General features: G+C 41.7%; 58 protein-coding genes and 1 pseudogene (1 of these 59 cut by a window edge). 24 read left to right on the top strand and 35 right to left on the bottom strand.

Translation table 11 applies throughout. The features are described 5' to 3' along the window. Positions 1-1,239, bottom strand: partial view of an elongation factor G gene (locus CDC33_RS15305; RefSeq protein WP_109012590.1) — the 5' portion only. 810 nt of this gene lie to the left of the window's left edge; only the first 1,239 of its 2,049 coding nucleotides appear in the window; its start codon is at positions 1,237-1,239; the stop codon falls past the left edge of the window. Between the two features lie 264 nt (positions 1,240-1,503). On the opposite strand from CDC33_RS15305, the gene CDC33_RS15300 reads away from it, so the two are divergent. From CDC33_RS15300 to CDC33_RS15290, 3 genes are all read left to right on the top strand, one after another. Beyond that, on the top strand, positions 1,504-2,424 hold the full coding sequence (locus tag CDC33_RS15300; RefSeq protein WP_109009173.1) for a tetratricopeptide repeat protein: 921 nt from the start codon (positions 1,504-1,506) through the stop codon (positions 2,422-2,424). Between the two features lie 81 nt (positions 2,425-2,505). After that, positions 2,506-3,060, top strand: coding sequence for a phosphate-starvation-inducible PsiE family protein (locus CDC33_RS15295; RefSeq protein WP_181374022.1), 555 nt, complete (start codon positions 2,506-2,508; stop codon positions 3,058-3,060). A 239-nt stretch (positions 3,061-3,299) separates the two neighbouring features. Next, entirely contained in the window at positions 3,300-3,545 is a 246-nt protein-coding gene (locus tag CDC33_RS15290) for a hypothetical protein (protein ID WP_109009171.1), read from the top strand. A 527-nt stretch (positions 3,546-4,072) separates the two neighbouring features. Here CDC33_RS15290 and CDC33_RS15285 read toward each other — a convergent pair. After that, positions 4,073-4,258 (bottom strand): hypothetical protein, encoded by a 186-nt coding sequence (locus tag CDC33_RS15285; protein WP_109009170.1) that lies wholly within the window; start codon positions 4,256-4,258, stop codon positions 4,073-4,075. Between the two features lie 428 nt (positions 4,259-4,686). Between CDC33_RS15285 and CDC33_RS40480 the strand changes: the two genes are divergently transcribed. Continuing rightward, on the top strand, positions 4,687-9,372 hold the full coding sequence (locus CDC33_RS40480) for a DUF4347 domain-containing protein (protein ID WP_109009169.1): 4,686 nt from the start codon (positions 4,687-4,689) through the stop codon (positions 9,370-9,372). Positions 9,373-9,696: 324 nt separating this feature from the next. Here CDC33_RS40480 and CDC33_RS15275 read toward each other — a convergent pair whose 3' ends face one another. Next, entirely contained in the window at positions 9,697-10,617 is a 921-nt protein-coding gene (locus CDC33_RS15275; RefSeq protein ID WP_109009168.1) for a methylenetetrahydrofolate reductase, read from the bottom strand. 58 nt (positions 10,618-10,675) lie between these two features. Then, the gene (trpS, locus tag CDC33_RS15270; protein WP_109009167.1) at positions 10,676-11,686 is read right to left on the bottom strand and encodes a tryptophan--tRNA ligase; all 1,011 of its coding nucleotides are present in this window, start codon (positions 11,684-11,686) and stop codon (positions 10,676-10,678) included. Between the two features lie 342 nt (positions 11,687-12,028). Between trpS and CDC33_RS15260 the strand changes: the two genes are divergently transcribed. Then, the gene (locus CDC33_RS15260; RefSeq protein WP_109012589.1) at positions 12,029-12,934 is read left to right on the top strand and encodes an acyl-CoA desaturase; all 906 of its coding nucleotides are present in this window, start codon (positions 12,029-12,031) and stop codon (positions 12,932-12,934) included. A gap of 232 nt (positions 12,935-13,166) precedes the next feature. Here the strand turns inward: CDC33_RS15260 and CDC33_RS15255 are convergent, their stop codons facing one another. From CDC33_RS15255 to CDC33_RS15245, 3 genes are all read right to left on the bottom strand, one after another. Continuing rightward, on the bottom strand, positions 13,167-14,300 hold the full coding sequence (locus CDC33_RS15255; protein WP_109012588.1) for an SAM-dependent methyltransferase: 1,134 nt from the start codon (positions 14,298-14,300) through the stop codon (positions 13,167-13,169). A 320-nt stretch (positions 14,301-14,620) separates the two neighbouring features. Continuing rightward, entirely contained in the window at positions 14,621-15,487 is an 867-nt protein-coding gene (locus CDC33_RS15250; protein ID WP_109009166.1) for a hypothetical protein, read from the bottom strand. 165 nt (positions 15,488-15,652) lie between these two features. Further along, positions 15,653-16,918, bottom strand: coding sequence for a glycosyltransferase family 4 protein (locus CDC33_RS15245; protein WP_109009165.1), 1,266 nt, complete (start codon positions 16,916-16,918; stop codon positions 15,653-15,655). A 151-nt stretch (positions 16,919-17,069) separates the two neighbouring features. On the opposite strand from CDC33_RS15245, the gene CDC33_RS15240 reads away from it, so the two are divergent. Both CDC33_RS15240 and CDC33_RS15235 read left to right on the top strand, forming a co-directional pair. After that, positions 17,070-17,810, top strand: a complete 741-nt coding sequence (locus tag CDC33_RS15240) for a DUF429 domain-containing protein (protein WP_109009164.1) — start codon at positions 17,070-17,072, stop codon at positions 17,808-17,810. Between the two features lie 37 nt (positions 17,811-17,847). Then, positions 17,848-18,315 carry a DUF29 domain-containing protein gene (locus CDC33_RS15235; protein ID WP_109009163.1) on the top strand — a complete coding sequence of 156 codons (468 nt, stop codon included), beginning with the start codon at positions 17,848-17,850 and terminating at the stop codon, positions 18,313-18,315. A gap of 66 nt (positions 18,316-18,381) precedes the next feature. On the opposite strand, the gene glgP is transcribed toward CDC33_RS15235, so the two are convergent. Both glgP and CDC33_RS15225 read right to left on the bottom strand, forming a co-directional pair. Further along, entirely contained in the window at positions 18,382-20,946 is a 2,565-nt protein-coding gene (gene glgP / locus CDC33_RS15230) for an alpha-glucan family phosphorylase (RefSeq protein ID WP_109009162.1), read from the bottom strand. Positions 20,947-21,535: 589 nt separating this feature from the next. Continuing rightward, complete coding sequence (locus tag CDC33_RS15225; protein ID WP_109009161.1) at positions 21,536-21,859, bottom strand: hypothetical protein; 324 nt, start codon at positions 21,857-21,859, stop codon at positions 21,536-21,538. Positions 21,860-22,411: 552 nt separating this feature from the next. Here CDC33_RS15225 and CDC33_RS38770 point away from each other — a divergent pair. From CDC33_RS38770 to CDC33_RS15210, 4 genes are all read left to right on the top strand, one after another. Further along, a complete protein-coding gene (locus CDC33_RS38770; protein WP_181374260.1) occupies positions 22,412-22,576 on the top strand; it encodes a hypothetical protein in 165 nt (54 codons plus the stop codon). 747 nt (positions 22,577-23,323) lie between these two features. Further along, on the top strand, positions 23,324-24,019 hold the full coding sequence (locus tag CDC33_RS15220) for an acyltransferase (RefSeq protein ID WP_109009160.1): 696 nt from the start codon (positions 23,324-23,326) through the stop codon (positions 24,017-24,019). A gap of 192 nt (positions 24,020-24,211) precedes the next feature. After that, complete coding sequence (locus tag CDC33_RS15215; RefSeq protein WP_109009159.1) at positions 24,212-24,724, top strand: outer membrane beta-barrel protein; 513 nt, start codon at positions 24,212-24,214, stop codon at positions 24,722-24,724. Positions 24,725-25,006: 282 nt separating this feature from the next. Continuing rightward, a complete protein-coding gene (locus CDC33_RS15210; protein ID WP_109009158.1) occupies positions 25,007-25,291 on the top strand; it encodes a hypothetical protein in 285 nt (94 codons plus the stop codon). 65 nt (positions 25,292-25,356) lie between these two features. On the opposite strand, the gene CDC33_RS15205 is transcribed toward CDC33_RS15210, so the two are convergent. The 3 genes from CDC33_RS15205 to murJ all read right to left on the bottom strand — a co-directional run bounded on the left by CDC33_RS15205 (position 25,357) and on the right by murJ (position 30,382). Then, a complete protein-coding gene (locus tag CDC33_RS15205; RefSeq protein ID WP_109009157.1) occupies positions 25,357-28,203 on the bottom strand; it encodes a DUF3769 domain-containing protein in 2,847 nt (948 codons plus the stop codon). A 197-nt stretch (positions 28,204-28,400) separates the two neighbouring features. Further along, entirely contained in the window at positions 28,401-28,517 is a 117-nt protein-coding gene (locus CDC33_RS15200) for a photosystem II reaction center protein I (RefSeq protein ID WP_015114068.1), read from the bottom strand. A 260-nt stretch (positions 28,518-28,777) separates the two neighbouring features. Then, positions 28,778-30,382, bottom strand: a complete 1,605-nt coding sequence (gene murJ / locus CDC33_RS15195; protein WP_109009156.1) for a murein biosynthesis integral membrane protein MurJ — start codon at positions 30,380-30,382, stop codon at positions 28,778-28,780. Positions 30,383-30,518: 136 nt separating this feature from the next. Here murJ and CDC33_RS15190 point away from each other — a divergent pair, with 136 nt between their 5' ends. After that, complete coding sequence (locus CDC33_RS15190) at positions 30,519-30,689, top strand: GAF domain-containing protein (protein ID WP_109009155.1); 171 nt, start codon at positions 30,519-30,521, stop codon at positions 30,687-30,689. Beyond that, positions 30,628-31,215, top strand: a complete 588-nt coding sequence (locus tag CDC33_RS41260) for a sensor histidine kinase (protein ID WP_369694303.1) — start codon at positions 30,628-30,630, stop codon at positions 31,213-31,215. Before CDC33_RS15190 ends, CDC33_RS41260 begins: the two co-directional genes overlap by 62 nt. 147 nt (positions 31,216-31,362) lie before the next feature. Here the strand turns inward: CDC33_RS41260 and CDC33_RS15180 are convergent, their stop codons facing one another. The 4 genes from CDC33_RS15180 to CDC33_RS15165 form a co-directional block, all read right to left on the bottom strand. After that, positions 31,363-31,767: a type II toxin-antitoxin system VapC family toxin gene (locus CDC33_RS15180; protein WP_109009154.1), complete on the bottom strand. Its 405-nt coding sequence runs from the start codon at positions 31,765-31,767 to the stop codon at positions 31,363-31,365. Continuing rightward, a complete protein-coding gene (locus CDC33_RS15175; protein ID WP_109009153.1) occupies positions 31,767-32,006 on the bottom strand; it encodes a DUF2281 domain-containing protein in 240 nt (79 codons plus the stop codon). The genes CDC33_RS15180 and CDC33_RS15175 overlap by 1 nt, the downstream gene beginning before the upstream one ends. Positions 32,007-32,099: 93 nt before the next feature. Continuing rightward, complete coding sequence (locus CDC33_RS15170) at positions 32,100-32,606, bottom strand: pentapeptide repeat-containing protein (protein WP_100897815.1); 507 nt, start codon at positions 32,604-32,606, stop codon at positions 32,100-32,102. Between the two features lie 86 nt (positions 32,607-32,692). Next, positions 32,693-34,213, bottom strand: a complete 1,521-nt coding sequence (locus tag CDC33_RS15165) for an LCP family protein (protein WP_109009152.1) — start codon at positions 34,211-34,213, stop codon at positions 32,693-32,695. Positions 34,214-34,328: 115 nt separating this feature from the next. Here CDC33_RS15165 and CDC33_RS15160 point away from each other — a divergent pair, with 115 nt between their 5' ends. The 4 genes from CDC33_RS15160 (at position 34,329) to CDC33_RS15145 (ending at position 39,200) form a co-directional block, all read left to right on the top strand. After that, positions 34,329-35,393, top strand: coding sequence for a mannose-1-phosphate guanylyltransferase (locus tag CDC33_RS15160; protein WP_109009151.1), 1,065 nt, complete (start codon positions 34,329-34,331; stop codon positions 35,391-35,393). 192 nt (positions 35,394-35,585) lie between these two features. Beyond that, positions 35,586-37,232 carry an ABC1 kinase family protein gene (locus tag CDC33_RS15155; protein ID WP_109009150.1) on the top strand — a complete coding sequence of 549 codons (1,647 nt, stop codon included), beginning with the start codon at positions 35,586-35,588 and terminating at the stop codon, positions 37,230-37,232. Between the two features lie 108 nt (positions 37,233-37,340). Next, positions 37,341-38,321 (top strand): ABC transporter ATP-binding protein, encoded by a 981-nt coding sequence (locus CDC33_RS15150; protein WP_109009149.1) that lies wholly within the window; start codon positions 37,341-37,343, stop codon positions 38,319-38,321. Between the two features lie 90 nt (positions 38,322-38,411). Beyond that, positions 38,412-39,200, top strand: a complete 789-nt coding sequence (locus CDC33_RS15145) for an ABC transporter permease (RefSeq protein WP_109009148.1) — start codon at positions 38,412-38,414, stop codon at positions 39,198-39,200. A 234-nt stretch (positions 39,201-39,434) separates the two neighbouring features. Here CDC33_RS15145 and CDC33_RS15140 read toward each other — a convergent pair whose 3' ends face one another. Beyond that, complete coding sequence (locus tag CDC33_RS15140; protein WP_109009147.1) at positions 39,435-41,159, bottom strand: serine/threonine-protein kinase; 1,725 nt, start codon at positions 41,157-41,159, stop codon at positions 39,435-39,437. Between CDC33_RS15140 and CDC33_RS38765 the strand changes: the two genes are divergently transcribed. Then, positions 41,073-41,279: a hypothetical protein gene (locus CDC33_RS38765; RefSeq protein WP_181374259.1), complete on the top strand. Its 207-nt coding sequence runs from the start codon at positions 41,073-41,075 to the stop codon at positions 41,277-41,279. The genes CDC33_RS15140 and CDC33_RS38765 overlap by 87 nt on opposite strands. Before the next feature lie 59 nt (positions 41,280-41,338). Here the strand turns inward: CDC33_RS38765 and CDC33_RS15135 are convergent, their stop codons facing one another. From CDC33_RS15135 to CDC33_RS15110, 6 genes and pseudogenes are all read right to left on the bottom strand, one after another. Continuing rightward, positions 41,339-42,175, bottom strand: a complete 837-nt coding sequence (locus tag CDC33_RS15135; protein ID WP_109009146.1) for an alpha/beta fold hydrolase — start codon at positions 42,173-42,175, stop codon at positions 41,339-41,341. A 118-nt stretch (positions 42,176-42,293) separates the two neighbouring features. Continuing rightward, a pseudogene (locus tag CDC33_RS15130) lies at positions 42,294-42,536 on the bottom strand (hypothetical protein); the annotation flags it as partial. Between the two features lie 294 nt (positions 42,537-42,830). Further along, complete coding sequence (locus tag CDC33_RS15125) at positions 42,831-43,235, bottom strand: VOC family protein (RefSeq protein WP_109009145.1); 405 nt, start codon at positions 43,233-43,235, stop codon at positions 42,831-42,833. A gap of 1,065 nt (positions 43,236-44,300) precedes the next feature. Then, positions 44,301-45,125 carry an SIMPL domain-containing protein gene (locus CDC33_RS15120; RefSeq protein ID WP_109009144.1) on the bottom strand — a complete coding sequence of 275 codons (825 nt, stop codon included), beginning with the start codon at positions 45,123-45,125 and terminating at the stop codon, positions 44,301-44,303. Positions 45,126-45,343: 218 nt separating this feature from the next. Beyond that, positions 45,344-45,721, bottom strand: a complete 378-nt coding sequence (locus CDC33_RS15115) for a hypothetical protein (protein ID WP_109009143.1) — start codon at positions 45,719-45,721, stop codon at positions 45,344-45,346. A 666-nt stretch (positions 45,722-46,387) separates the two neighbouring features. After that, positions 46,388-47,452, bottom strand: coding sequence for an NAD(P)/FAD-dependent oxidoreductase (locus tag CDC33_RS15110; protein ID WP_109009142.1), 1,065 nt, complete (start codon positions 47,450-47,452; stop codon positions 46,388-46,390). Between the two features lie 143 nt (positions 47,453-47,595). Between CDC33_RS15110 and CDC33_RS15105 the strand changes: the two genes are divergently transcribed. The 3 genes from CDC33_RS15105 to CDC33_RS15095 all read left to right on the top strand — a co-directional run bounded on the left by CDC33_RS15105 (position 47,596) and on the right by CDC33_RS15095 (position 50,627). Then, a complete protein-coding gene (locus tag CDC33_RS15105) occupies positions 47,596-48,438 on the top strand; it encodes a YaaW family protein (protein ID WP_109009141.1) in 843 nt (280 codons plus the stop codon). Then, positions 48,420-49,820 (top strand): O-antigen ligase family protein, encoded by a 1,401-nt coding sequence (locus CDC33_RS15100; RefSeq protein WP_109009140.1) that lies wholly within the window; start codon positions 48,420-48,422, stop codon positions 49,818-49,820. Before CDC33_RS15105 ends, CDC33_RS15100 begins: the two co-directional genes overlap by 19 nt. A gap of 288 nt (positions 49,821-50,108) precedes the next feature. After that, positions 50,109-50,627: a hypothetical protein gene (locus tag CDC33_RS15095; protein ID WP_369694302.1), complete on the top strand. Its 519-nt coding sequence runs from the start codon at positions 50,109-50,111 to the stop codon at positions 50,625-50,627. Positions 50,628-50,738: 111 nt separating this feature from the next. On the opposite strand, the gene CDC33_RS15090 is transcribed toward CDC33_RS15095, so the two are convergent. The 4 genes from CDC33_RS15090 to CDC33_RS15085 form a co-directional block, all read right to left on the bottom strand. Continuing rightward, on the bottom strand, positions 50,739-50,927 hold the full coding sequence (locus tag CDC33_RS15090) for a DUF6887 family protein (protein WP_100897830.1): 189 nt from the start codon (positions 50,925-50,927) through the stop codon (positions 50,739-50,741). Next, positions 50,920-51,036 carry a DUF6888 family protein gene (locus CDC33_RS41955; protein WP_439956606.1) on the bottom strand — a complete coding sequence of 39 codons (117 nt, stop codon included), beginning with the start codon at positions 51,034-51,036 and terminating at the stop codon, positions 50,920-50,922. The genes CDC33_RS15090 and CDC33_RS41955 overlap by 8 nt, the downstream gene beginning before the upstream one ends. Before the next feature lie 209 nt (positions 51,037-51,245). Then, positions 51,246-51,455, bottom strand: a complete 210-nt coding sequence (locus CDC33_RS37820; RefSeq protein ID WP_146195817.1) for a hypothetical protein — start codon at positions 51,453-51,455, stop codon at positions 51,246-51,248. A gap of 18 nt (positions 51,456-51,473) precedes the next feature. Beyond that, a complete protein-coding gene (locus tag CDC33_RS15085; protein ID WP_109009139.1) occupies positions 51,474-52,658 on the bottom strand; it encodes an IS110 family transposase in 1,185 nt (394 codons plus the stop codon). 219 nt (positions 52,659-52,877) lie between these two features. On the opposite strand from CDC33_RS15085, the gene CDC33_RS41255 reads away from it, so the two are divergent. Further along, on the top strand, positions 52,878-53,009 hold the full coding sequence (locus tag CDC33_RS41255) for a hypothetical protein (RefSeq protein WP_280524413.1): 132 nt from the start codon (positions 52,878-52,880) through the stop codon (positions 53,007-53,009). Here the strand turns inward: CDC33_RS41255 and CDC33_RS15080 are convergent. The 8 genes from CDC33_RS15080 to CDC33_RS40470 form a co-directional block, all read right to left on the bottom strand. Next, positions 52,999-53,268 (bottom strand): hypothetical protein, encoded by a 270-nt coding sequence (locus CDC33_RS15080; protein WP_109009138.1) that lies wholly within the window; start codon positions 53,266-53,268, stop codon positions 52,999-53,001. The genes CDC33_RS41255 and CDC33_RS15080 overlap by 11 nt on opposite strands. Continuing rightward, positions 53,261-53,938, bottom strand: a complete 678-nt coding sequence (locus CDC33_RS15075) for a hypothetical protein (protein WP_109009137.1) — start codon at positions 53,936-53,938, stop codon at positions 53,261-53,263. The genes CDC33_RS15080 and CDC33_RS15075 overlap by 8 nt, the downstream gene beginning before the upstream one ends. A 5-nt stretch (positions 53,939-53,943) precedes the next feature. After that, positions 53,944-54,273 carry a hypothetical protein gene (locus CDC33_RS15070; protein WP_109009136.1) on the bottom strand — a complete coding sequence of 110 codons (330 nt, stop codon included), beginning with the start codon at positions 54,271-54,273 and terminating at the stop codon, positions 53,944-53,946. Positions 54,274-54,356: 83 nt separating this feature from the next. Beyond that, a complete protein-coding gene (locus CDC33_RS15065) occupies positions 54,357-54,872 on the bottom strand; it encodes a hypothetical protein (RefSeq protein WP_244919241.1) in 516 nt (171 codons plus the stop codon). Beyond that, a complete protein-coding gene (locus CDC33_RS15060; protein WP_109009135.1) occupies positions 54,854-55,126 on the bottom strand; it encodes a hypothetical protein in 273 nt (90 codons plus the stop codon). The genes CDC33_RS15065 and CDC33_RS15060 overlap by 19 nt, the downstream gene beginning before the upstream one ends. A 595-nt stretch (positions 55,127-55,721) precedes the next feature. Next, positions 55,722-55,874, bottom strand: a complete 153-nt coding sequence (locus tag CDC33_RS38760; protein WP_181374021.1) for a hypothetical protein — start codon at positions 55,872-55,874, stop codon at positions 55,722-55,724. Beyond that, positions 55,871-56,221, bottom strand: a complete 351-nt coding sequence (locus CDC33_RS40475) for a tyrosine-type recombinase/integrase (RefSeq protein WP_244919240.1) — start codon at positions 56,219-56,221, stop codon at positions 55,871-55,873. Before CDC33_RS40475 ends, CDC33_RS38760 begins: the two co-directional genes overlap by 4 nt. Then, the gene (locus CDC33_RS40470) at positions 56,188-56,475 is read right to left on the bottom strand and encodes a hypothetical protein (RefSeq protein WP_244919239.1); all 288 of its coding nucleotides are present in this window, start codon (positions 56,473-56,475) and stop codon (positions 56,188-56,190) included. Before CDC33_RS40470 ends, CDC33_RS40475 begins: the two co-directional genes overlap by 34 nt. A 217-nt stretch (positions 56,476-56,692) precedes the next feature. Here CDC33_RS40470 and CDC33_RS15045 point away from each other — a divergent pair, with 217 nt between their 5' ends. Beyond that, positions 56,693-57,007, top strand: a complete 315-nt coding sequence (locus CDC33_RS15045) for a hypothetical protein (protein WP_109009134.1) — start codon at positions 56,693-56,695, stop codon at positions 57,005-57,007. Continuing rightward, positions 57,004-57,525 carry a hypothetical protein gene (locus tag CDC33_RS15040; RefSeq protein ID WP_109009133.1) on the top strand — a complete coding sequence of 174 codons (522 nt, stop codon included), beginning with the start codon at positions 57,004-57,006 and terminating at the stop codon, positions 57,523-57,525. Before CDC33_RS15045 ends, CDC33_RS15040 begins: the two co-directional genes overlap by 4 nt. Positions 57,526-57,671 lie beyond the last annotated feature (146 nt).

The following is a 57,671-nucleotide window of genomic DNA, read 5'->3' as shown; positions in this document are numbered from 1 at the left end:
TTCTTCTAATAACTTGGTGATGGCACTGCTAAGTTTTACTTCATCGTTGCGCTTTTCTGGTGTAATGGCGAGGGCATACACTGGTTCCAACTCTACAGCTTTGGGTAATTTTATTGCCGACTGCTGTTCTGTGGAGATTGTATCGCCTGTCTTGATTCCTTCTAAACGGCTCAATGCCACAATTTCACCAGCATTAACTTGGTTAACTGACTGCTGTTGTTGTCCCATTAAGCGGTAAATTCCACCAGTGCGAATGCCATTGAGGACAATACCATCAGTTAATTTGCCCCGCCAAACACGCACAAGAGAGAGTTTGCCACCTTGGGGAGTGTAGTAAGTTTTTAATACCTGCGCTAAAGCTGTATCACCTTTTATGTTTTTTAACCGACGTTCTGCTGTGGTTTCTGGTTCGGGGGCTTCCCGTAACAAGGCTTCTAATAGAGGTCTAACACCATAATCTTGTTCTGCTACACCAAAGAAAACGGGCACTACCAAATCTGCCCCTAATTCCATTTTTAAATCTTGGAGGATTTCTTCTTGAGGAGGTTCGATGTCTTCTAAAAGTTCTTCGAGTAAATGGTCGTCAAAATTTGCTAAGGCTTCGAGCATTTCTGCCCGCGCTATATGTTCTTCTTCTTTTAAACTTTCGGGAAAGGGAATGGGGTCAGCAGGTGCGCCTGGATGATATTGATATGCTTGTTCACTCACCATATCGATAAAGCCGGTAAGTTGTTCCCCGTTCATGATGGGATATTGATGCGCTACCAGGGGACGGCTAGATAATGCTTTCAGGGCGTGCAACGTTTCTAAAACATGAATATTTGCCCGATCCATTTTGTTGACGAAGACGAGGTGGGGAATTTCCCAATCATCGAGGAATTTAAATAGAGGGGCGAGGGTGAGGACGCGATCGCGGATGGGTTCGCAAACTACAATTGCCGCATCCACTCCCATTAAAGCATTGTACGTTTCTTGGGCAAATTCTATACTTCCCGGACAGTCAATAAAAGTGAAGCGAATGCCGTTATACTCAGTGCTAGCGGCGCTGACTTCTACACTCATGTGGCGATCGCGCGACTCGGCAGCACTATCCCCCACTGTATTGCTGTCCTTAACACTCCCTTTGCGAGAAATTGCCCCTGTGACAAATAACAAGCTTTCTAGTAAAGTGGTTTTTCCACTCAAATAAGGCCCGACAATTGCAACATTCCGCGAACCCGATTTTACTTTTTCGTTCATAAAACCTCCCTTGCGGTAAGTCTTTCCTAACCGCATGATTCTGTATATATCAGGGATAAAAAATGCTTTTCTGGAGTCAAAATTACCCCTTCTTTAATTTGTTATTATGCTCCTTTTAATCTAAATTTAAAAAAATTGTAGCCTGTCGTAAGATTTGGCTTAGTAAAACTTAACAAAAGTAGGCTTTTATGGCAAAATAAAAATTTTTGTAAAAAATTTTTTATAAAGTAAATTTAACCGAAAGTTTTGCAAGTCAGAAAATCAATGGGAAAATCATTCTTTAAATATCGGATAGCCGGGTTAGTAAGTTTGATGCTGCTTGTTAGCATTTCCTCCCCCTCTCTTTCTCTATCTGCTCCTGTCCCCTTAAAGCTGGCACAATCTAATGGTAAAACTGCTGTAGACTTGTTAAACCAAGGTTTACAAGCAATTCAGGCGGGAAAGGTACAAGATGCGATCGCAGCCTTTAAACAAGCAGCTAAATTAGATCCGACATTAGCACCAGCGCACTATAATCTAGGGTTAGCATTGCGACAAACGGGACAATTACAACCCTCTGCGGATGCATTTTATCGAGCGACGCAAGCCGATCCTAAATTTGCTCCAGCTTTTGCTAATTTAGGTGGTGCGTTGTTAGAGGGGAATAATTTACAGTTAGCTAACGATTACTTGCAACGATCGTTAGAACTCGATCCAAAATTAGGATTTGCCCACTATAACTTGGGGTTGGTACGAGAACAGCAACGAGATTGCGAAAAAGCGATCGCATCTTTTAAAAAAGCCATAGAATATAGCAAAAATGCACCAGAGCCTTCTTACCATATAGGGATGTGTTATCTCCAACAAGGCAAACTCGATCAAGCCAAAGATGCGTTTAATCAGGCAGTAAAAATTAATCCAAAGTATCCAGAAGCTTACTATAATCTCGGCTCAATTTGGTTTCAGCAAGGTAAATTACAAGAGGCATTAGAGACTTTTAGAAAATCAGCCGAAGCTAACTCTAACTATCCCAACGCTTATTATGGTGCAGGGTTAGTTTTTATGCAGTTAAAGCAATATGGGGATGCAGTGCAAGTATTGCAATTTGCTAGAGATTTATATAATGCTCAGAAAAATCCTCAGTGGGCAAAAAATGCCGAACAATTGTTGCAACAAGCACAAAATTTAAATTACAAACCTCGCTGAGGCGCAAAAATTTAATATTGCGTAACATAAAACTATTGGGTTGACTCGCTGGTGTTGTCTGAACTTGTCCCGATTGGAAAAATGTACATGCAAAAGCGCCAGAAAAGTCGATTTTTATTTAGCGATCGCTGGCTTGATCGGCACTCAATTGTTCGCAACATGGAAGCCTTTCAAGACTTAATTGTGATTGTCTTGTGTTTGGGTTTGTTCGCCGTCATGCTGATCCAATTGTGGGGGATAGCGATCGCTATCACGCAGCCACTAGACTATAAACATGTGACTGCAAAAATACTATTTGTGTTGATTTTAGTCGAGTTATTCCGACTATTAATGGTCTACTTGCAAGAACATAGTATCTCTGTAGGAGTCGCAGTTGAGGTAACAATTGTATCTCTACTGCGAGAGATAGTAGTTCACGGAGCGCTGGAAATGCATTGGGTTAATACGCTTGCAATTTGTGGTTTGTTGTTTGTTCTGGGTGGACTACTCGTAGTCTGTGCTAAAACCCCACACATGGATTGCATGAGTGCTAACACTAAGTTTTGTCCGGTTGTCTATAGAGGAGGTAGGGAACGGCAAAATGAGTTGGAATTCCAGTATTCACGTCAATGTGATGAGAATCAACCGCTTGGATAAATTGTTATGAAAATGGGGAGTGGGGAGTGGAGAGTGGGGAGTGGGGAAAAAGTATTTTCTTACTCTCCACTCCTTTGCTTAAAGCTGTATCAGGAAATTGGATGCATCTAAAATCTAAAATGGTATAACTTACTTTTGCAAGGTACTTCCGACGTATTGAAATATACTCTTTTTGGAAGATGAATCCCTCTTTAAGGGTGAGTATAAGTTAATTAGAAATTCTCAAAGAGGGTCAAGCAATGACTACAAATACAGGTAACGGACAGTCTCAAACAGCGATTAGCGACTTGGAGTATGATTTTGTCACCGTTTTGCACAACAAGGCAGAAGCCGTTAAAGCTTACGATACCTACATCAAAGATGCAGAACAAGTAGGTTCTCAGCCTTGCGTAGAGTTGTTCCAAAAATTGCGTCAATCTGATATTGAACACGCACAAGAGATTCGCCAACATCTACAACAAGTGTTGCAACACGGTAAAATGTAACCCAGGTTTTAACAGTGAACAGTGAACAGTAAACAGTTATCAGTGATCTATTTATCCCTGGGTTTAAGTCCCCCACCTCCAGGTGGAATGCGTTGGTGGCGGGTCTAAATCCCCCACCATACGCCTGATAACTGATAACTGATAACTGATAACTGATAACTGATTTAAGTGCGATCGCTCTGGCTTACTAAATATAAAAGAGGCGATCGCACTTGTCAATTACATTAGACGCCAGGGCAAATGCATCTTATTTACTAATAAAGAGCAAGTTTAAAAGAGCGCGTTTGTGTTCAGGGTCTTGTAGAGAGGAAACGGGAGAGCAGAGAGGAATGCCTATACCCGGATTTCTCACGAGTAAAAATCTTTTAATTTTGAGAACATTTTCCCAGCAATACCTTGTCCACGCATAGTTTCATCAACACAGATTGGGCCATATAAGTAAGCATCTTTTGTACCAGCGTAGGCTTGTAACATCAGCTTTACTATTGGTAAATTAGCAGTTGCCTTTGACCAACTGAGTAAGAATCCTACAACTTGCCCATCTTTGGGGCTACAACGCTCGGCATTTTAGATATGGTCATCATCACTGCCTCTGGCTCAAGATGACCTAACAACATACCACCATGTTCTGGGTCATTGGCTTGGGACAACTTGACAATTTCAGTAACATTACTGAGGCTGCTCCGGTCAATTACGATATCATTGCGACACATAATTGTGATTTTTTTACTTAAACCTTCTCACTTGAGAGAAGACTTTACTGATTCACTAATTCTCAATTAGTATAAAATTGTTTTGGCAGTAGCGATCACAATTAAGGAAAAACTTTTTGGTTTACTGTTTTTTAGTTAATGTGTTAGTTTACTTATTGTCCATTCAGTAAATACAACAGGCTTTGGGCTAAAATTACATTGTATTATGTGTAATAATCCAAATACCTTATTGTAGATGCAAATGTTGTATAAAAACACAATCCTTCTTTGGATAGTTTTTCAGCAAGCTCTTAAAAGTAACACTCATCACATCATAAAATTAACCAAAGTTATTGCACCTCTATACTTAGTCAGTAGATTAAAACTCTTCCTAGCACAAGGCTAGAAAAATTCAAGTTGAGCTAATTTACTAAAAATTGGGATATAAAATGACCATAATCACTAAATTACAGGTAAGGTCAAAACTCACAATCTCTACTGCCAAAACCCACAATCTAGTCTTTATAGACACAGCAGTTGAAGACTATCAGAGTTTAGCCAACGGTGTTACTCCCAACACAAAAGTATTTTTCATAACACCAACACAAAACGGCATAAAGGAAATTACGAAGATTTTGGCTTATCACGGCCAAAATCTGACTAGTATCCACATTGTGGCTCACGGTGTTCCTGGTTGCTTGTATTTAGGCAACACACGCTTAGGACTCGATACCCTTAACAACTATCAAGAACAACTGCAACAATGGCAGCAGCTAACCTCTAAACCAAAATTTGAGAACTTACTCCTTTACAGTTGCAACCTAGCAGCAGGTGATGCCGGGGCAGAATTTATTACAAAATTACACCAACTCACAGGTTTAAATATTGCGGCTTCTCGTGAGCGAGTAGGCACTGCGGCATTAGGCGGTAACTGGAAACTGGAAGTCTGCACTGCACAGATGGAAGTGAGTCTAGCATTTACTCAAACGACGCAACAAGCTTACACCGGAGTATTTGCCACCTTTACGGTTAATAGTATTTCAGATGAAGATGATGGCGATCGCAATAATGGCATCACAACTCTAAGAGAGGCAATTAAATTAGCCAATAATACTCCTAGTAGGGATACAATTACCTTTGCAGGCGTATTCGCTGATAACACCCCAGATACTATCACCCTCACCTCTGGGCAACTCAGGATTACTGATAATCTAACCATCCAAGGTACGGGAGCATCTCAACTTACCATTAGTGGCAATAATACTTCTAGAGCATTTGAGATATCAGGAGCAGGCACAGATGTAATCATTGATGACTTAAAAATTGCCAATGCTAAAAACTTGAACAATACTCCTCCCGGACAAGGAGGCGGAGGTATTTTTGTCAATAGCAGTAGCATCCTCAGTTTAACTAGCAGTACGGTCTCTAATAATACGGCAAGCTATGGGGGTGGTATATCTAACCGTGGCGCTCTCAGCTTAACTAACAGTACGATCTCTGGCAATACTGGCGACAACGGGGGGGGTGGTATATTTAACGGTGGCACTCTCAGCCTAACTAACAGTACGGTCTTTGGCAATAAGGCCTTCAGTGGAGGGGGTGGTATATCTAATGGTGGTACTCTCAGCCTTAACAGTAGTCAAGTATTTGGTAATACCACAGGCTATGACGGCGGTGGTATATCTAACAGTAATATTGCTAGACTGAGAAACAGTACAGTGTCAAACAATACCGCAGATTACGACGGTGGAGGTATTTATAACTATTACAGTGGCAGATATGAAGAAGAAGGTTCTGGTTATACTACTCTAATTAACAGCACGGTTTCTGGCAATAAGTCAAACGGTAGCGGTGGTGGTATTTATAATCGTCTAGCCCTTACACTACTCAATACAACAATTACCAATAATACCGCAGACTCAGATAGTGATATTTATGGTTTTGGCAACGGCGGTGGTATTTTCAATGAACCTATATATGAATACGGGACTGGTAGCAGAATAACTGTTGGTAACACTATCATTGCAGGTAATTTTGACAACTCCACTACAGGTGAAGTAAACCCTGATGTAGATGGCTACTTTATTGACTCTGGCAATAATTTGATAGGTAAGAGCAATGGTAGTACATACTTTACTACTAGCACTCTCGTAGGTACAAAAGCCAATCCAATTGATCCTAAACTGGGTCTGCTGCAAAATAACGGTGGTAACACCTTAACTCATACTTTACAACCAGGTAGCCCCGCAATTAACACAGGCAGTAATGCACTAACTCTTTCTAAAATTAACACTGACCAAAGGGGTGCAGAAAGGATAGCTGACGGTATCGTTGATATTGGAGCCGTTGAAGTCCAGCCCAGCACTACCATTGCACCACCCACTACTTCTAAACCTAATGGCACAGTTGTCACCAATACTAACGATTCTGGGGAAGGCTCGTTACGTCAAGCTATCCTAAATGCCAATGCCAATGCTGGCGAAGATACAATTACCTTTGCTGGGGTGTTTAGTGATGATACACCAGATATTATTAATCTCACTTCTGGGCAACTGACAATTACTGATGATCTGCGGATCTTGGGAACTGGCACATCTAACCTTACTATCAGTGGAAATGATGACTTCAGAGTGTTTGAGATCGCCAATACTGGAACAGATGCCATTATTGATGGTTTGAAGGTAACTAATGCAAATGATGTATTTGGTGCTATTTTAGTCAATAGCAACGCCACCCTCAATCTAAATAACAGCAACGTTTCTAACAGTATTGGCTCTGTAGGCGGTATTTTTAACCGTGGAAGTCTTAACCTAACTAACACCACCGTTTCTGATAATACTGGGTCGTCAGTAGGTGGCGGCATCTATAACTCTGGTAGTCTCAGCCTGAATAACAGTACTGTTGCTAATAATCAAACATTTCTTGATGATGCTCCTTCCTATGGTGGCGGCATTTTCAACACCGGCACTCTCGAAATAACTAACAGTATTCTTTCTAATAATGGAGCGTTCACTCGTGGAGTGTCTGGTAATCCTCCTGAGTCATCAACCTATGGCGGCAGCATCTATAACTCTGGCATTGCTAAAGTAATTAACAGCACTATATTTGGTAGTAGTGCCGAGTTAGGTGGCGGCATCTCTAACTCTGGTAGTCTTAGTTTAACTAACACTACTGTTTCTAGCAATATAGCCAGCGTAGGTGGTGGCATCTCTAACTCTGGTAAGCTGACTCTTAGCAACAGTACTATTACCGATAATGCTGCAACCCGTCTTTATGCTCCTTGGAAAAGTTTCTTCCAGGGAGGAGGTATTGTTAATCAAACCAATGGCGCTGTTATTGTTGCAAACACAATTATTGCTGGCAACTACGAAGATGATCCATACGCGAGTGAAGATGTCAATTCCGATGTTATTGGCAAATTCACAGACTCAGGCAATAACTTAATTGGTGACAGAACTGGCAGTACAGGTTTTACTACTAGCACCCTCGTTGGTACTAGCGATAACTCCATTGACCCCAAACTTGGTCCTCTGCAAAATAACGGCGGTACTAGTTTGACTCACGCCTTACTCAAGGATAGTCCTGCAATTAACGCTGGGAATAATGCCTTAGTTCCAAAAGGAATCACTACTGATGGGCGAAGTACAGGATTTGACAGAATATTTAACGGCATAGTAGATACAGGTGCTTATGAAGCTACTGCTGTTTTGCTAAATCAAAGTCCAGTTAATACCATTCCTAATACTTTAAGCACTTTTTACGATGCTTATGAAGGCACACCCTTAATATTCTCTAGTAACCAAGGCAGGATGTTTGCCATTAGTGACATTGATGCTGGCACTAACCCAGTACAAGTAACACTGACAGCCACCAATGGTATCCTAACTTTAAATAATACATCTGGTCTTACCTTCACTACCGGAGATGGCATAGCTGACCCCACCCTTACCTTTACTGGCACAATTAGCAGTATTAATAATGCTCTGGATGGTTTATCTTTCACAGCTACTAATTATCGTGATACTGGCAGTATCACCATCACTACGAATGACCTGGGTAATACTGGCCCAGGTGGAGCATTCAGCGATACCGATACTCTGACCAATATCTATCTCTCACCTAATATCATAGATGGCACTTATGATGTTGATGAAACCTTGATAGGTAGCGATTATGCTGATCGAATTACAGGTGTTAGTGGAGACGATACCATCATAGGTAACAAAGGCGACGATCAGATAAATGGCATCTTTGGCGATAATGATATAATTATCTACAATTTAGGTGATGGTACGGATACTATTAGCTATTTTGGTGGGGTAGGTACAGGCTACAATCCCCCATCAGAAATCATTAAAGAAGTCGATGTGATCAAATTTAATGGTGCAGGTTTGACTGCCCGTAATCTGTTGCTCACCCAGAATAACAGGAATTTGGAAATCACCTTTGAAGGCGTAGCAGATGCAAAAATTATCCTAGAAGATTTCACTTTACAGTATTTAGATAACTTATTTCCAACTGGGACTAGAGGAGCAGTTGGTAATATTCTGTTTGATGGGCAAACTAGCATTAGAGATAGTTATGATGTCTTCGATATCAAGTCCACCCAAAGAACTATCTTCAACAAAAACACTGTGACTTTTCTCAACGACTTAAACAATAATGTTGAAGGCTTTGATAACTCCGATGATGTGATTAATGCTCAAGGTGGTAATGACATCATTGACGGCAAAGGTGGTAACGACTTACTCCGGGGTGGTGTCGGGCTTGATACCTTAATTGGTGGTGCAGGTGATGATACTCTGATTGGTAATGCCGGGAACGATATTCTAACTGGTGGTAGCGGTAATGATAGGTTTGTTTACCAAACTTTGAGCGATCGCGGCTGGGTTGGTGATACAATCACAGACTTTGAAAGCTCCAATGATCAGTTAGTTCTGAGTAATTTATTTGAGAGCCTAAACTATAGTGGTAGCAATCCGATCAGCGACGACTATCTGCGGTTTGTACAATTGGGGACTGATACTCAGGTGCAGGTTAATTCTGGTGATAGCACTGTTGATTTCAATACTCTAGTGACTCTCAATACTTTCACTGCTACAAACCTAGTGCTTGGTACTAATGTCATTGTGTAGTGGTAAATATGTAGTGATAATAAACTACGGTTTTATCTGCCAAACTTTAATAGATTTGTCACCACTACCGCTATATAAAATTCCACATTCCGCACTTCATTTTGTAATACATGTATTAATATCAAAAAACACAAATTTAATTAAATAAAAATAATTGGTAATGAATATGAACAGTATAGGAAAAAATACCAACTGTTTGAAATTCTTATGGTATTGAGAGTAAATAAGAAGTCTAGTGTAAATACATCTTAAATACATCTGTTTCACCATAAAAAAGCAGATGGCTATTCCCATCTGCTTTAATAAAAAAATCTATTATTTCGTTTACTTGGATACCAACTGATTAACTGGAGCAACCCCAGCCAAATCTAAAATTGGCGCGATCGCATCTTCTCGCTTCACCGCCATCATGTGGACACCCTGACATAATTGCCGCGCTATCTGCACTTGCTCGGCGGCAATTTTCATCCCTTCCTCAAGAGGATCTTTGGCTTTTGCCAATCTATCAATAATATGTTGGGGAATATTTACACCCGGAACACATCTATTAATAAACTGGGCATTTTTTGCCGATTTCAACAGAAAAATTCCTGCCAAAATTGGTTTTTTATAGCCAGCAGCAATGGTATCCATGAACTTTTCTAGCCGCTCAAAATCGGTAATTAACTGACTTTGAAAAAACTGCGCTCCAGCTTCGATTTTGCGTTCAAATCGACTTTGCAAACCCGACCAACTTTTACATTGCGGATCTACTGCTGCACCAACAAATAAATCTAGCGCTCCATCAGTCAAGGGTTTCTCATTGCAATCAACGCCTTGATTCATCTTCCGAATCAGTTGCAGTAGCCGTACTGCTTCTAAGTCAAACACTGCTTTGGCATCTGGATGATCGCCTGCTTTTACTGGGTCGCCAGTCAAAGCTAAAATATTACGGATACCTAAAGCATGAGCGCCCATCAAATCAGCTTGTAAACTAATGCGGTTGCGATCGCGGCAAGCAACTTGACAAATCGGCTCTATGCCGTTTTGTAACAAAATCACCGACGCCATTAACGAAGACATCCGTAAGACTGCGCGGCTACCATCAGTAATATTGACAGCATGAACCCTTCCCTTAAGAGTCGCCGCCATTTGAATCATGTGTGCTGGATCTCCCCCTTTCGGGGGTGCTACCTCGGCGGTAATTAGAAATTCACCTGCTTGTACAGCTCTCTGAAAGGCTGTGGGGCTATGGGTGTGATGCATAGAATTAAGAATTTCAATTTCTTAAATGGTATAGCCAATCACACCGAAAATGGACAAATTATAAAGGAAGCGAATAGCCTAAAGCAGTTTTTACTTGTGATAAAGTTTGATTTGCGATCGCTCTAGCTTTTTTTGCTCCATCCCGCAATACAGACTCTAAATAACCTTTATCGCTCATTATCGAGTGATATTTTTCTTGAATTGGTTTGAGAGACTCAATAATTGTATCTGTCAACAATGGCTTAAATTGTCCCCAACCCATATCCTGACACTCAACCGCCACATCTTCCTTGTTCTTTCCAGAAAGCAATGTATAGAGCGTTAACAAATTATTACACTCTGGACGCGCTGGATCGTCAAAAGTCAGTCCACGAATGGGATCAGTTTTGCAACGCTTAATTTTGTATTGAATCTGTTCTGGTGAATCTAGTAAATTGATTCGGCTTAACTCAGAAGGATCAGACTTCGACATTTTGCGCGTACCATCTGCCAAACTCATCACCCTAGCCCCTTCCTTACGAATCAAAGGGTCTGGTAACTTCAGAACTGGTCGATCTGGTTTACCAAATTGGTGATTTAACCGAGCTGCAATATCCCGTGTCAATTCCAAATGTTGCTTTTGGTCTTCACCCACTGGCACTTTATCAGCTTGGTAAAGCAAAATATCGGCTGACATCAGTACAGGGTAATCCAATAAGCCTGCACTCACATTTTCTCCTTGTTTAACAGCCTTTTCCTTGAACTGGATCATATCTTGCAGCCAGTTTAGAGGTGTAATGCAGTTGAGCAACCAGGTGAGTTCACTGTGAGCTGAAACGTGGGATTGTACAAAGATGGTGGAGTGATTTAAATCAAGGCCACAAGCTAGATAAAGAGCAGCAAGGGTGTAGGTATCAGCTGCCAACTGTTTTGGGTCGTGTGGCACTGTAATCGCGTGCAAATCAGCCACAAAAAGGTAATTTTCGTATTCGCTCTGACCTTCTACCCAGTTGCGAATGGCTCCCAAATAGTTACCTAGATGGTAATTGCCGGTTGTTTGAACTCCAGAAAGAACACGTTGCTTGCCCATAAATTTCAACTTAGTTATCTCAAATCCGCGCTAATAAAGTGGCGATGTCTGGCGACAAATTGCTTTTTGCCTACGCAAAACTCATTTAATTTTGACATTTTCCAGGTCAACTCGCTGTTACAGGATGAGAGATTTTAACTCAACTCCGATTGCTATAGAAACTCTTCACTGCTTTTTTGCCACCGCTTGTGTTTGAAACTACTTTTTATATTCCAAGCGAATTGTGCCAAGATATGCATGTGGTACTAACGCTGACAACGGTGGGCGTTCTGCTGTCCGCAAGCTTCACTGCGGCGAAGATGTGGTGCATTTTTTTTGAAGCTTAAGGACGTTAGAAGACTAATGAAGCAGTACTCTCATCTTACGATTATTTCTTACATAGTAGGCCCTACTCTGATCGTAGTGAGTCATTTAGGATCATTACTCATTTTTGTTACTGGCTTATCATGGGGTGCTGTCTTGTGGGCCCTGTTGTTATATGTAATACGAATGCTTGCAACTACTGGCATCTATCATAGGCTACTCACCCATAAGAGCTACCAGGCTCCAACCTCAGTTCTATGCGTTGGAAGCATTGTGGCTGCTTCAGCCGGACAGATGGGGCCAAGTTGGTGGAAAGCTCACCACATGGATCATCATCAATACTCAGATCAGAAAGAAGATCCTCATTCTCCCTATTTGCCTTTCAAGGGGATCAAAGGATTCTGGTGGTCTCAAGCTGGATGGCTATTCTCCCCACAGTTTTTCCCCTCTAAGCTTCCTAGCGATGTTGAGAGTAATGTGGTTTTGAAGATTATTGACCGTTTGCACTTCATTCCTACCGTTGCTCTTACTGCGCTCTCCTACTACATTGGTGGAGTTGAATATCTCGGCGCTTTTTTCCTCAGCACGACTGTCCTTTTCCACTGTGTCGCCACCGTCAACTCACTCAGCCATATACTTGGCGAGCAACCGTTCACAACTAATGACTCCAGTCGGAACCATTGGCTCGTAGCATTTCTGACCTTGGGTGAAGGCTGGCATAATCTTCATCATGCATTCCAGTGGTCAGCTCGGCATGGCATAACTGTGCGAAAGGGGCAGGTTGCTTATCTTCCAGACCCAACATTTTGGTTCATCAAAACCCTTGAGTTTCTGAAGCTAGCGTCAAAGATTAGAATGCCTTCTGAACCAGAACTTATCGCTCGCGCCATCAACCGCAACTGTCAAAACTCAGTTTTTAAGGCGAGGGCAAAGACATCGGTCTGAATATTCTGGTTGACAGATTACATCATGTCCGCATAGATAGTTATGCTAGCCACAGCCATTACACCCCACCCTAGCCCCTCCCGAAGAGCGGGAAACTCGGAACCGGAACCCTCTTTGGGGATTAGGGGCAGGGAGACAAAGCAAAGCTTTGGCGGAGTGCGGCTCTTCGGCTTTAAGTAAGTAATCAAGCAGACATTATATTACTAAGGAAAAAAGTCTGTTCTTTGTTCGGTTAAGCATGAACCATTAAAAATTGACCATTACCATTATATTCTCCATCGCAACTAGCAAAATTACGAATAAACCATATCAAATAAAATCTCCATATTCGGCGAAATTTGGCATAGTCCATGCCATAGTTTAATGTTTTTATTGTTGCCTGGTTGTCGTCAAAATTTTGTAACCAGTTAGTTATTGTTTTAGAGTAATTAGAGCCATTAAGATACCATTTTTTAATTGTTTTAAGGTCTTCTTGATGGCTAGGAACTGCATCGTAATTCCAGTACCGACCGTGTGGAAAAATATATTTGTGAGTGTAAACGCTAGACATATTGTTAGGGATGCGGACTGTGATGATGTGAATTAAAACTTTGCCATCATCCTTGAGAAACGAAGCTAATTTTTTAAAGGCTCTTGTTAAGTTACCAACATGCTCAAAAACACCAATTGAAAGGATTTTATGAAACTTGGTTTCAAAATTTGCATTGTTCAAATCACCTTCATATAGGGTAAACCGATGTGAACTGAGATAACTCTCAGGATCTTGCATTTTGTGGCGTATATATTCACATTGCGCGTGGCTCAAATTAAGACCTGTAAACTTGACATTGGGGAACTTAGAAAGAATGTAATTAGGAACACATGCCCACCCGCAGCCAAAGTCTAAGATATTGTCTCCATCCTTGATGTCTAGCTTTTCAATTACATCATCAATCATGTGCATCTGGGATTGCTCAAGGTTTAATGCTCCTTTTTCCCACAGTCCCATGCTGTACTTAGGATAAATGAGTTTCCCGTCCCCCAACATAGTATTCAGCATGGCTTGAGGCAAGTCGTACTGAATTTTCATTAGTTGCTGTGAACCTTCGGCGAGATGATCAGTTTCTTTTAATACCCATTCATAAGGTGCTAGTAGGGATGGGAAATACTGAAAGAAAATTGGCATACATGTATCGAAAAACGATTCTAGAACGGAATCAGGAACTTCTAGTCCGTTGATATAAGCTTCCGCCACTGCCATCTGGACTGTGTTAACTACCTCAACCGCCCCACGAGTTGCTTGGTATGCTAATGGACTTTTAATATTTATATCTCCCACAATAGGGATATACTTTTCTATTTCTTGCAGAAGGGTACTAGCAGTCATAGCCATACTCCTAACAAGTATTAACAATAATGCTACATAAATATAATGATTAGATTTTTTTAGTTTTTTAACACCAAAACGTAAAAAGTTGTAATATACATTTAGAAATATTTATCTTTAACACGTCTGACGCTACTTTAACTTGATAAAAGGTAAGCGTACCAAGGGAAAACGTCTTATAACTTGGCATTAACTCCGCTTATTTACGATAATTGTTTGGCGTCAGGGTGTTATTAGCTCAACTCGTTTCCGTTTCTAGTGGTTGGTAGTTGCGATCGCCCTTCCAAAACCGTATTTATTGTATGATTACCTTGTAATATTCACCTTTCTGCTAAACCCACCTGTCCTCCAATTAACCCCAAAAACCCTGTTCCAAAGTGCTGAATTTCCAAAAAACTTGCTTGCTCCGGTGAGGTTTTGTAAATCCGAAATGTCTTCATAATTCCCAAGGTGGCAGCACTTTCTAGAGGCCCAACAAAGCTAATATCTCGGTCAAGAAAATAAGGTTGATTAGCCCAATAAGCCATCTGATTTGCATTCAAAAAATAGCAGCCTGCATGAGGATTGAGGGCACGACAAAAGATAATTGGTGCATTCATAATTGTACCTTTGAGTTCCTGTTGCTCCTGCACATTTTGAAAGGGAGCAGTTACTCGTAAAGCTAAATCCCCATCAATGTAAGCTTTGTGAACCAAACCGTAAGGGGAAACTTCATAACGATTTGGCTGGAGCAAATTTAAATCACCTGCTTGTTGGGTAAACCAGTTTAATTTTATAAAAAACCAAGGATCATAGATAATTAGGTCATCTTCAAGGAAGCAGTAATAATCATACTGACCGAGACAACTTTGCAGAATAGCTTGGCACTCAAATCCCAAAAGTAGAGGTTCTGCATTGCTAGAATGATGCCTATATAAATGGGATGGTAGGGGAAGCTGATTCAGAAGATGATTATCTTTAGTTGTACAAATAACAATATCTAGTTCGTGAGATTGTGGCTGGTTAGCAGGAAAAGCTATTCGTTGAGCAATATTAATGATACTTTGAGATTTACCAAATAATTGGTGTAAGGCGGTAAGGCTATTAGTTAACGCCTGTAAGCGTGGTTGTGGGTCTTTGCGTTGGGAAGCATGACGACCCTCACTGCTAGGTTTGAAATAATGAACAATGGTAAAAATAATTCGCATTTTAAATATTGCTCTCTGTCATTTGTCATTTGTCATTAGTTATTGACAATAACTAATAATTAATATACTTATTACAAAAGTCATTCTTTTCAGGCTTTTATTGACACCTTTGCTTGAGGCAAAAAATATTTATGCAAAAGGTTAATGACTAATAACGAATATGATCTAATTTCTGCCAAATCCTTTAGAATTTGGACGCTTTTTCAAACTATTAGAATTTTTGCCAGCAAACATCCATTGCAAATGCTGTGGTAACAGTTTTGCCAAATCATAACGCTTCAGAATTGTCTCTCGCGCATTCGCACGAATTGCTTGCATCTCCTGAGGATTATTTAGCGCCTCTTCAACCCTATTAGCAATATTACGGGGAGAAAAGAAATCTACTAGCAGTCCATTCACCCCATCCTGTACGACTTCCAAAACTGGCGGAGTCTTAGAGGCTATTAGTAAGCATCCTGCTGCCATTACTTCTAACATTGACCAGGATAAAACAAAAGGACGAGTTAAATAAACATGAGCAGAAGAAGCTTGCAAAACCTGAAGGTACTCATTGTAAGGAAGCCTATCTGTAAAGTGCAGCCTCGATAAATCCAAAGATGATTTTAATTTTTCTAGCATTAATTGTTTATAAGTCTGACCATCGGGGAGATTTTTACCATAAGCCACCCTATCTTCTCCCACAACTACTACATGGCACTTAGGTCTTCGCTGCTGAATTAGCGCCACCGTTTCCATAAACTGCGGAAATCCTCTATAAGGTTCCATCCCCCGTCCCACATAAGTTACCAACTCTTCCACATGGGAAAGATCCAGATTTATTCTTGGTAAAACTAACTTTGCGCCTGGTTTAGGAGCAAAATATTTGGTATCAACACCATCATGAATTACAGTGAGTTTGCTATGATATTCTTTGGGAAATTGCTGACGCTGCCAATTCGTTGGAGAAAGACCGCGATCGCAGCTATATAAATCAGTCAAAATCGGCGCATTTTTGACGCGGATGCGGCATTCATCATCAGCATTCAGTGGTTCATTGGGATCAAAATCTGCATCGGAACCGTGAGCATGGTAAAACCACTCGAAATAACACAATAATTCTGCTTTCGGGAAAATATCTTTCATAAATAAAGTCGGGCCCCAACCAGAATGTCCATAGATTATATCTGGTACGAAACCTTCAGCCTTTAATTTTTCTGACACGCGATAGACAGCCTGCGCGGTGAGAACAGCATTTTCCAGGTTGCGAACGTAATGGTGGGTTTGGGGAGCAGCTTCACGAGAAGGAGTGTAAATAGCTTTAAAAACGCCAGGTATTTCGCCTTCACGACGATTTGTCCCAAAGACGACTTGACAATTAGGATCTTTACCTAAAACTGTCGCTAGATTGCGAAATTGCGAGGGAAAATTGGGATGTAAAAATAAAACTTTCATTGGAATAATCTTGATTAATTTATTGCCAGATAAAATAAATTAAGACAAGCTATTTAAGATTATAAGATGATTTATCGCAATTTTTAGCAAGTAAATTTAGGTGAATCGTTGCCGCGAAATGCGAAAATAATCGCAAATTCGTGTTATGACCATGAAATTTATTGGCATTGATTTAGGCTGGAAATCGCAACCAAGCGGATTATGCTGTTTAGAATGGATAGATGGACAACTGCAACTACTCGATCTAGACCGCAAAGAAGCCATTGCAGACATCCTTACCTGGATCGATCAAAGCGTACAACCAGACGAACCAGCCATCATCGCCGTAGATGCACCTACCCTCATACCCAACGCCACAGGAAGCCGCCTCCCCGATAAACTCAGCCACAAATACTTCGGTAAATATCATGCGGGATGTTACCCAGCTAATCAAAACTTACCCTTCGCCGATCGCACCATCAACTTTGGCTTAGAATTAGAATCACGCGGTTTTGCCCACGCCCCCACCATAGAACCGCAAAAACTCAGCAGATATCAAATAGAAGTCTTTCCCCACCCAGCGATCGTTAACCTATTTAACTTAGAACGCATCCTCAAATACAAAAAAGGAACACTCAGTCAGCGCCGCCTAGAACTAATCAAACTCCAAAATTATCTTCTCAATATCCTCCCCTCTCTTTCTCCTCCTCTGCGTTCTCTGCGCCTCTGCGGTTCGTTTCCTTCTGAAATTCCCACCACAGGCGCAACCCTCAAAGCAACCGAAGATAAACTAGATAGCCTAATTTGCGCTTACGTTGCCGCTTATTGGTGGTATTGGGGAGAACAACGTAATTTGGTATTAGGCGATCGCACCACAGGCTACATTGTCATCCCTCAAAGAATGTTACCCTAAAATTGTAATTTCGTAAGATTTAACTCAAAGAGGTTTTATGCAAGGAGTTAGTTCTAATTTGAGTTTAAAAGAGCTTTATGAAATTGATGATCATCTTTGGTTAGAGGAAACAATCAAGCTATTGAAAGCTAACCATTTAGAAAAATTAGATTTAGAAAACTTAATTGAGGAGCTAGAAAATTTGGGTCGTAGAGACAAAGCTAAGGTTGCTAGTTTCTTAGAACAAATTATTAGACATCTTTTATTACTGCAATATTGGACGGAAGAATCTCAATATAATTCTGGACATTGGAAAGCAGAAATTAGGAGTTTTAGGAATCAATTAAAACGTAACTTGACAACGAATTTATCTCAATACTTAGAAAAAGAATTAGCATCAATTTATGATGATGCATTAGGATATGTAATTGATAAAACTGAAGGCAAGCTAGATAACTTACCTCAATCTTGTACTTACACTTTAGATCAGCTACTAGATATTAATTATCTACCTGAAAATGTTTGATATAAAAGGCGTTGCTAAAAAATCAGCAACGCCTAATCTTGAGTATTCAATAACTACTCATTACTCTTATTCTGCCCAAGCAATCAACCTTGGTTCATAAGGATTAGCTAAGTATTGATTCTTCGGCAATACACGCAAAGACAAGCCTTGTAAACCAGAAGCAGTGTAAGTGATATTACCCGTGTAAATACTCAATTGCTGTCCATCTTCACCTTGATAATCCATCACCACTGGCACAGCGTTGACAATATCACCATTGGCATCGATCGCACCTTGATATAACTCCACCTGCACATCATCATTCGTCAAGGTTGCTAAGTCAACCTTGGCTTTGACAGCAACGGTTTGGTTAACCTCAATATCTGAAGCTGCCGATACATCAACATCTTTGATTCTGATGTTAAACCAGTGTTCGCTTAGTTTTTCTTTCCAAGCGGCTAGTTCTTTGGCTGGAGCATAGTTATCAACAGTCAGGGTATGATAGCGATCGCTAGCCGGGAAATAAGCTCTTTGTGCATATTCTCCTACCATCCGCGCTGTATTAAAGAACGGACAATTCAACCGAATTGCATCCTTCATTTTGGCAACCCACGGACGGGGCAAACCATCAGTATCCCGATGTTCATAAAATAGCGGTACAACTTCCTTCTCTAACAATTCGTAGAGAGCATTTGCTTCTACTTCATCTTGATAGTTAGGATCGTCGTAATTCTCTCCATGTCCGATTGCCCAGCCTGTGCGGACGTAATCAGCTTCATCCCACCAGCCATCTAGTACACTTAAATTCGGCAATCCATTCATTGCTGCTTTCATGCCACTAGTACCAGAGGCTTCCCGTGGACGACGCGGTGTGTTTAACCAGATATCGCAACCCGCAACCATCAACCGGGAGATGTGAATATCGTAATTGGGAACAAACACTACCTGTTTTTCTAAATGTTGTTCGCGGATAAAGTGATTGATCTCCCGGATCAGTTCTTTACCGGGAATATCCTTAGGATGTGCCTTACCAGCAATTACGAATTGCACTTTCCGGTCTTTGTTGCCTAGTAAAAGCCGCTTAATCCGATCCAAATCACGCATCCAGAGGGTGGCGCGTTTGTAGGTGGCAAACCGACGGGCAAAGCCAATGGTGAAAGCGTAAGGATCTAAAACTTCTTGTGCCTGACTAATTTCGGAGGCGGAAGCGCCGCGATCGCTCAAATGCTTGACCAAATGCTCCCGCACATACAAAATCATATCCAAGCGGCAGCGTTCGTGATTGCGCCACAATTCTTCATCGGGTATGGCATCCATCCGATCCCACAATGGGCTATCTGGTGGTGCTGATGACCAGTTTGGCCCCAGGTAGCGATCGTACAACTCTTGAGTAGATTTCGCAACACAACTCCGAGCATGGACACCATTGGTAATTGCTGCGATCGGCACTTCTTCCACTGGCACACTCTTCCACAAGCCCTGGAACATTTGCCGCGATACCACACCATGCAGTTGGGCGACACCGTTAGAAAATGTTGCCATCTTCAGCGCCAGCACCGCCATACTGAAAGGCCCAGACAAATCGCCTGTATTCTCGCGCCCCAATCCTAAAAATTGCTCTTTGGGCAACCCAAATATCTCTGCATAGTACCCCAAGTAGTACAGCATTTTGTCAGGAGCGAACAAGTCAATCCCTGCTGGTACTGGCGTGTGGGTAGTAAAGATATTACTAGAAGCCACCACCTGTTTAGCTTGGGCATAATTCAGTCCTTCTTCCTGAATCAGCAAGCGGATGCGTTCTAGGGCAGAGAAGGCGGCGTGGCCTTCATTCATGTGGTAGGCGGTGACTTTCAGCCCCAAAGCTTTGAGCATTTGCACACCACCGATCCCCAGCATGATTTCCTGGTGGATACGCATATCGATGTCGCCACCATACAGCTGGTCTGTAATGTCGTGGTCGTAAACATTGTTGGGTTCAATGTTGGTGTCCATCAGATACAGGGGAACCGTTCCTACCTGTACGCGCCAAATTCTGGCATACACCTTGCGTCCTGGATAATCCACTGCAATCCGCAGTTCTGAACCATCGGCATTACGTTCTAGATGCAAGGGCATATTGTAGAAATCATTGCTCAGGTAGCGTTCTTGCTGCCAGCCATCGGCATTCAGATACTGGGCAAAATAGCCTTGCTGATACAGTAAACCTACGCCCACAAGCGGTAGCCCCAAGTCACTGGCAGATTTGAGGTGATCCCCCGCCAGAACGCCCAAGCCCCCAGAATAGACGGGCAAACAATCTACAAGTCCAAATTCCGCCGAAAAATAGGCGTAGCATTCTTTTGGTTTATGCTCCCGTTGTTTCTGATACCAGGTACGCTCTTGCAAATAATCGTCTAACTGACGGTCAGCTCGATCCATTTGCGCTAAAAAGCCCTCATCTTCGACAACTTCCAAAAGCCGCGATTGAGAGATAGTACCTAACATTAACACCGGGTTATGATGGCTAGACTCCCACAGGTCAGAGTCTAAGCGACGGAATAAATCTTTAGTGTCAACGTTCCAATCCCAGTGCAAGTTATATGCTAGCCGCCGTAGTGGTTCGAGTCGCGGCGGTAGTGAAGGGGATACGTTAAATGTGCGAATTGGCTGCATAGGTTGGCAAAACTCCAAGTTTAGCTATGGTTATTGTTTACTCTCTTTACCAATGTTGCCAATTCTTTATACAGTAGTTTGTGAAAAAGCGATGACTTTGTTAAGCATTGAGAATTTTTTTAACCTCGTTGCTAAAGTTTACACCAAGGTGTTTCTAATTCTATGCCTTACCCTCAGCCATGTACTTGGTATATTAAAATTTAATCATTTAGTGCCATGTCTCACTTAAAAAAAATTTAGTTTTGAATAAATAATTTATATTTATTTTATAATTTCTTCTGGGGATCAATCTAAGGTCTTGGCTGAGGGTGAAAATTCCTCATAGCTCAATCAAGGAGCAGTTAAAATTTTAATTATTTTTTAATAAAACTACCTTAATCTAGAGGCTCTGTGAGAGAAAAGACTTAACTCTATATATTTGATTAAGGTTAGTTTAAGGTGATGTGACGCTCAATAGCCCATCTAGACATAGTTTAAAATGAAATCGTGTAAAAATAATACCAAGCAGTTAACTAGGAAAAGCGAGCGCTAACTACTTGGTATAAATTTTTAATACTAAATCAGGTAAATAACGTAGAAATGTGTTATTTTATGCGCCTAGTGAAGGCTGATCTTTGGTGCTTTTTGTCATTGACAAAGCCACAGCTGCTGCATAAGCAATCTCGGCTGCCATTTGATAAGCAAGTTTGATACTAGATGAAGCGTCCTTGGCTTTAGGAGAGAGAGAAGCTTTTTTTCGGCGCGACTCTTGTTTGACATCACCCGCCGCAATAGCTCGCTGTAAAATGATCCAGGCATCTAGGTCTTCTGAGTCATAATTACTTTGAAGTTGCGATCGCAGTTGATCTTCGGCTACAACACTCAGATAGCCGATAGTTAGAGCTTCTTGGGCAATTTCTTTAATTAAAGCCATAATTTGAACCAAGTGTGTGAGTTAAAACCGATACCTCAATCTGGGCGTTTGATGTTTTTTCTGGACTTCTCCTAGAAACTAAGCTACGTTTTAGCTTTCTTTCAATAAAATTTATAATAAATAGTGCCAAGCACGCATCACCCGCTTGGCTCACCCGAATGGGTGATTTACAAATTTTTAGATACAAGCAATAGGGAAGAGGAAAACTTTTAGCTTTTTAACTAAGAGGGTGTCATAAGTATAGTAGATATCATTCTGAGTTAACACAAAAGTATAAAATTATTTGGACAAACAATAGTAGAAATATAAACATAAATGGTAACTAATCGCTTAAAGCCTTTTTAAGGTTACCATTTTCAATTAATTTTCTCTAATTGGATAAAATTATTTTAGAGTAGCGTAGGCATTAGTTTAGTAAAAAAAATAACTAATCTCACCATTAGAATTAACAAGCAACCTGAAAATCAAATTTCATAAGAGTGTTCCACTAAAAATAAAATGTGTTATCTTTAAAAACAATTGTTATTAAAAACCATTTATGTAATTAAAAACATGAATTGGTTAGTCTGTAAATCATCTGTGTGCAACATGATTGGAGCAGCATACTCTAGAAATTCGTTGCAAGAAAGCCGTCATAGCAGTCGGGGAAGCGCTTACTTGTTTGCACCGATGGTTAACTTCAATGTGATGGCTGATGTGGGAGATAGTCCACCTTAGTTGGATTTTAGTTGGGCATAAATACCCATAAAAATCTAACAATAATTACATTGTCATGCTAGGCAGAAATTTTATCTAATTTTTGAATATAGTCTAGTTAAATGTATTTTTTGTTGCAATATAGCTTGTGGAACTAAGTTGTTTTAAAAGACTAAAACCGCTTGAGAAAAAGTATCCTCAAGGTAAACAACTTTATCCCTATCTGCGTAACAAGCTTTGCAAATTTGCCTGATAACCGAAACAGTAGCCTATCTAAACCAACAAATTTTCCCATCAGACAATTTAATCGTCTGGGTTTTGACCGTGCAATTCACTGAGATTGTTTTGTTAATTGATTTGGTGAAAAAGAAGCGAAATTTTTACGTACTGTGACTGGTACAAGAGCTTCTAGCAATCCAAGGCAATTGTGCATAAGCTCAAAAACATCTTATTTGCATAATCGAATTAAATATAATTCGTGTGGAGTGGACATATTACCCGTCCAGCTTATGCAATTTAAATGTGGAACAGCTTATCAATTGAGTAATTCTCTCCCACCTAAGTTAAAGAATTGCTCACATAGTCAAAACCAGGCTCTGGTTTTTCAATATTTGGAAAACCATTTAAAAACATGGGTAAATTTTGGTAATACTGCCAAAAAAATCATGTATCAATAAGTACAAAAATTTTTGGTATTGGCAGAAGATTAGGATACAAACACAACAAATCAATCCTGTCAACAACAATTAATTGAAGAGATATTTAGCCATGCATAACGAGCAATATTTTTCCAAATTGCAGCGCGTGCAAGAACTTTTAGTAACTACTGTGTTAGGGGATATTCCTACACTTATTTTGGGGCCAAAGTTACGTAATTTGGGATATCGTAGTATTTTTGCCCAGATATGCAGCCCAGTTTATATTCAAAATGGTGTTGAATTTAACGGTACTTGCTGTATTGAGATAGGCAGTGGAGTATATATTTTCAAGGGTGTAAGGATGGATGCTAGAGGACATAAAAATAATAGAATTCATCTAGCAAATAGAGTCGCTATTGAGCGTAACGTTGATATAGGGTCTTTGGAAAATACATATATACATATTGATGAAGACACCTTTATTGGCCCCAACGTGGCTATTGAGGGGCCAGGAGACATCAAAATTGGTAAACACTGCTTAATAGCTGCTTACTCAGGGATATATGCCAATAATCATAATTTTGCCGATCCGATAGAGCCGATTAAATACCAAGGTGTTACTCGCAAGGGAATTGTAATTGAGGATGACTGTTGGTTAGGGCATGGAGTAACAGTATTAGATGGGGTTACTATCGGTAAAGGCAGTGTTATTGGTGCGGGAGCAGTTGTTAATAGAGATATTCCTCCTTTCTCCGTTGCTGTAGGCATACCTGCACGAGTAATCAAAAACCGAATTGGCAAAGACTTAAGCATTAGTTCAAATTGAGAAATAGGGCATGGAGCATTGGGCGTAAGTCCTAGTAACTATTTCCTGTAACAATTAACTTGTTACATCCAAGTGGGTGAGAAAGAATTCAACCATTTGGGTGAACCAGATGTGCGAGGTTACATTTTGTAAAAAAAGAGATTCTAGTACTAGAGAATATTGATTTTACTTAACTCTAGTGAGAAGAATTCTATGAAACTTACAAAATTAGCTGCCTCTTTCGTTGCTGTTGCTTCCATTGTTCTCTCGGCGGGAATTGCTTCTGCTCAAACAGCTGGCACAAATGGCAATTACATCGGTGCTGGTATTGCGGTTGGTGCAACCAGTGGCGGACAAGGAAATGATGAATCACAAATTGGTGGCAATATTCAAGGACGTTACGCCGTTCCTAATGCGCCTGTTTCAGTGCGAGGTTCTGTGCTGTATGGTGGTGATGCTGCGGCAATTATGCCCATAGTGACTTACGATGCGCCGATCGCTAGAAACACTAACCTTTACTTCGGTGGTGGTTATTCTTTTGTAACTGACGAAGGTCAAAAAACCCCGTTGGGTAATCAGAATGCACCTGTAATCACCCTTGGTATTGAATCAGAAGTTAGCAACAATGTCATTGCTTATGGCGATACTAAATGGGGCATTGATGCCTACAGAAATAGTGATGCTGATGCTGTCAGCTTCCAAGCTGGATTAGGCTATCGCTTCTAGTGATTCCAAGCTAGAAAATAGCTTATTCACAACCTAAAGCAATGATATTTGCTAGCCGTAATATAACGGTTTTCGATCACATAAATTACAGAGCATTCGTAGGGGTACAGCATTGCTGTGCCCCTACCGTGTTTTTATCTAAATCAGAGCCGTAATAATAATTTGTTCTCTTATTTTAATCATTTTTATTGATGATTCTGATAAATAATTATATTGGCTATTATCAATAGTTTTTCTTAAAGTAAAATTACCAATTTTAAATACGTGTAAAAGATATTACTCATGGAAAAGATTAATGCCATACCAGAAATGCTGGGTGAAACAACTGATGTAGAAACTTGGCTAATTCGAGCGGGGCTAAAATTTTCAGATTTAGGTAACGATGCTGCAAGTATTGCAATCCGTAAGCAATGGCGAGAGTACCAAGCCGCAGTGCAAAGATGCTGTGCAACCCTACACCAACCACCGTCAGGTATTCAACTAAGCGGCGACTATGCCAAGCTGAGAATACCTGGTGCGGCATCAACCAATTGTGCGATAAGCTGTCGAGTCGTGCCAAATCCTTAGACTGGGCGAAAGATAGAAAACCTTAAAAAATCAAGTGTCGAGTAGGGCAACTGCTAACTATTTGACTAATAATCCTGTTGCACGCCGCCTACCACTGGTTTAACTTCAGAAAATGGATCAGTGCCGCCACCCCAGTTAAAATCACTAATTCGGATGCTGATACCACCTAACTCCAACACCGGATTGTAACGCAAGGTGATGCCATAGGTGCGACGGCTATATTCCACAATATAGTCGGTGCTGCTTTCTTTACCAGTATCCAAGTTAACAGATGTTTGAAAGCCTAAGCGAAAAGGGCCGTAGATTTGCTGTGATATCCCAGCGCTCAACACTTGGTTATCAACGGAGCGATCAAACAAAAAGGGTGATAATCCGTTGTTTAAGCCTTGAGAATAAGTAATATTAAAGGCTGTGTAGTCTAAGAAAGGTCGAGAAAAATGACCAATTTGCCCTAGTAAGCCAATTGTACCAGTTAGGGTACTTTGGTTATCACCATTGGTGTAATAACTGCTAGTGCCTGTAAGTTCAGCGATCGCTCGCAAATAAGGAACTACAGGGTTAGCCGTGTATCGTAATCCCGCAGTGGCAGTGGGTGGTAATGGTTTTCCCTGCCACAGCAACAGCCCAGTACTGAGGGAAGCGCTGGCTTGGAAACGACCTAGTGAGATGCGATCATTTTCCCGCACTGGTTCTAGTAAGTCTTGGCGATCGGTGTTGGCATTGATATATCGAGCGCTTCCCTGATATCTGAGGTTGATGCCACTTTTACCTAAAGGAATCACCGGAGAGAGAATAATACCACCAAGACTACTCTGGACGGTTTGAAAACCGAGGGTACCGTTGTAAAAGCGATCGCGGTAGCTATACTCCAGATTCAAAAGATGGGGAAGGGAAGTCCCTAATGTTTGGCGCAATCCTAACCTCGCCCGCAAATTATCTTCTAGTTTGTTCAAGTCAAAACTAGTTAATTCCCCAGTCCCGTTAATGACTGCTCGTGGACTCAAAACAGAATTTATCTTTGTCTTCACACCAAACAGTGCGCCTAAATCACCCGTGCCTTCTTGCACAGCCCTTTGTATTAATAACTGGGGCGTGATCGTCCAGCGTGTATTCTCTGTATCGATCACTGGAAAGCCACGCTCAATATACAAGCCACCCCGATCTTCTCCATCATAACCAGGGGAAACTATTGCAGGTGTAACGTCGCGCTCCCGGCGGTCAATAGTCCGCTCATTCACAGGAATTGGTAAGGAGACGCCTCGATCGAATACCAAACGCTGATTCTGTGTCCTAATGCGGTCTACCAAGGGTGATTCTCGCGTCAGAGTTACTGTATTTGCCCGCAACTCTAGTTCTGGGGGCGAAAAAGGATCGTTGGTGAGGCGGACATCCCTTGCTTGCCAGCCTTGGGGATAAAAGTCAATGTGTTCAGCTTCAAACCTAAGCCGATTCACTACACCTCCTGCTTTCGATGGCGGGAGGTTGCTAGCATCTGCTTGACCACCAAATACCACATCAATTCCTCCAGGGCTGCTCACACCGGAAAGGGGCTGATTGGCTCTAATGCGATCGCTCGGCGGACGTTTTGGAACTCCACCAGCACTTATACCCGTGGATGAAAAAGCAAAATCTGTTTGTGCTGAGGGTACATAAATTTCTCCTCTACCATTTAGCAGTTCCCCACTATCTTGAACAAAGTTATAAGTAAAACGTTGTCCACGCAGTACCTGATCGCCCCGTGTTAAAGTTACGTTGCCCTCCCCCGCAGCAATCAAGTTGTCTAAATTGACTTGCAAGCGATCGGCATCCACCACCGCTCCATCAAATCGCACAAGTACATTACCAACAGCTGTAATAATTCGCCGTTGCTCGTCATACTCTTGCCGATCTGAAGTGACTTCTACAATTCTCGGTTTGGCTGGCGCAGTTGTACCAGATGGTTGACTTTGTAGCTGATTAATCGTATTGCTATCTCGTGTAGGCGTTGGTGCTTGAGCTTGTTGTTGGACTTGGGATTTGAATCCTACAGTGATGGGCTTTGAAAGTTGATTTGTCGGGTTACGAGACGTGAATTTTATAAAATTTTGTACTGATTGAGAACTCGGTGCAAGATCAGCAGCAGATTCAGAGATATTGTCTCTTCCTAAAGACTGTGGTGCAGTAATATCACTTTGCTGTTTTTGCGGGGTTAACTTCTGTGCGAAAATTCCCGCTTTGGATTCGACTTTGTTGCTGTTTGTAGGACTTGGGACAGTTTGAAGAGGACGCAAAGACTGAACAAGTTGGGGATTTGGGGAAGCTCTATAGCTAAAGCTACCATCCAAAAAGGTTTGTTTTTCTCTACTAAAATTGAGAGTTGGCGCTTGCTCACCGAGTTTTTGAAAAGGTTCACTTTTTAAGTTTATAGAGGAAGTCTCCGCTCCAACTTTCTTTGGCAACGTAGTGACTTTTGTTTGCGTCTCCTGCTTGCGTAACGCCGCTCTTAGCAGAAGTTCTGAACGCTCAACGCCGACACTGGGACTTGTCTTTGTGTCTTCTTTATCTTGGTAATTAGAGGTTTTAACCTGCTGCGTGGGATAACCACCGATTAGCGATCGCCCCAAAAGTGCAGCAGTTCCAGAACCCTTGATAGGCGAAATTTCTAGTGAATGAGGTACAGAGGGAGTTTCGGCAATTACCAAGCCATCCTGAGTTGAGTTAATCGGAGTTGGCAATGGCGGATCACTCTTGGTTTTACCCGCAATTGGCAACTGAGCCAAATCCTTGGGCTGCTTGGATTTGTCTGTTTTTTCGTGTATTCCAGTATCTACACCTGAAAGAAAGTTTGTATGACTAGCAGATGAGGCGGGATTTACAGCTTGTAAAGATTCAAGGATAAAAGGCGGATCAGGCGGCAGAACTGGATGAAGCATATTTGAGCATAATCGGGCTAACAAACAGCCAAATGACGGAGGGAAGGATTAAATATACATTTTGCCTTCCAACTGTCGCCTTCTGCTACCGGTAGCAAGCCACTTTGAGGAGGAAACTTACTAGGCGAAAGTTTAGTAAGTTTCCGTGGGGTTTAATATCTTCCGCCTTCTAAAGTCGCGGATGATTTATCGCCCTTTTACTCTAAGTCCCGACGGCCGGGGTTACGAGCTGGATCGTTTGACAAAAATCCGAAGACGAAGATAGTGACGAAGAAGGCAACAACAATATAAACAGCGATTTTTAAAGTCAGCATAGAAATATCTCCAAGGGGTAAGACAAAGAAAGCTTTTCTTTCAGGATCTGCCATGCAGAAAAGATAGCTACTTTATATTACCCAAATCTCGTCCCTTTTGAGAGGACTCTGGGGACTTGGGGCTGGCGACTTGGAGATTAGGGACTAGCAGTGCCTACCCTAAGTTTATTTTTCTAACTTTGAGATGCCCTTAATAAATAGCTCAGAGACTGGTTACTCTTGTGACGTTAACTGAGGGCAAAAGTTTCTTCAAATAACAATTATTTTTTCAAAAAGCGCTGACGTAGACGAGATATAAAACTATTCACCTCTGGTATTTTCAGCCAGGAAGCGATCGCAGCAAACACTGCAATCCCCACGAAGCCTGATATGCATAATTGCAACACCAGAATCAGTAAACCCGTTTTACCTAGCAATTGTTGAGAAGCAACTAATGTCCCATAGCTTGCTACCCCAGCTACCAAGCTACCCGCAGTCAAACCCAAAATCGGCAAACTCCATTCACGCCAAGGTAAACCATTGAGCTTGCGATCAAGCAACCATAACAGCATCAACATTGAACTGCAATTTACACCCACTGTTGCTAACACCAAACCGGGAGCGCCAAAAGGTTTAACGAAAAACCAATCTAATATGATGTTGAGCAAGATGTTAAAAATACTGATGCGAAAAGGTGTCTGTCCATCGCCTAAAGCGTAGAATACCCGTACCAAAACATCACGTCCCAAATAGACAAACATCCCAATTCCATAAGCGACTAGCAAGGATGAAACTAGCTGTGTAGCTTCTGGCTTGAAAGCACCGCGCTCATATACCACTTGCACAATAGGCACTGATAACGACACCATCAACGCCCCTAGCGGTAGCATGGTGAAGGCAGTAAGTAGCAGTCCTTGACGAATGCGTAATTTTAAATCTGGCCAATTTTCGGGGCCGGCAAGTTTGGCAAATATCGGTAACAAGGGCAGTAAAATGATATTAGAAATAATCCCTAACGGAGTCTGTACTAATAGATTTGCATAGTTAAATCCTGCTGCCGCACCAGGAATAGGACTGGCAAAATAAAGGTCAGTGGCAACATTAATTGGCATCATTCCAGAAGAAATCGTTGCCGGAGTCATGATTCTGATGACTTCTTGAACGCCTGGAGATTTAAAATCAAACCGCAAGCGTAATGTGCCGAGTCCTAACCGCCACTGCACGATTAGCTGCACTAACCACTGGAGAACTGCTCCTGCCAAGGTTCCCCAAGCTAAAACCATTCCACCGATTAAAGCGTACTCTGGCTTAATAATATCTTTGCCTAGTTGCATAGCCAAGATACCAAGACCGGCAACAACGGTAATACTGGATAATAAAGGACTAATGGAAAGTAACCAATATTGATTGGCTGTATTGAGAGTACCAAAGCCAATGCCAATTAATCCGGCAAATAAAGCCATTGGTGCCATGATGCGGAGTTGTTGAATGGCGATCGCTCTGGTTGTCGCTTCCAAACCATGACCAACTAAATCAACGATCGCATCCGCAAATAAAACTTGAGCCACTGTCACCAGCAACAGCAATCCAGCTACCAGCGTTGTCACGGTTTCCACTAGGGGAGCCGCTTCTTCTCGCCGTCGCTTGGCTAAAACGCTGACAACTGCACTGTGTAATGGCCCATTGACACCACCGAGTAATATCAATAGAAAGCCTGGGATAATATAGGCATAACTATAGGCAGTGGCAGCAGCACCAACACCAAAAGCGGCAGCGATCGCTTGCTGCCGCACTAAACCGAAGACTTTACTAATTAATGTGGCTGCGGCAACAATGCCAGCAATTCCAGCGAAAGAACGAGAGGGTTTTTGGTCTTGTTGTGTCACGAATATTACCCGACAACTCTTGCAGAGTGCATACTTTAAAACATTTAACCTGAAATACCGCAGTCTGTCAGGTAAATTTTGAGAAATTACTTATTTTACATGCTTTCGCCCTCCAGCCCTTTGGGCATCCTATGGTATGTATTGGCGCGATCGCTCACCCCTTGATATTGAAACTATCTTTAAAACAACAACTCAAGAAATACGCCAGCTGCTGCAAGCTGATCGAGTTGCAATTTTTAGCTTTAATGACGATTGGAGTGCGGGAGAAAGCAATGGAGCGGCAAGAATTGCTGGCTGCAACCATTGATAAAATCCGCCAGTCAATCGATATTCATGAAGGATTGGATAGTACTTTGCTAATCTTAGGACATCGGCTCAAAAACAACAATGAACGCCCAGCTATTGAAATTGTGAAGGAATATGCTGCTTTACGTTTGCTCGAATGCTATCCAGCGCAATTAAATCAAGTGTTTATGAATCTTCTAAGTAACAGTATTGATGCATTAGAGGAAAAGTTTAAAATTATACAGCAAAGGTATTTGAAATTATCCCAAAGGTGTCCAAAAATACCTCTAACTATCTGGATTAGTACGCAAGCAGTTAATAATAAGATTGTAATTAGAATAGCTGATAATGGTCTGGGAATTCCAGAAGAGGTGCGATCGCATATATTCGATCCCTTCTTCACTACCAAAGTACCAGGTAAAGGTACAGGGTTAGGATTATCTATCAGCCATCAAATAATAGTTGAAAAACATCATGGTCAGATTAAATGTTCCTCTAAACCAGGAGAAGGAACAGAGTTTTTAATTGAAATTCCTAGTAGTAGTTAAAAGCGACTAGTTGTTAAAATTCTCAATCAATATTAAGTAGGGGAACAAGGATAAGTAAAGGTTTTCTCTGTTCCCTGAAGACATCACAACTGTCATTGCATTATGCTTTTAGATTAACGTACTATGTTATTTATTTAGCAGTCTGCTTTATTCTAATATAGAAACTATATCAATACTAGTTACGCGATGCATAGGTTTTGTTCTTTTCTCAGTTGTGACTAATTCCTCTGCACCAATGGATAATGCCGCAGCGACATGAAGCGCGTCCATCGCTGCTAAACCATATTGAGAAGCAATTTGGTAAGCCTCTTGAACAATAAGAGTCAAATCACTAGCCCAATAGGTAACATCGCTAAAAAACTCTTCATAAAATTTAGCTTCTTCGGTTTGCTTGTTATAAACTGCTTTAGGACTTACCTCTAATTTGACAAACTCACTAGAAGCGAATTCCCGTTGGGAATCTTCTAATATTTCAAGGGCTTTCTCGGCAATTCTTCCAACACCATCTGTTGCACTGAGTAGCACCCCTGAATCAATATAAGTTATTTTCATTATTCTTTACTCTGTAGCCCACCTCTCCGACTGGCGAGTTCTCTTTCTATTTCGTCTTCATCTAATAACTGTTTACCAGAATTAACAATCCTAGCGCGAATTTGCCGTAAACGTTCTCCCAAAGGAGTTTTATTTGCAGAGTTTTTCAAGTGAAGAAATTCGACAAAATCTAAAACTTCCTCTTGTTTGTCTTGGGGAAGTGAATGCCACTTAGTTAATAACTCTTGCTCTGTACTCATTCGTATTCATCCAGTACTCTTACTAATTTTATTGCTATATTTTCCATATTTACAATAAAATATCTCTGCTTTTAGGCTCAACGTCGAGATTTTTTACTTACAACCTAAACTATCTCGCGTTGACATACCCGTAACCGGATTTACTCCATCAGCCCTTTCACACATTAGCGACACTTGATAACGGTCAATCAATGCGTCGGTAAAATCAGCGCCTGTAATTTCGGCATCAAAAAAACGGCTACGGGTCAAAGTAGCTTCTGTAAAAATGGCATTTTTCAGGTTAGCACCATCCATAGTGACGCGATCAACTAAAGCGCCGCTTAAGTTCGCTCCTTCCAAATTTGCCTTTAACAAAACTCCTTTAGTGAGAATTGCGTTGGTTAAATTTGCTCCTTGAAAATTCGTCCCCCGCATTTCTGCTGCTACAAAAGTCACACCTGCCAAATCAGCATGAGAAAAATCACGATTTTCTAAATTGATATTGTTGTAATTAATTGTATTTATCTGAGCAAAAGCAGGTTTGGGATTAAGTATTACCCACCCAAATGCCAGTATCAAAATTACAATCAAACCCAAAAAGCGCAGTAAAATCTTTTTCATAACTTTATTATTTATCAGCAGTCTTTTGTCATTAGCCGCTTGTCATTTAACCAATGACTCATGACTAATGACTCTTGACTCTTTGACTATTTCCAATCTTTACCAATCCGAATTGTGAGATCAGATTCTAAATCACCAATCGCCGCTACCTCAATTTGACCCAAGCCTAAGACTTTTTGCAAATCAACTCCAACTCGTCGGTTGCCTTTTTGGACAACAATCTGAGTTTGACGTTGGGTATCTGGCCAATCAGGCACTTTGTAAATATTAGTAAAGCCTTTCTGTTTCAGATAAGCAATAACTTTTTCAGTTAGCTGAGGTTGATTGGAAGCATTTTGAATAGCAATTTTGAGGTTAGGAACCTGACGCATATCTGGTTTTAGACCAGGTACATTTACCCCAACATAATCATTCAACAGGCTCTGCTGTCCAGTCATATTTAGCCAATAGCTATCAGGGTCTTTGCTAAAACGGCTAAACGTACCAGGCAACACGGTCATTTGGAAATTATCTCGATCCAAGTTGAGACCGAAATTTACCAACGCCATCATTTCTTCCATCTTCAGGTTGGTATCAAAGTATTTTCGCATCAAGCGAGTTAACTGAGGCAACCTGGGTAAGACGGTAGGACTATTTAAGCGTTGCAGCAATGCTGCTACGAGTGCTTGCTGACGCTGCACTCTCGGCAAATCTCCCAAACCTGGTTCGCGGAATCGGGCAAACTGTTCTGCTTGTTCGCCGTTGAGGGTTTGCCAGCCACTGACTAAATTAATCGACAGCCGACTGCTAGAGTCTTTATATTCCATTGATTGGGGAACAAAGACCTCAACTCCGCCTAACTGATCGACTAATTGCCGTAAGCCACTAGTAGAAATACGGATATAACGATCAATTGGGGCATTGTTTAAGGTACGGCTAACTACCCGTGCTGCCAAGACTGGGCCGCCTTTGGCATTAGCATCAGATACCTTAGTTAAACCCTTTTCTCCCTTTTCTGGGATGGCGATCATCGTATCTCTGGGAATGGAAAGCACCCGTACAGATTTTTCACTAGGATTGAGCCTTACTAGCAGCATGGTGTCGCTTTTCCCAGCAAAGCTTTCTGGTGAACCATCAACAGTACCGCTAACTGGTTCAATCCCCATAATTAAAATATTCATGGGTCGTGAAAGGTTATACTGGGAAAGTTTGCTCCATAACTCCCCTGGTAATGGAATTTTTATCTCGTCTTTAGCAGTAGTTCCTAAATCTTCATCTGTTCGATCTAGATTGCTCCACAAGGGAGTCCACAGCGCTAAAGTTGATACCAGTAAACCAGATAAGATAATGCCGATGACAACCGTCATAATCCACAACAGCCATCGAGGCATGGTTAAGCCCAGTCTCTCGTAAAGCTGATTGGGAATTGCACCCACTGATTCGACAACGCTACGGTTGGGATTCGCTGGCGGGTTTAGTTCGACATCCTCCTCCTTTAAATCCTCTACTGGTGCTGGTGTTACTTGATTTTCTGTTCGTTGAAGTTGCTGCGATCGCACCTCAGTTTCAAATTCTGCAACTTGCTGAGATCCAAGCGGATTTTCTGACCATTCGACTTGTTTTATCACAATTATCTCCCCACTCAACCACTCCCTAAAAGTATGTTAATCCAAGCTACAAATATTGCCAGTGGAAAAGCTCACTGTAAACTTGTAATGTTCTTCGGTAAGCCTGTATGACAACATGAATACTTTATTGTTCCCCGTAATCCTTGCTGGTGGTAAAGGTGAACGTTTTTGGCCTCTGAGTCGCAAAGACCGACCCAAGCAATTTTTAAGTCTTGATGGTAGCTCTAGAAGTTTATTACAAGCAACCGCCGATCGATTGATTGAACTCGGTGGCGGGTGGGATTCCTTGTGGGTAATTACTTCTAATCAGATAGCTGAAGGAGTAAGACAACAATTACCTGATCTACCATCTCAGAATTTATTGATTGAGTCGGAAGGAAGAGACACTGCCGCAGCCGTTGCTTGGACAAGTTTAGAAATCAAACAGCGCTATGGAGAAGACGCTGTTATTGGCTTTTTCCCTGCTGACCACTGGATTGCTAATCAAGAGGCATTTGCACACACATTAAGTGCGGCTACGCAACTAGCAGCAAGCACAGCAGCGATCGTTACACTGGGGATCAAGCCTACTTTTCCATCAACCGGTTACGGTTACATTGAACAAGGTGAAAAAATAGGTAGCTTTAATGAGTTGCCAGCTTATCACGTCAACCGTTTTACTGAAAAGCCCGACCGGGAAACGGCAGAGACTTTTTTATCTACGGGACGCTTTAGCTGGAATAGTGGAATGTTCGTTTTTCGGGCAGGGGTTGTTCTCAAGGAACTACATACCCATGCACCAGAAATTATCGAACCTTTAGAACAACATGGCCCTGATATCTATCCCCAGTTGCCTAAGAAGAGTATAGACTATGCGCTAATGGAAAAGACAACTCTAGCATACGTTTTGCCAGTTGATTTTGGTTGGGATGATTTAGGAGATTGGAATGCGATCGAACGCTTACTGAAAACGGAAGATACTCCCAATGTAGAACTTGCTACGCACGTAGGTTTAGATACGCAGGGGGCGATTATTTACGCCTCAAATCCAGAGGATGTAGTTGTTACAATTGGTTTAGAGGACGTGGTGATTGTGCGCGATCGCAATGTCACCCTCGTTGTTAAAAAAGAACGTACCCAGGAAATCAAGCAGATCCTTAAAATTCTCCAAAGCGATTCCCGATTTACCGACCTGCTATAAAAGTTAAAACCCTTGGTAGAGGCGAAAAAGCCTATTTTCCCATTATAACTTGACTTTGGGAATTGGGAATGGGGCATGGAGCATGGGGCATTGAGAAAATTCTTTCATTGTCCACCTCATCTTTCTCATATCCCCATTCCAATGCCCAATGCCCAATGCCCACTCCCCACTCCCCACTCCCCACTCTCAAAAATGTTCCTCACCCAAACTGTTCCCCGTCAACGAGAAATTCTTGAAGTATTCCTTCGCAATGGCTGGGACTATATGCGAAGGTTACTTACTGGTGGCAAAGCTGATGAACCCCAGCTACCTACACCTGCGGTTTTAAAAAATATCCTGGTAGACTTGGGGCCAGTTTACGTCAAACTTGGCCAGCTAATGTCTACACGTCCAGATTTACTGAACGCTGGCTACATTGAGGAACTATCAACCCTACAAGACGAAGTACCACCAGTTCCTTGGTCACAGATAGAAATAATCCTCCGTAAAGAATTAAAACTTCCACTAGCAGAAACTTTCAGCACAGTTAACCCGATTCCAGTAGCAGCAGGATCAATTGCTCAGACACATCGAGCTACATTAATAGATGGTCGAGAAGTTGCTCTGAAAGTGCAACGTCCCGGAATTGATCTGACCATCGCCCAAGATATTGCTTTAATTCAAGGCATTGCCGATTTAGTGGCGCGGACTGAGTTTGGGCAAACTTATGAAATTAAATCCATCGCGGAAGAATTCACCAAAGCTCTAGAAGCCGAGTTAGATTTTACACGAGAAGCGGGTTTTACAGACCAACTGCGACGCAATTTATCTAAAAGTCGCTGGTATGATCCCACGCAAATAGTGGTTGCGGAAATTAACTGGGAATTGACCACAGCAAAATTACTGGTGATGGAATGGCTCGATGGAGTACCTTTCCTGGCGGCAGATTTGGATAGTGACCCTAACGTTAAAGACTCTGCCCTCAAGCGTAAAGAAATAACTACTTTGTTATTTCGGGTATTTTTCCAGCAACTATATATTGATGGCTTTTTTCACGCTGATCCCCATCCGGGGAACTTGTTTTATCTCAAAGATGGTCGTGTTGCCCTCTTAGACTGTGGGATGGTAGGAAGACTTGATCCCCGTACACAGCAGATATTAACAGAAATGTTGTTAGCGATCGTTGATTTAGATGCTCAAAGGTGCGCTCAATTAACTTTGCAACTCTCAGATTCTGCTCAACCAGTAATTTTGTCGCGGTTAGAAAATGATTACGATCGCATGTTGCGAAAATATCACAATGTCAGCCTCACAGAAATAAACTTCAGTCAGATAATTTATGAAGTTTTACAAGTTGCCCGCAACAATAAAATTAGATTACCTAGCAATATGGGTTTGTATGCGAAAACCCTAGCGAATTTAGAGGGTGTAGCGCGGACATTCAACCCGGAGCTTAACTTTTTTGATGAAGTAAAACCATTAATTACAGACTTGTTTCGTCGGCAATTACTAGGCGATAATCCAGTGCGATCGCTATTACGGACAGCCTTAGATATTAAAAGTCTGTCTCTCCAATCTCCCCGCCAAATAGAACTGTTATTAGACCGAGTTACCTCGGAAACCTTACAGTGGAATTTATCGCTGCGGGGTTTAGATGGCGTGCGGCGCACTATGGACGATGCAGCGAACCGACTATCTTTTAGTATACTAGTGGGTTCACTGATTATGGGTGCAGCAATTATTTCCACCAGAGCGCAGACAACACAGTTATCTTTTTTAAGCACCACCCTGTTTGCAGTCGCTAGTTTATTGGGTTTGTGGTTAATTATTAGTACATTGCGATCGGGACGTTTACGGTAAAACCATTTTAGATTTTGAATTTTGGATTTTGGGTTGAAGGAAAAAGCCTTTGACTGAGCGCTCATGCCGAAGTCTAAAATCTAAAATTTAATTTCTAATATAAAAAATATGTCAATCATCATTGCTGAAAACCTGACTAAATCTTATCCAGTAGCAGTTAAAAGTCCGGGTATTAAAGGTACAATCAACCACTTTTTTCGCCGCACCTACCGCACAATTAAAGCAGTTCAGGATGTTTCCTTTGAAATTGCCCCTGGTGAGGTAGTGGGGTTTTTGGGCCCAAATGGTGCTGGTAAAACTACCACACTCAAAATGCTCACGGGGCTGATTCATCCCTCTAGCGGTACAGTCAAAGTTGCTGGACAAATTCCGTTTCATCGCAAAGAAGCATTTTTGCAAAAAATTACCTTGGTAATGGGGCAAAAGCAGCAGCTAATTTGGGACTTACCAGCACTGGATTCTTTGAGAATTAATGCTGCTGTATACAACATCTCTGATAAAGAGTTCCAACGGCGGGTGGGAGAACTAACAGAGATGCTTTCCCTAGAAGGCAAACTTACCCAAGCAGTACGGAAACTATCTTTGGGTGAACGGATGAAGGCAGAATTGCTAGCAGCACTTTTGCACCGTCCCCACGTATTATTCCTAGATGAACCAACGCTGGGACTAGATGTAAATGCTCAGGTAGCAGTGCGCGATTTTTTGCGCGACTACAATCAGCGTTATCAAGCTACAGTGCTGTTGACGAGTCATTACATGGCTGATATCACAGCTTTGTGTCAACGAGTGCTGTTGATTCACGAGGGAAGGCTAATGTATGACGGTAGTTTAGATGGACTACTAGAACGTTTTGCCCCATATCGGGAAGTTCATATAGAGTTAGCCCAACCTCTACCGATAGAAAAACTTATGACCTATGGTGATGTGCAACACTTAGAAGGGCGATCGGTGCATTTTATGGTATCTAGAGAGGCGCTCACCCGCACCGTTTCTCAGATTTTGACAGATTTGGAGGTAATTGATTTAACAGTTACTGAACCGCCTGTGGAAGAAGTGATTGGACGAGTTTTTCAGGCGGGTGTTGTGTAGAGACGCGATTAATCGCGTCTGTACAAGATAGACGCGATTAATCGCGTCTGTGGAGAATTCTGGGTAATTTTTGTAGCGGTAAGTGAATAAATGAAGCGGATAATCAGAAAAGCCTTAACTTTGCTGTCAGTATACTACGCCTATATGATTGAGTATCGAGCAGAACTAATCTTATGGGTTTTGGCTGGGTCTTTGCCGATTATCCTTATGGGCGTCTGGATACAGGCAGCACAAGGGGGGCAGTTTGGGCTATCACCTGTAGATTTTGCTCGTTACTTCATCACAGTTTTCATAATTAGACAATTAACAGTTGTTTGGGTAATTTGGGAGTTTGAAAGAGAGGTAGTGGAAGGCAAGCTTTCGCCCAAGTTACTACAACCGCTCGACCCAGGATGGCATCACGTTGCATCTCATATTTCTGAAAGATTTGCTCGGCTAACGTTTGCTTTTCTATTAGTGGGATTATTTTTTATTCTTTATCCACAAGCTTTTTGGGTACCAAGTTTGAGTAGATTTTTGCTGTTTATATTGGCGGCGGTACTAGCTTTTGCTTTGCGGTTTACAATTCAGTACACTTTTGCCATGTTTGCCTTTTGGACAGAACGGGCTAGCGCTTTAGAAAATTTTTGGTTGTTGTTTTATCTATTTTTATCTGGTTTGATAGCACCTTTAGAGCTTTTTCCAGAACCTGTACGAAAAATAGTGATGTTTACGCCTTTTCCCTATTTAATCGATTTTCCTGCGAGTCTTTTGGTAGGGCTACCCGTGGATATAGGGCGAGGGTTTGGGTCAATGGTGGGATGGATATTAGTGTTTTTGGGTGCGAATCGCTTTCTTTGGCGTGCAGGTTTAAAGCGGTATTCTGGTATGGGAGCATGAGCAATTTATAATTAGGAAGTTTATCACCCCAGAGCTTGGCTAAGTCGAGGAAATTTGAAGGCTGCGGATGAGGCAATACGGTTCGGATAAGCATTTTTCACTTTCCTTGTGGTCTGGGGAAAGGGTAAGGGGTAAAGGGTAAAGGATGTATTGAAAACCTTTCCCCTTTTCCCTTTGCCCTTTAACCGAACCGTATTGGGTTACGCCTATGCACTGATGTATTTGCTAGAGTTTTTATAAATTACTCGGTATTGTCTTAAACTTTTCTGGCGTCCCCAAAGAATAATCTTCTAACTTAAAATCAGCAAAAGGTTTATTTTCTAACCTATTTCGTAATGCTTCATCGAGAATGACACCTGCTGATTGTTTTTTAACACCAATGATTATAATATTTCTCTGATATTTAGTTAAATCTTGATTTGTCTGACAATCACTCCGTTGAAATTGTCCCAAATTTAATAAACGATAACCTTTGATGCTTTGTGTATTAATAAATAATTTTTTTACTAAAAATTGTATTTGTTTGGAACGTTCTAAAGCCATTCGCTGTTGAGTTTCTATATTACCTTTGCAAGAAACTGTACCTACAGAGATAATCTCACTAGGGTCTTCCATTATATTCTGTATACGTTCTTGTTCTAAGTTTAAATTTAAAAGGTCAAGACTAATAATTTCATCATTATATTTAATTTGAAAATTACTACCTAAAACCCATTTATATTCTACTGATAAAACAGCTATATTAAATTCGGCTACCCTCCCCTGACTATCCCTACCTTCTTGATAAGGAAAATAATCAATATTACCTTTTTTTTCTGGTGGTTGCCCATAATTTTGCCTTACAGAAAATTTTGATGTACGTGTTGCTAAAGCCACTATACTAAGTAATCCTAAGATCACTAGCAGTGCTGCAAAAAATTTTAGTAGTGGTACCTCTTCTGGCTGTTTATGTGGAGCAAATGAAGTTTTAGTAATTAGTGGTGGCAATTGTTCGATATTACTATCCTTTACTAAATTACTATTTTCAGGAGTAGTTTCTGTTAGTTGGTTTTCAATTTCTTCTAGGCGTTGTAAAATCTCTTGAGCATTAGCGGGACGCTTTTCTATATCTGGTGCTGTGAGCCAATCAATTAAATTCAATAGTAAGGGTGAGATATTGATTGCATGATTTTGCCAGTTCAATAAATTTTGCTGCACATCATACATATCTAAAGGATGGTATCCCGTGAGTAAAAATACAAATGTGCGCCCCAAGGCAAAGAAATCTGATTGCGGTACTGCTTGAGCATTCATTTGTTCTGGAGCGCTGTAGCCAGATGACATCAGTGCTGTCATCCCGTCGCCGTTGTTGAGTTTGTCTGGGTAGGTTCTATCAATTTCAGTGGCAGTGCCAAAATCAATTAGTACCAAATCCCCCCAGCCCTTACCAAGGGGGGATCTAATCATTATATTAGATGGCTTAATATCTCGATGTAGGTACTGTTTATTATGCACTAAATGCAAAATTTCTAGCAACTGTTTTAACCAGGCTATAGCTTGTTCCTGCGAAATAGGATAATTCTGCTGCTGCTTTAACCACTGTTCTAAGTTGTATCCACCGATTTTTTCCATTGCAATGCAATGCAACACTAAACCAGTTCGGGTTTGATACTGGAAGTAACTATCCTCTTTGGGAATGCCGGGATGCTTGAGTTGTTCTAATACGGTTACTTCTTGCTGAAATAGTTCTACTGCTTTAGCGTCGCCTGATAAATCCTCTTTGAGTATCTTGAGAATTTTAGGGGTATCTTTTTCATAAGCTTCATAAACTTTACTAAACCCTGTTTTGTCACTCAATAGGCTCGTTACCCGATAACGCCCTAGCAATTCCAAATGGGAACCACAACTTTGACAAAAGCGGTTTTGATAATTATCCGGATGGTTTGGTTTAGGGCAAACGGGATTGATACAAAGGCTCATGAGTGGGGAATGGGGAATGGAGAATGGGGAGATGAGGAAGATGGGGGAGATGGGGGAGATGGGGGAGATGGGGGAATAATCAATGCCCAATGCCCAATGCCCCATGCCCAATCTCGCTAGACATCACTCCTATTAATTCTTCTGTTGCTGTATGATAATCCCGTCCAATAATTGATTTTCTATCTGTGTTCTGCCAAGAAAGCTGCTACAGTTTGGTTAAATGCCTCTGGTTGTGTCAAAAACGGCCAATGATTGCCGGGAACTTGACAGATGCGTAAGTTTTTAAGATAGGTTTTGTATGGTTTAATTTGCCAATCTTGGCGGTTCAAGCCTTGTTGTGGCTGGATGAAGATAGCAGGGGTTTCAAGAGGAATTGTAAAACCAGGCACTTGCATTACTGCTTCAAAAATCCCGTCGCGGGCAGCTATGGTAAATTTGCTGCCCCAACTACCATCGAGTTTTTGTTCTATTCCTGCTTGGAAAACTTGCTGTTGTAAGGAACTCCATCCTTGATATTGCTTTAACTGCTGTGCTTGTTGTTCGGCTTCTTCATAACTGGCAAAGGGGCCCATGCTTTTGAGAAAAGGCAAGAAGCGATATAACATAGGAAAAGTTACCCTGAAAAGACTGGGCATTTTCCAAATAAAAATTGGATCGACTAGAATTATACTCCGCAAACGCTTTGGGTTTTGCCTTGCCCAGATGGCGGCTAATTTGCCTGTCCACGAATGACTTACAATATGGGCAGATGTCCATCCGAGATGATCTATGAGTGCTTCGAGGTCTGCGATCGCACTTTCAAAGCTATAATCTCTCTCAGGCTTACTACTTTGCCCGTGTCCACGCATATCTGGTGCAACTATGTGGTAGTCTGCCGCTAAGTAATCTCCTAAACTAGACCACACTAGAGCATGGTCGCCTAAGCCGTGTAACAGCAGTAAGGGTTCTTGCCCTTGGTTCCACTCTAAGTAAGAAAGTTGGATATCAGGCTTTGATAATGTTTGACGTACAGGCATCATTGCACATCCACCAATGAAGAGATAGTTTCGCGTTTATATATTACTGCGAAAGAAGATGGACGCAAAAATATGGGACTTGCCAGCGATAACAAAGCCTTGTAATTTATTCCCAATCTCAACTTTTATCATCAGTCAAATTACCTGGATGCGATCGCGCATTTGGAGTCAGAGTAATTAAATCGTCAATATTGCGTTTCATTGTCTCGCAAATCGCATCTAGAGGTAAGTCGTTAGCGTCGTAACCAAAGGGGTTTTCTATCTCCAAGCCGATGGCTTCAATGCCAAATACTGTAAAACCAACGAAAGCAGTAATTAAACCTGTCCACCAACCCAGAGTCTCCACTATCTGCTGAGGTAGTTAGGGGGAAATTTAAAGTCTTTCTTTTTTTAGGCTATCGTGTATACACAAGTCGTCCTCTACCCCCATTTTTGTCAGAGTCAAACTGTCACACTCACCGATATCCCGCCCAGAACTGAAGTTCAGCGATGAGACTTGGAATTCATTCCGAGGCGGAATAGAAACGCAGTGCGAGATTTATTAGGCTGCGGTAAGACTTGTGTGTACACCGTAGCCTAAAAGGAGAAGGTTTTACAGATACCTTGAAAAGTCAGATACAAATCCTGCCCTGTAATTTAGACCTTTAGACATCACTTATTTAGTCATGTCTTTTTTGTTGGTAGTCTCAAAACGTTGAATTTCAATTAAATAACCACTGGGATCGCGTAAAAAACAGTGGTAAATGTTGTACTTTTCGTTTAGTGTAGGTGGTTTTTCAAATTCAACCCCACGTTCTTTAAGATATTCAAACCATTCATCTACCTGCTGTGTTACCAAGGTAAAAATGACACTTGATTGCTTGTCGGCTGGAGGAGTTGATATTTCGCTTGTTTGACACAAACCTAAGTATCCAGAACCACTGACAGTATAAATTCGACAGGTTCTTTGATCGAGCCATAACTCCAAACCGAGTTTTTGTTCGTAGAATTCCCTAGATGCATTGAGATTATGGGTATAAAAGAAGGTAATTTGCTTGTCGATTTGCGGATGAACAGACATAAATAGATTTGAGTATATACCCTAACGACATCGGGCGATCGCATCGGTCAAAATTGATTGATGTTAGAAACCTGTTACTACTCCAGATGCGTTTAAGGCATCTGGAGTTTCTTTTTAGAAATAAGCGATGTCTACGACGGGTTGCGCCTACACAATTTTCCAAATCATCCGGATATGCCAAAATACGGCTGAATAGGAATGTATACTGAACTATCTATATCTAAATATGGGGCATTAGTTATTGATGTACCCCTCCTGCCAAACAACTCTCGCAAAACAGCCTCAGATTAACTGGGGCTGTTTTGCGTTACTTCCGATAGAGAAGTTGGTAAACGAGAAGCACATTGGTTTGTCCTCATAGATTTTTATCTACATTTGAGTGTATACCCTGATGACGTAGGATTCTCTTACGGTGAAAATTTGGTATAGGTAAATGCGTATCTTTCCTGGCTCCAGATTTGCCACAAATATTTCTGGAGTTTTTTCATTATTTGAGTTTCAAATTACCTATCTAATCTAAACTCAAGTGGATTTTTAATTTTATTATGAACACGCATACTATATAGCAATCCTATCTGATTTGTGAAAATTCGCAGTGTCCAGATCACCGACTTCTTAAAGAAGTCGGTGATCTAACTTTTCATGAATGATTTAGGATTACTATTGCATCGTAACTTTTTTATATTTAACTATAACTTATTGATATTCTATAGGATTACTATTTGATTTTTGAACGAAATTAAGTATTGTAGAGTGTGTTAGAACGGAGTTCGTAACGCACTATGAACACGAGTTTGATGCCGTACTCTCCGTGCTAACACATCCTACGTATATTTTCTCCAAATCAAACCGGATTCCTATATCAACTTACTTTAGGACTTACGCACACTCTACGAATTCTCGGCGCTCTTGGCGTCTTGGCGGTTCGAGAAATTAAGCTTTTTAGCAATTTTTGCGTAAGTCCTAACTTATAACAGTGAGTGTTTATGGTCAAGCAAAATACTTAAGCGATCGCACTCTTAAATCTTGACTCAATTAAAGTGCGATCGCATCTAATATAAATACTTATTTAGTTGTATATGTCACAAAAATATCCTTTTTCATCTCTACTTCTGCTGGAGCATCTGGATTATAAGCCGGTGATAATAAAAAACTAGCAAATGACGGTAAAGGAACTCCAGTTTTGGAACTACATGAGGGATACAACAATGTGTAAAACGGCTCGGCTACAGAAGGAGTACCAAGTTTAGCACCCATAGCAGTTGCTAAAGCTTGAGCGCGGCTTTGAGCGTCTTTCATTGCAGATTGGTAAACTGAACTCTGCAAAGCCTGACAGTCATTGACTGCGTACTCAACGCCCACACTCTTGACGGAAAGGTTTTCAATTTCGCTTGTTGCTTTATTCGCTGTACCTACAATTTCCTCGACGCGATCGCGTGTTGGCTTTTCTAGTCTCACCAATATCTTGGCGTTATTTTCACTGGAATTAGCGTTAATTTGCACTTGAATTTTATCAGCACTAATTCCTTTGGCAACTAGGCTATTAACTACAGGCTGGAGAGTTGCTTTAGTTAGTGATTTTTTGTTTGGTAAAGATTCTGCTGCTGTTTTGTAATTAAAAAGTAGAGTTGGTGAGGATATGCGGCGGGTTTGGGGTAGAGATGATGGTTGTGTTTGTAACTCATCATTGCTACCTCCGCTACTGAATACCAATTCAATATCGGCTGTATCTGCTGGCACTCTCACCACCCCTTGACCGATTACCATTAATGAATGGCGATCGCTTGCTGGTGGGTAAAATAATTGGGCATTAGTGACTTTGGGCGTTAATGCTCCCACCCCGACAGCCACGGTAATACTTACCACCATTAAAGCAGTTATTTTTCTCATATCCTGGGAATATCCTTTGAACCTAGTAATTGTCAAAGTTTACACCTCAAGAGGAATATACGTAAAAAAATATTAACTAATCCCACGCCTACGAAAACATCGCAAGTCTTTCTAACACGCTCCCGCGATCGCTGGTTTTCATAACCGTGGGGAAATCGAAGTCATTAGTCATTCATACCAATGACTAAGGACAAATGACTAATGACTAAAGATTTTCGTTAACCAAACCAGTGAGAGGGTTCACCAGCTAATTGAACTGTTTCACAAACACGATGGCTAATCCAATCTGACTTTTCTTGAACGATTAAACAAATGCCTTGGTGAATCAAATTCTGTAAATGTAGTTGCTGCTCTAAAGGTTTACGAGGCAATTTGTAATAAGCCAAGCTTCCTTCTTCAGCCTCCGCTAGCGAAATATGTCCGTCAGACATCGCGCTATAAAAAGAGGGAATGCGGTTGAGGACAAAAGTAATTAACTCTTGGCGTAAGTCAGGAATCGCAAAGGCTTCTTGATATGGATGGTATGGATATGTATCCAAAACACTTTCAATCTCTCTTACTATCGATTGCTGTGTTAAATTGACGACCGTTTTCATTATTTTTAAACTCCTTTTTTAATCCCAATAGGCTTGGTGTTCATGATATTTTGCCCTGGAAGATCCCCCCAACTTCCCGATAATTAAATGGCTAAATTACCACCTTTTTAAGGAGGGATAGGGAGGATCAAGTCTTAACTGAATCGTATTGTTTTTAATCCGGTCAATGATTTGTGGAAAAAACAAATTTTTTAGATGGTAACGTCATCATCACAATCAGTTAGAAGTGATTCTACTGACAGAAGCAATAGACACTGAAACTAGCCTTTTATCTTGGTATAATATCAGACATTTGGCTTCGCTTATATTAGTTAAAACTATACTGTTTGACAGCAGAACTTTCTAAAGCAGCGTCCAATATGCTGGTAAGCTGGCGATATTTTATATTTATAATCCTAATTATTTCAAACTTCTGCCTTTTTGGCAGAAATCTACATAAAACGCAGCATAAAGGCTAGGGGATCAAGATTAACGGCAATAAAACAACTTGAATTAGGAACAAGGTTTTAATGAAGTTAAGCTCTGTTGTTAATTTACATCACTTTTTAGAGTTGCGGCAAGTTTTGCTATTTCATCTAAAAAACTTATTTATTGTATGTTGATTTAGGAACTCAGAAAATAGCGACTCGCTAGACGGCAAAATCAGTCTAGCGACAGATGAAGGGATCAGACAAAAACGTTTAGAAAGTTCACATTATCTAAAGGTGAATGACCCAACTGATTATTAATTTCATCAGCAGCAGCTAATCCAGAAAGCATCGCACCTTCGGCAAGATTGCCGCCACACCAATCACCACAGCAAATTAAAGGTAAGGGAGTTCCGGCAGACAAAAAAGCTTCATGCCAAGGACGGCTAGGAAAGGCATAACGCCAACGATGTACTTGCATCCATTCGGGAGTATTGAGCCAAGGAAGGGACAGAGATTTAGCTGCTCGTTGCAACATAAGCTGTCCGACAGGTTGTAAATCCTGGGATTCTAGATGGCGTTGAGCGAAATCAGCGCTACTTTGCACCACAAAATGTGGTTGCTGAGAGTTAGGACGCTTGCTACTGTCCAAACCAATCCATGCTAAATCAGGATCATCCACAAAAGTTAGAGCTTTCCACTGAGGGAGTGGTTGGGATGTGGAAGAATATCCAGCGATCGCACTAATCGAGGGATAAAATTCTACAGAACGCAGATTATCAAGAAAGACAGCATCTAACACACTTTCGCCTAAAGGTTCCAACAGCATCACAGCTTGGGGTGCAGGAATGGCGACAACTAAAGCTTTTGCAGCTAATTCTTCATTGCTAGATTCAAGAGTCAAGCGCCAACTATTTTCTACAGTTGGGGTAATAGCAATGACACGCTGATTCAGTAATATTTCTAGACCTGGGGCGAGGGATTTAGCGATCGCACTCATCCCTTCAGGTGCAACATATCGCGGACTGCGGTTTTTGGGTTCAGATAAAGGAGTGCCTGCGGTGAGTTCGTAAACCTCCTCTGTCCAAACCTCCAGGATATGGCGCGATCGCAATATCTCCACAAAACGTTTAAATAATTCACCCTTTGGCTTCAGGTAACAAGCCCCATGATCCGCGCAAGTTCCATGCAAGCGGCGTGTAGCCAGCCTTCCTCCCAAACCACGGGACTTTTCCACCACTAGCACCGAATATCCGGCTTGACTTAACTGCTGGGCGCAGACTAAACCAGCTATTCCGGCACCAATCACTGCAATATCAGTCATGAGTCAATAGTCCCTAGTCATTAGTTTTAGTTATTGGTCATTAGTTATTCGTTATTATCAAAGGACAAAATTACTACTAATGACTGCTGAAAGCTAATAGTAGAATAAGGTACACAAAGCTGCATAGAAGGGAGAAAGAGAAATTGGATGAAATGAGGGCGGCGCTAGAGTTAGCAACCGAAGAAGAATTGCAAGATTTAACGGCAATTCTATTTAGTCGTAAGTTCAATCCTCTAGACTATGTACACACACCCGAACCCATCGAAGTGCAAAGCCAAGACCGCAAAGCTTGGTTAGATGCATTAGAGGGTCGCTTTCGCTTTTTAGCGGCAGACGGAATGACAGTATTGCGGGGACGCACAGGCCAGGTAACTTACCGAGAAGCATTAATTCACGTATGTAAGTATCTAAAAATTCCCTATTCTAATCAGCTGGCAACCATTGATTTAGAAGCAGAAGTATTTTTGCATCTGCTAGGACAGGTGTGGAAAAAATTGCCTGAACAGGAAAAGCAAAAATTGACTGTACAGGTGCAGCGTCAGCTTGTCAAATCAGAACTAAAAGAACCGCTACCACTTTTATTGCAACGTGACCCCTTGGGGTTACTTTTCAAAGGCGGTAGTGCGATCGCTGTTACTTCCATGCTCCAGCCATTTGTACTTAAGCAAATTGCCCGTCAATTTGCCATCCACTTTGCTACTTATGAAGTAGCAAAACAAGCGGCAATTACAGGCTCAGAAGCAGCTGCAACGCAATTTCAAAGCTATGTAAGTATGCAAATGGCTCGACGGGGTATGACTATGAGCGCAGCTCGTTATGGGGCAGCTCGCACTATGTTTGCTGTGATTGGGCCGATAATGTGGACTTGGTTTTTTGCAGATTTAGGGTGGAGAGCGATCGCCACTAACTACGGTAGGATCATCCCGACTATTTTCACCTTAGCTCAAATTCGCCTCACTCGTCAGGAATGTTGGGAGCCAGCTTGAACAAGGTTTTTGACTATTTTAAGTCTCGTTGGCAATCTGCTTGGAACTACTCTCTGTGGGCACTGTTAATCTTCCCATTGAGTCCTTTAGTGGGGGCTGTGACTATCGGTTTTGTATCATTAATAACTTGGTTGAAACAATCCCATAAAATTAGTCGCCGCCCCCTCAACTGGGGGTTTGCCCTTTTGAGTGTTTTGCTACTCATAAGTGCTGGGTTTGCCGATGGTAAGACATTAGCTTTCCTCGGCTTATTTAATTTATTACCCTTCTTTTTACTTTTCGTTGCCCATAGCGCCCTGATTCAAACATTTACCCAATTGCGGCAAATGGCTTGGGTTTTGGTGATCGGTTCTATTCCCTTGGTAATTATCGGCTTGGGGCAGTTATTTTTGGGCTGGAGTTTGAATTTAGAGATTTTATGGGTTGTATTGAATTGGATAATTGTACCAGGAGGAAATCCGCCAGGTCGCATCGCTTCCCTCCTCTTGCACGCTAACACCTTCGGAGCTTATCTAGCGATAATTTTCATTCTTAATTTAGGGTTGTGGGTAGAAAACTATCAGCAACTAAGAATCAAAAATAAACAGTCATTTCCCCCCCATCTCCCTCATCCCCCCCATCTCCCCACTCCCGACTCCCCACTCCCCTTTCTCTTCCTAACCGTGGCGATGATTACAAATTTCATCACCTTAATTTTTACTAACTCGCGTAATGGGTGGGCGATCGCTATTTTTGCCTGTTTAGCTTATGCACTCTACCAAGGTTGGAAAATTCTTGTGGGTGGCGTCGCTGCGATCATCTCTAGTGTACTTTTGGCAGCTTTTGCTCCCTTGCCAGTCGCTCAATTTTTTCGTCAATACGTTCCTGCCTTCTTTTGGGCAAGATTAAATGATGACATGTATCCAGGTAGACCAGTCGCTTTAATGCGAAAAACTCAGTGGCAGTTTGCCTGGTCTTTAGCTCAGGAACATCCTTGGACTGGGTGGGGATTACATAGTTTTAGTACATTCTACAAAGCGCAGATGCATACTAGCTTAGGTCATCCCCATAACTTGTTTTTGATGTTATCTGCTGAAACTGGTTTTCCCAGCGCTCTGTTATTTTTTAGCTTACTCGCTTGGATTTTGATTAGAGGTATTCAATTATTCCGAAAGTCAAAATATATAAATAAAGAAGACAGATTGATATTTTTCAGCTATCTTCTGGCTTTTGTTGGGTGGGTTCTATTGAATACAGTGGATGTAATCATATTCGATTTTCGTTTGAATGCATTTTCATGGTTAATTTTGGCTGCTGTTTGTGGAGTCGTATATCGCTATAACCTACATGATAGGCTTGCATCTCATCCAAATGAGTCAGGAAATGACAAACAGCAACTTTAAATATCCATCATTTTATTTTCAGTGTATGCACTGGGGACATTTAGAGTTTCAAGTTAATAAGATTACTATATTCACGTCTGTGAGTGTAACTAATACCTAATTAGTTACTGTTGCTGATTGTTGGGAAGGTGTAGGGACAACCCTTTGGGGTTTTCCTGCATGACGGGCATCTCTTGTAGATGCCCTTTTGTATATTTATTATTTCTCTTCAGTTAAAGCACAATTTTAAAACCTATTGATTTGACGGAATATCTGAAAAATTTTATCTTTATTAAAGGAATGTAAAACATGGTTGCTGAAATGAAATTAGGTCTTTGTAACCCGCCAGAACCTATCTATTTGCATGTGAAAAGCGGAGAATTAAACGGAGAATCCTACCTCTGGTATAACTACGATATCAATAATGATCAAACTATTCCTGTCCACCAAACAGGGCTAACTGGGTATATATCTGAACTGAAATTAAAAACGACAGAATTTAAGGGAAAGGACAACGTTAAGTTACACATCGTTGTTAGGGCGGATGAAGTTTATGTTGTTAGGACTGGTATAGAAACAAACTTTGCTAAAACTTTCCTTTTAGCTGCATCATGTGTCCAAGACTTTTCCAAGCCCCTGATTATCGCTGCAATTGCTGGAAAAGAGAATGTGGTTTTTTGTAACCTCTACGACGCGGCGACTAAAACCAGAATTCGCTCTGAATGGAACAAAGATGCCGATTGGACGGCTATCATTGATAGTGTTCAAACTAGATTGCAGACATCTCAAAATTCTCATATCGTCTCTGGTGAGCCAATACTATTCTAGAAAAATTGTAGAGGTCGAGGAAGTTGGTTAAGCAATTTATTTCCCAGCTTTATTCGCTACAACCTAACAAAATCGCATTGCTCTCTAACAGAGTGATGATTTGTTTTTTAACTATGGCTCTAAGCCTTGGTTACGTTTTTCTTGGATAACTTGTTGTAGTTCATCTACTGAATTGAGACGTTTGCCATTAGACTGAACGTGTAATGCTAGGGCGTGAATTGCTTCGCTATCGCCACGATTTTGTAAAATATAATCTCGCAATTGCTTGCGTGTCATTTCTCTAAAGTTAGGCTTATTCATAATCAACCTCTGCTTCTGCATTAATTACTACAACTGTCTCTTCACCTGCTATTACTACGATGTTATTTGTTCGCTCATCTAAGGTAACTAGGTAAACCGGAAGATACATTCACTCTAGTGATTTAGCGGTGTGGGGAATTATGAAAAATCGCTTCTGCTTGATGAAATCTTGCAGGGTGTAGCACCAAAGGCAGTGTACAGACTCAGGAAAGTACTGCTCATCCTCTTTGCAATACCTTCCACAAATGCAGCAGAATCGGTGTTTTGCTGCGTTGCTAGTACTTTGATCCATTAGTCAAAATCTCCATTTCGTCTCATTTAACCCCAATCGGGGTATTCTCGCGGGTCTTGATAATCAAGGTCGTACTCTGGCAACGGTTCTTTATCAATCCAAAACAACAAAGGATTTGAGAAGATATGCCCACATACACAGTAGAACAATATTCTTACTGCGTCGATTTCATCAAAGTCACGCCTTTTATATTGAGAAGATGAACACTTGGGGCAACCATACCATTGCTGCGGCATTGCAAAATTCCTTTTTTGTCACTTCAAGCCTTTAACCAATTCACGAAACAGTAACCTTGCTCCTTTGGCGGCAATGCGATTTCTAACCAGCTTCACCGGACGACCCGCCGCTTTTTCAGTATCTAACTGTTCACCCAATGTTTTGCCAATATTATTTTTGAGGCGCGAACGATGAGGCTCGATCCGAGTAAAAACCCACTGCCAAAGAGACTTACGACACAAATCTGATCCGCCTACTACTTTAGCTTTGCGGCTATCGCCGGATGCTTCCATTGAGGGGGCAGCGCCGAGGGCTTTCTGAAATCTTCTCAGTGAAAGGTGGCGTTTGGTAGGCTTTTTAGAATTTCGCCCCTGGCGTATCCTCACCTCTGGCTTGCCATCTAGCAAGAATCCCTCAATGGGGTAAATCTGGGAGAGAACGATCGCAGTTAAGCGATCGCCAAATCCAAACCGTTTAAAAACTGTGCGGTAATGGTCAAACCGAGCATCAGCAAGCAATTCTCTTAACTCTCCCTCGATGACGTGTTCCTCACGCTGGAGGTCACAGATGCGTTTTGCGTGTTCTCGAACAGTGTCGGTAATGCCCAGTCCCACGCTTTGGGAATAGAGACGGTCATAGCGCGTACTTTTGCGTTCACCAGCAAGCCAGCCCCACAGTAAAGGCGCAAGACCTGATTCACCCCGCCGGGACTTCGTATGTGCAACTTCTGGAAATTGCCAGGCCAAATCCTGACGAATACGATTCATGATCGGAGATTGCACACGGTTAAGGTGAGCCAGTCTCAGTACCAATTCGCGGATTTTGACAATGACATGATCACGAATTTGAATAAATCGGCGTGGATCTGGGTGGTAATCGAAGTAGTAACAGGCGAGTGCCAGAGCATCGGCATCATCATCTTTATCTGGTAGTACTAGGTGATTGGCTCGATAATTTCTCAGTTCTTTATGACCAACCAACCGAACTTCTACCCCGCTTCGTGCCAAGTGAGTACCCCAAAGTTTGCTGTAATTATTGCCAGTTGGTTCGAGCAAGGCAATGTCCGCATTGAGCGCGAGTAAATCTTGAATACCTTTTGCATCAGCGCTCAACTTCAAAAATGGACATTCATAATAAAATTGACGTGGGTCTTCGGGCTTCTCCAAAAGCAGACAAGCTGAAACTGAGGACTTGCTAACATCAAGTCCCAAAATTCTAATCATTCAGTTCTCCATAGGTGGTTCTGTCTTATGTCCCTGATGCCATGCCTGCGAATCACCCGAAGGCCAGTAGCCTAGTTCACTCTCAAGGCAAAACCAGAAGCGGTAACTTCTGGTGACACAGGGAAGGAAACAGCACAATCACAGCAGCCGAGCTTATGAATGTATGAAAGCCAAATACAGCTTGATTCGCGTTAAAAGCCCTAAGCTGCTGTGATAACAGTGCTGTACGTCTGGGTTGGACTCCAGTCCGCGACGGTGGATAATACCACCGTTTCGGCTACTGTGTCAGGTAGCCCACGCCGTAGCGCGATCGCAATTGCTTGTGATTCATCAGGCGGATTTAATCTGTAAATTCTAGAAGGACTGTTTGACCATCAAACTGAATAATAGTTCTATGAATCTGAAGGTTTTCAACAGGAATTGATGGACAAAAACCAGCATCTTGGATATTTTTTAATGTAGTTCTGTGTTCCCAAAAGCAGTCTTGACACTGCAATAAAACTTGCTGTGATTCATCTTGCCCAATATCTACACCAACAACAACATCAGAACCACTGCACTCTGGACAACATTGATTTGATGCAAGATTATTCAGAATTTCATCACTCATAAATTTCATCCTCATCAAATTCGTCATCATATCCAACTAATGAATATGTGTTTTCTGGGTCAGTTTGGTTAAGAACATCAACCATTGCTCGACCAGTTAAAACGTCCATTACTGAGTAGTTACCAGTAGCGATCACACGCTCAATTTTCACCATCTTGAAAGCTTGCTCTAGTTCCGGTGTCCTAAGTCTGGGGTCGATATCCTCAATTGAGTTGATCGGTGGTGGCACTTCATCCCCTTCAATCCAGCGCTCATGCTGACTGTTGCAAAATTCAGTAAAAGCTTGAGCGCCTGCCGGCGTTTCTGGATCTGGCACAGTTTCTAGAAAATCGTTTAGTTCCTTTGTGCGGGCGAACCCTTCCGCCCAACACTTCATAGATTCAACCCATTTGGCATTCATAGCAAAGCCACCTTTTGCAGTTGCCTCTTGCGCTACTTCAAGCGGATCGGTGTTGTGGTGGATGGCAATAATTTGGGCTAAGGCTTGGGCTTGGAAACTGCTCAAGCGCTCCATGTCGATAATCCACAGAGCAATAAATCCCTCCGACGTGTTCACCCGTTCCAGCGCAAATGGATCGCGCATGGGTATCATGCCATCTGGGAACAAGTCTAAAATTGGCTCGTAAGGATTGCCGGGTTTGAGTTTTACCCAAGTGTCATGTTTGGTCATACTTCTTAAAAATCCTCGGTTACATTCTCCGGTTGATTGTTAAAAGGGATATCATCCGGGTTAGGCTCCTCCGTAGTTGTCAGAGTTTCTAATGATGACTTAACAGTTTCATATTCCTTTTTGAGTTCACGCAATTCAACTCTTAGTTGTCTGATTCCATCCTCAATTTTGGTGGAAGTATCTTCTCTAATTTTTCGCTCTACCATCTCCATAACGCGAGAGATTGACTCTTCCGCGTCATCCCCCTCGAAAACTTCCTCAGACAGTTCTAGGCGCTTGGATTCGTAATTTCCCAGGTTTAGTACCCGTTGATAAGTAATGTTTTTGATTGCCATAATTGTGTGTTATTTTTTACTTGTTGGAATCGATTTTTCATCTGCGATCGCGCTTCATTTGCTAGCACGATCGCAATTAAATTTCAGTCCCACTCTTCCTGCCTGCCTTGCTGCAATATCTGCTGCAATCGCCGCTTACCCTCTTCCCAGCGACGGCCACCCATTTTTAAAACTTGCTCAATCATATAAGTCTCTCCTTTAACTTCCAACAGACCTTTAATCGCTAAATAAAAGGCTTTATCTACGGAAGTGGAAGTGGAAGTTTCACCTGTCTGCTCTGCGCTTGGCTCCTTATATAAGTGCCTCTCTAACTTCCTTAGGGTAAGTCGGTGCAGCGCCGTAAATTTCATAAAGCGCTTGCTCTTGCTGTGGAGTGCGATTTCTGTTTGTTCTAGCTCTTGGTTCATAGCTGCAAGTGCTGCGCGTCGGGCATCTTGCACAATCAGGCGGCGCGATTCACCAACTAGTTGCACCGATGCCACCAGCGCCAGACTGTAGCTAATTCCCTTTGCGATCGCGGGAACTGGAGAAAGTGCAGTCAGCCAAAAAGCTGTTGCACTAGCTAACAAACAGTTGGTTTTCAGCCACCGAGAAGCCATGACAGCATCCCCCCCAGAACAATCGAAACGGAGATCGCAATTAACAAGGCGTAATAATCTGGTTCAGACAATTTAAGAAACTGTCTTACCGCGTCATCGGTAAGCAGGGCAAGGGCAAGGGCAACACCAGACATAATGTAGATAACCCACATCACCCGAAATAAAGCTGGATGCAGCGCCCCTAGCCAAGCCACAGAGCTAGAGGCGATACACCCCAAGAGAAACCAAGCCCCCAAGTGTACCGCCTTTGCCATTAGTGTGTTGGGGCGCAAATTTCAGAGTCAGACTTTCAGTACAAAAGTGTTGGGGCGCAAGTTTTAACTGATACTAAAAAAGTTGCGCCCCAACACGATACCCACTGGATAGAGAAATACTGGGTCGAGCGCTCTGGTAATAAATATTGGTATTACCGCTATTGCTGGATGGTAGGCAGGAAGAAAAACCGCCTTTACCTGGGTAGCGTGGACAGTATCATCGCCAAGCGCAAAAAGGCAGATGTGGAAGTTTGGATCTGGGATGGTAAATTACCATGTGAAATTGAGAACCTAATCCGAGGCTGGAAACATGAGCCGTCCACCATGCCCAAGATGTGACCAAACGACACTAATTTTTAAAAACGGTAGTTATAAATTGTCTGACAAGAGACTAGTGCAAAGGTGGTTTTGTCAGAAATGCCGCAAGGGCTTCAGTCCTGCAACATGCCCAATTCCCAATGACCAATGACCAATGAAAAATGCGTAGGCGCAGCCCGCCGCAGGCATCGCACTTTCTAGGGAGAAGTGCGATCGCAGTTTCGCACCTGTTAGTAAGATGTATCGCTTCGAGTTTATCCGCCGCGACTGCGGTTTGTCACAATTCTGGGTAAACCCGGTCTACCTCATCCCATGCCTGAGAAGCTAAATTCTCCAGTGCCATAGCTAAATATAAGGGATGGTCGTATTCCCCTTTCTGCAAGCGCTCGAAGAAAATTTCAATTTGCAATTGGAGGAGTTTGGCGTTCATAGAGTTGCGATCGCGCCTTCAAGCTCAGAATCATTCACATCGATGTACACAGACAGCATTTTTAAATCCGCGTAGCCCAAGAGCTTTTGGATAATCCGCAACGAGACACCGTTTCTGGCAAGATGAGTAGTAAAGCTCCGGCGGGTAGAATGCGTACTAAAACCTCGACTCTCCAGACCAGCCTTCCGCACAGCTTCACGAAACACCATATCCGCATATCTGAGTGAGATGTGTTTGACAACTTCGTTCTCGGTGTAGTCCCTTTTGGAAGGAAAAAGCCACTCTGAATCTGCTGGGTCTGGGGTATATGCTTTCAAGACTTCATGAAGAGTTGGGTGGACTGGCACTTGCCTAGTTTTTTGGGTTTTCTTTTTCCTACAGCCTTGCGAGTCCGGGCCCGAAAAGTGATTACTTTGAGTGGGTTGCCTTCAGTATCGTAAAGATCCGTAATTTTCATTTGGATCAGCGCCCCCCACCTTTCACCAGTAAACCAAGCCAGGTCTAAAAGTAATTTGTACTTTTGGCTTTGAATCTTGCTGCGGACTTTAGAATATTCAGCGAGCGTAAAAACAGATGCTTGTCCGTTGCGGTTGTTTTTCATAAAATTATTTTGATGATCCGACTTCTGGATTAACCCTTATGAGGTGTTAATCTGGAAGTTTTTATTTTTCATGTATTACCTAAAGTTGCATCAATCGTAATCACAGCAATGGTTAAACGTCGTCCGTGAAACTTCCGGTTTTACATAAAACTGGAATATTTACATAAATTTAGCTAACGCCTACAACGGATTTATTCGTTTACAAAAATAAGATTGTATGCAACCTGGAATCACCGATTTATTTGGCGCAAACTCCACCTTTTCAGGAACACCAAAAGTATTAGAAATTCCACTGAGTTCTCTACCTGCTCTAACAAGCGCTAACCCTACAGCGCTGGAATTATACGCAGCAATTATTCAAACTGCTCACACTTGGTTAAATGCAAACACTGACGCTTCCGTTTTAGCAACAAGTGATATTACAATTTCTTCTCCGGTAACTCGCAATGGTGCGCCAAAAACTCAGTTTCAATTTACAGAAAGATTTTATGGTTCTTATGCTGCACCAAGTTTTGACCCTAACGCAGTATGACTAACCCCTCTTGTCCTGGTACTTGGTTCATTACCGATATACTCATTAATCAAAACAGTCATCGGCAGGATGATTCTAATACTAATTATCCGGTTCAGGGGTACGAAAATGATGATCCAACTTATGAATTAAAAGCAAATAATAGGTGGGATTTAATCTCTACATTTGATGGAAGATCAATGTATGTAGGTTGGTGTGGTAATGCCATCCACTACCCGCAGATGGTTAACAAACGGTTTGTCAAAGACGATCCAAACTGTCAATCTGGCGGAACCCCGCAACAGCAATACGACTGTATCAACGGACAATGCATCACTAAAACTCAATACAACACACCAGGAATTTACAACTCATTAGCTGATTGCCAAGCTGTATGTTCTAATGGTGGCGCTTGCGCCAGTGGCAAGCAATGCGTAGATCCAACCACATTTTGTCCAGATGGTAAAGTTTGCATTGACCAAGGCGAATTTGCCTCAATTGAAGCGCTCATTTCCAAAATTGGTAGTGAGGTTTGCTAAATGTCCAGTGCCTGGCAATCCCTAATTTCTTCTCTATCAAATATTAGTAATTGCGCCGGACATCAATGTGATTGCTGTCAGCAATTGCAAAGTCAAATTAATGCACTAATATCTCAGATTCAAGATGCACAAAGAACAGCATCACA

Origin of the sequence: Nostoc commune NIES-4072 (assembly GCF_003113895.1) — a bacterium.
Lineage (GTDB): Bacteria > Cyanobacteriota > Cyanobacteriia > Cyanobacteriales > Nostocaceae > Nostoc > Nostoc commune.
The sequence above is the reverse complement of the archived record's forward strand: the minus strand, read 5'-3'. Positions and strand labels throughout refer to the sequence as shown.

Bases quoted from the DNA above. Each gene is read 5' to 3' on its own strand.
- CDC33_RS15300 (WP_109009173.1), top strand. From the start codon at position 1,504: ATGGGAAAATCATTCTTTAAATATCGGATAGCCGGGTTAGTAAGTTTG.
- CDC33_RS15295 (WP_181374022.1), top strand. From the start codon at position 2,506: ATGTACATGCAAAAGCGCCAGAAAAGTCGATTTTTATTTAGCGATCGC.
- CDC33_RS15290 (WP_109009171.1), top strand. From the start codon at position 3,300: ATGACTACAAATACAGGTAACGGACAGTCTCAAACAGCGATTAGCGAC.
- CDC33_RS15285 (WP_109009170.1), bottom strand. From the start codon at position 4,258: ATGTGTCGCAATGATATCGTAATTGACCGGAGCAGCCTCAGTAATGTT.
- CDC33_RS40480 (WP_109009169.1), top strand. From the start codon at position 4,687: ATGACCATAATCACTAAATTACAGGTAAGGTCAAAACTCACAATCTCT.
- CDC33_RS15275 (WP_109009168.1), bottom strand. From the start codon at position 10,617: ATGCATCACACCCATAGCCCCACAGCCTTTCAGAGAGCTGTACAAGCA.
- trpS (WP_109009167.1), bottom strand. From the start codon at position 11,686: ATGGGCAAGCAACGTGTTCTTTCTGGAGTTCAAACAACCGGCAATTAC.
- CDC33_RS15260 (WP_109012589.1), top strand. From the start codon at position 12,029: ATGAAGCAGTACTCTCATCTTACGATTATTTCTTACATAGTAGGCCCT.
- CDC33_RS15255 (WP_109012588.1), bottom strand. From the start codon at position 14,300: ATGACTGCTAGTACCCTTCTGCAAGAAATAGAAAAGTATATCCCTATT.
- CDC33_RS15250 (WP_109009166.1), bottom strand. From the start codon at position 15,487: ATGCGAATTATTTTTACCATTGTTCATTATTTCAAACCTAGCAGTGAG.
- CDC33_RS15245 (WP_109009165.1), bottom strand. From the start codon at position 16,918: ATGAAAGTTTTATTTTTACATCCCAATTTTCCCTCGCAATTTCGCAAT.
- CDC33_RS15240 (WP_109009164.1), top strand. From the start codon at position 17,070: ATGAAATTTATTGGCATTGATTTAGGCTGGAAATCGCAACCAAGCGGA.
- CDC33_RS15235 (WP_109009163.1), top strand. From the start codon at position 17,848: ATGCAAGGAGTTAGTTCTAATTTGAGTTTAAAAGAGCTTTATGAAATT.
- glgP (WP_109009162.1), bottom strand. From the start codon at position 20,946: ATGCAGCCAATTCGCACATTTAACGTATCCCCTTCACTACCGCCGCGA.
- CDC33_RS15225 (WP_109009161.1), bottom strand. From the start codon at position 21,859: ATGGCTTTAATTAAAGAAATTGCCCAAGAAGCTCTAACTATCGGCTAT.
- CDC33_RS38770 (WP_181374260.1), top strand. From the start codon at position 22,412: ATGAATTGGTTAGTCTGTAAATCATCTGTGTGCAACATGATTGGAGCA.
- CDC33_RS15220 (WP_109009160.1), top strand. From the start codon at position 23,324: ATGCATAACGAGCAATATTTTTCCAAATTGCAGCGCGTGCAAGAACTT.
- CDC33_RS15215 (WP_109009159.1), top strand. From the start codon at position 24,212: ATGAAACTTACAAAATTAGCTGCCTCTTTCGTTGCTGTTGCTTCCATT.
- CDC33_RS15210 (WP_109009158.1), top strand. From the start codon at position 25,007: ATGGAAAAGATTAATGCCATACCAGAAATGCTGGGTGAAACAACTGAT.
- CDC33_RS15205 (WP_109009157.1), bottom strand. From the start codon at position 28,203: ATGCTTCATCCAGTTCTGCCGCCTGATCCGCCTTTTATCCTTGAATCT.
- CDC33_RS15200 (WP_015114068.1), bottom strand. From the start codon at position 28,517: ATGCTGACTTTAAAAATCGCTGTTTATATTGTTGTTGCCTTCTTCGTC.
- CDC33_RS15190 (WP_109009155.1), top strand. From the start codon at position 30,519: ATGTATTGGCGCGATCGCTCACCCCTTGATATTGAAACTATCTTTAAA.
- CDC33_RS41260 (WP_369694303.1), top strand. From the start codon at position 30,628: ATGACGATTGGAGTGCGGGAGAAAGCAATGGAGCGGCAAGAATTGCTG.
- CDC33_RS15180 (WP_109009154.1), bottom strand. From the start codon at position 31,767: ATGAAAATAACTTATATTGATTCAGGGGTGCTACTCAGTGCAACAGAT.
- CDC33_RS15175 (WP_109009153.1), bottom strand. From the start codon at position 32,006: ATGAGTACAGAGCAAGAGTTATTAACTAAGTGGCATTCACTTCCCCAA.
- CDC33_RS15170 (WP_100897815.1), bottom strand. From the start codon at position 32,606: ATGAAAAAGATTTTACTGCGCTTTTTGGGTTTGATTGTAATTTTGATA.
- CDC33_RS15160 (WP_109009151.1), top strand. From the start codon at position 34,329: ATGAATACTTTATTGTTCCCCGTAATCCTTGCTGGTGGTAAAGGTGAA.
- CDC33_RS15155 (WP_109009150.1), top strand. From the start codon at position 35,586: ATGTTCCTCACCCAAACTGTTCCCCGTCAACGAGAAATTCTTGAAGTA.
- CDC33_RS15150 (WP_109009149.1), top strand. From the start codon at position 37,341: ATGTCAATCATCATTGCTGAAAACCTGACTAAATCTTATCCAGTAGCA.
- CDC33_RS15145 (WP_109009148.1), top strand. From the start codon at position 38,412: ATGAAGCGGATAATCAGAAAAGCCTTAACTTTGCTGTCAGTATACTAC.
- CDC33_RS38765 (WP_181374259.1), top strand. From the start codon at position 41,073: ATGGGAACCACAACTTTGACAAAAGCGGTTTTGATAATTATCCGGATG.
- CDC33_RS15140 (WP_109009147.1), bottom strand. From the start codon at position 41,159: ATGAGCCTTTGTATCAATCCCGTTTGCCCTAAACCAAACCATCCGGAT.
- CDC33_RS15135 (WP_109009146.1), bottom strand. From the start codon at position 42,175: ATGCCTGTACGTCAAACATTATCAAAGCCTGATATCCAACTTTCTTAC.
- CDC33_RS15125 (WP_109009145.1), bottom strand. From the start codon at position 43,235: ATGTCTGTTCATCCGCAAATCGACAAGCAAATTACCTTCTTTTATACC.
- CDC33_RS15120 (WP_109009144.1), bottom strand. From the start codon at position 45,125: ATGAGAAAAATAACTGCTTTAATGGTGGTAAGTATTACCGTGGCTGTC.
- CDC33_RS15115 (WP_109009143.1), bottom strand. From the start codon at position 45,721: ATGAAAACGGTCGTCAATTTAACACAGCAATCGATAGTAAGAGAGATT.
- CDC33_RS15110 (WP_109009142.1), bottom strand. From the start codon at position 47,452: ATGACTGATATTGCAGTGATTGGTGCCGGAATAGCTGGTTTAGTCTGC.
- CDC33_RS15100 (WP_109009140.1), top strand. From the start codon at position 48,420: ATGTTGGGAGCCAGCTTGAACAAGGTTTTTGACTATTTTAAGTCTCGT.
- CDC33_RS15095 (WP_369694302.1), top strand. From the start codon at position 50,109: ATGGTTGCTGAAATGAAATTAGGTCTTTGTAACCCGCCAGAACCTATC.
- CDC33_RS15090 (WP_100897830.1), bottom strand. From the start codon at position 50,927: ATGAATAAGCCTAACTTTAGAGAAATGACACGCAAGCAATTGCGAGAT.
- CDC33_RS41955 (WP_439956606.1), bottom strand. From the start codon at position 51,036: ATGTATCTTCCGGTTTACCTAGTTACCTTAGATGAGCGAACAAATAAC.
- CDC33_RS37820 (WP_146195817.1), bottom strand. From the start codon at position 51,455: ATGCCGCAGCAATGGTATGGTTGCCCCAAGTGTTCATCTTCTCAATAT.
- CDC33_RS15085 (WP_109009139.1), bottom strand. From the start codon at position 52,658: ATGATTAGAATTTTGGGACTTGATGTTAGCAAGTCCTCAGTTTCAGCT.
- CDC33_RS15080 (WP_109009138.1), bottom strand. From the start codon at position 53,268: ATGAGTGATGAAATTCTGAATAATCTTGCATCAAATCAATGTTGTCCA.
- CDC33_RS15075 (WP_109009137.1), bottom strand. From the start codon at position 53,938: ATGACCAAACATGACACTTGGGTAAAACTCAAACCCGGCAATCCTTAC.
- CDC33_RS15070 (WP_109009136.1), bottom strand. From the start codon at position 54,273: ATGGCAATCAAAAACATTACTTATCAACGGGTACTAAACCTGGGAAAT.
- CDC33_RS15065 (WP_244919241.1), bottom strand. From the start codon at position 54,872: ATGGCTTCTCGGTGGCTGAAAACCAACTGTTTGTTAGCTAGTGCAACA.
- CDC33_RS15060 (WP_109009135.1), bottom strand. From the start codon at position 55,126: ATGGCAAAGGCGGTACACTTGGGGGCTTGGTTTCTCTTGGGGTGTATC.
- CDC33_RS38760 (WP_181374021.1), bottom strand. From the start codon at position 55,874: ATGAACGCCAAACTCCTCCAATTGCAAATTGAAATTTTCTTCGAGCGC.
- CDC33_RS40470 (WP_244919239.1), bottom strand. From the start codon at position 56,475: ATGAAAAACAACCGCAACGGACAAGCATCTGTTTTTACGCTCGCTGAA.
- CDC33_RS15045 (WP_109009134.1), top strand. From the start codon at position 56,693: ATGCAACCTGGAATCACCGATTTATTTGGCGCAAACTCCACCTTTTCA.
- CDC33_RS15040 (WP_109009133.1), top strand. From the start codon at position 57,004: ATGACTAACCCCTCTTGTCCTGGTACTTGGTTCATTACCGATATACTC.